Source organism: Chitinophaga sp. 01L420, from assembly GCF_056399985.1.
This window is the reverse complement of record NZ_JBFTSK010000011.1, coordinates 57,672-115,342: the sequence shown is the minus strand read 5'-3', so window position 1 is coordinate 115,342 and position 57,671 is coordinate 57,672. Positions and strand designations below refer to the sequence as shown.

The window sequence follows — 57,671 nt, the reverse complement described above, 5'->3', positions numbered from 1 at the left end:
GGTTTACGTTTGTCAAATTCGGCGAATGAATTGGATAGTGGCCAGCTATCATCGCTTATCTTACCAAGGTATTTTAGTTCTGCATTGTCTGCATTGCTTTCAAAGATCGGATACTTATTTTTATCATTGAGGATCTCCTGCATTTCAGTAAAAGCAGTGCTATATTTTTTTGATATGCGCAATAACATTCTTAATCGGAGTGAATTGGCAAACCTACGCCACTGGATGGCCTTTCCTCCGTACATCACATCTGCTTTGGCATCTATGTCACCACTACTGCTGGTCAGTCCATCATTGGCTTCTCTTAATGTTTTCAGCAAAGCGGGATAAATCACCTCCTGTTGGTCGTATTTAGGGTGGCTCAGTGTCTGGCTTTTCAGCAATAGCGCTTCACTGTAAGGAATATCTCCGAAGAGGTCCGTAACATAGGCAAAATTAAATGCCTCCAATACTTTACCTACGGCGATATATTGTGGCGCATTTTGTTTGGTGGCCAGGTCCATCATTTCACGGTTGGCAGACAGCCGGCTGTAATAATCATCCCAGCTTTGAGGCCCCCAGTCAAATTTATCGTCGCCCTCATTGCGCACCATTGTAATGTAACGGCCTGCAGACGCAGGTTTACTCGTATAGGCTTCATCCTGGTACATATAGGCTGTTTTGATCAGCACAGATGACATCAGGAATTCCGGGTTGATCACTTCTGATTCATTCGGATTTACATTGAGCTCCTCCAATCCCTTTTTACAGGAAGCGAAAAGCACGCCGAACAGCAGTATGTAATATTTTAAAGGCATGCGTTGCATAACCATACAATTATTGGTTTAGAAATTGAAACCTACTTTAGCACCAAAGGAACGGGTGTAAGGCAATCCCCAGCTGGTTACTCCCGGAGAGAAACTACCATTCGAGATGGTCATAGCCGTTTCCGGATCATATCCTGCTTCCGCAGCTGTCCAGGTGAACAGGTTGCGGGCTATCAGTGATACCGACAAATTTCCCAGTGGCAATCTACCCAGTGTTTTCTTTGAAAAGTTGTAGGTAAGCGAAGCTTCCCGCAATTTTACATAGCTGGCATCAAAAGTAGAACGACCGTTAAAACTCCAGTAATATTCGCCATAGTAGTTTTCCGGATCTGTGACGATATCATTCTTTTTATATTTACCGTTGCCTTCATCGATATAACCATCGAGGATCATACCATCTGTACGTGGATGGCCGGCATCATCTGTCCAGCTAAGTCCTCCGTTTTTAGGATCACGGCCCGGAAGGGTCCTTTCTGTACGGCCATCACTCAACAGATTCTTGGCTACATAGGAGAAGAACTTCCCTCCCTGGCGCCAGTCGATCAGTACATTCAGCGTAAATCCTTTGTAGCTGAAAGTATTTGAAATACCTACTGAAAAGTCAGGGTTGTAATTACCAATCTTCACATAATCATTTACTTTCTGATAACTGCCATCGCTGGCCAGTAAAGGTGCTCCCTTATGTTCTCCATCCGGCACCGTTTCCCAGCCCTGTGCATACATATCCCCCATTTCAGAACCTTCCTGTACCAGGAAGCGGATACCTTCTGCCCCACCGGCCAGATAGCTGCTGATACCATCTACCAGCTCCAGTACTTTGTTACGGTTACGGGTATAATTTACCTGGAGATCCCAACGGAATGGCCCTGCTACCGGCGTTGCATTCAATGCGATCTCAATACCTTTATTCTGTATTTTTCCCGCATTTACAATCATGCTTTTATAACCGGAAGCCGATGTGGTGGGAATAGGAATAATCTGGTTACGATTCACCGTATTATAGTAAGTAAAATCTATTCCCAGTCTTCCTTTTAAGAACCTGATATCTGCACCAAATTCATGCGAGGTAGCAATGAGTGGTTTAAGGTGATTATTCTTCAGAACGTCGCTGATATTAGCCTGTTTCACATTATCCCAGTCTTGTCCGAAATTAAACGTATTATATAGGTTATAAGGATCTGTATCGCCACCTACCTGCGCCCAGCTGGCTCTCAGCTTGGCAAAAGAAAGCACCTCGGATTTAATGTTCAGCATATCTGACACCACCAGGCTTAAGGCGGCCGAAGGATAAAAATAGGAGTTAGAGCCTGTAGGCAGGGTGCTGGACCAATCGTTTCTGGCTGTCAGGTCAAGAAAAGCGTAATTACGATAACTTACCTGTCCCATTCCATACACACTGTTGATACGTTTAGTAGACCTATTGGAGATATTCCTGACAGTACCGGCTTTGGCGTTGGAAATATTGAATAACTGCGGTATTACCAGGCTTTCGGAACTCTGCGAAGTACCTCTTCCCACCTGGTTCATGCGGTTAGCACCACCGGATACAGAGAAAAAGAAATCCTTGTTGAGCTGCTTTTTATATGTCAGCAAAAAGTCGGTATTCTGTTCCCGGAAATACTCCGTTGAAACGGCGTAGGCACCGGTTTCATTATTGATCGAACCAAATGGTCGTTTACTTTCCCGGGATTCCGAATAAAGATCCATACCGGTACGGCCCATGAGGGTAAGGTCTTTCGTAATCTCTATATTTAATTCTACGTTGCCCATGATACGGTCACGGTCGTACGCATTAGTGAATTCATATGCGACAAAGTAGGGATTATCTGTACTTCCGGGCAAATGTGTAAACTGTTGCAATCCTTCTTTACCAGGCAACCAGTAATTACGCAGTTTTTTGATATCGATGTTAGGCGTAGTGGTATAGACAATATTGCTGACACTGCCCCGGTTGAAAGTAGGACGGTTGCCGCTACTATTTTTCGTATAGCCGATATTGGTACTCACCCTTACTTTTGGATGCAGGGTATAACCGGCAGCGAGATTGAGTGTATTTCTTTTAAGGTCGGTATTGGGGGTAATTCCTTCGTTACTCAGGTTAGTGAAGGAAAGACGCAGATTCCCGTCTTTATTATTTTCAGTAATCGCCACGTTGTTGGTAAACGTCGAACCGGTGCGGAAAAAATCCTTATGCCGGTTTGGATAGGATACCCAGTCAGTAGGAATAGGATTACCATTGGCATCCAGCGGGCTATCCCATTGTACATGTTTGGATCCATCATTCAGTCTGGGTCCCCAGGACGCTTCAGAAATGGTTTCATCAGATCCGGCCCTGTCGCCGGCGCCAAATTCATTCTGGAATTTCGGAAACAACCAGGGTTGGTCCAGCATAATGCTGGAGTTGACCGAAACACCCAACCCTTTCTTTGTGCCGGAACCGGATTTAGTGGTTACCAATATTACACCGTTGATAGCGCGTGAACCATACAAAGCAGAGGCACTGGCCCCTTTAAGTACGCTGATATTAGCAATATCATCCGGATTGATGTCAGACACCGTACTTCCATAATCTACCACTACCTCACCTACTGGTTGTGTCGGATTACGTACTGCCGGTGCAATGGGAATACCATCCACTACATATAATGGCTGGTTATAGCCACTAAGACTACTTTGCCCGCGGATGGTCACCAGCGAAGTGCCACCGGGATCAGAACTCGTACTTCTCACATTTACACCGGCTACCTTGCCGGATAACGCGTTGGCGACATTGACTTCTTTCACTGTGCTTACCTGATCGCCTTTCAATGTGGCAATAGAATAGCCCAGTGCTTTTTCCTGGCGCTTAATACCGAGTGCGGTCACCACCACATCATCGAGACTACGAATATCCGGGGTTAGCTGCACCTGCATATTACCGTTGGCAACAGATTGCTCTTTTGTAAGATAACCTACGGAGCGAAATACCAGCACTGCATCAGCGCCCACTACACGCAAAGAAAAATTCCCATTCGCATCTGTAGCTGTGCCATTGGAAGTACCCTTCTCATGCACGCTTACACCGGGAACCCCTTTCCCTTTTTCATCTGTTACCGTACCTTTTACCTGCACATCAGCAACAGCAGTTACTTTAGATACTGCTGATGCGCGAATGGCATAATCATGTTCACTGAGTTTCACCACCTGTAATCCCAGTGGCGTCAGTATTTTACTGAGTTGCCCTTCCAGGTTGCCGGCAGTTAATCTTGCCTGTTTTACGGCAACAAACTTGTCGGCTACCTGTACGGGGGAATAATTAAAGCTGACATTCAACCTGGTTTCCAGGTTGGTCAGCATTTGGCGGAGGGAGATGGATTCTGCTTCCCCTGGAGTGTTTCCGCTGTTCACCATTAATTGTTGTGCTCCCGTGTGGGTGGTCAGCAGTAACAATAACAGCAGCAGGACGCTCCATGGAGCATAAAGCTTCGTAAAGCTCTTTTGCATAACTGTAAATTTTAAAACCTTTATTCAAAAATGATGACTGAATTGTTTTGTGTCATTTTCAGCTGATGCACGGTGGCCATAGCTTTCAATAGCATTCCAGGATCAGCAGCAGGACCAGAACCGGTGAACAGCAAGCCCTCCATCCTTTTATTCCTGAATTGAATATGATAGCCGTAAATATCTTCTAATTGCTGTGCTACATTGATCAATGATTCATCGCGATATACCAGGCGGTGTTGTTTCCACGCAGTGAGTTGTGCCGCATCTGCCTGCAGGCGTTGGTGTGCGCCAGGTGTAAACAACATCCGATCGCCGGGCTGCATATGCAGACTATCATTTACCACGATCTTTCCTTCCTCCAGTAATACTTTTACGTTATCGTGCCGGTTATATACATTAAAGGCGGTGCCCTTCACCTCAATGGTCACCTGTGGCATTAACACCCGGAATTTAGGATGCAGGCCCGCAGGTGATTTAGATACATTAAAATAGGCTTCTCCACGTAGTGTCACTGTTCTTACTTTATCCTGCTGCCATCTGGCCGGATAGGTGATGGATGAATTAGCGTTGAGCTGTACCACAGATCCATCCGGCAACTGCACAGTTTTGGTTTCACCAAAACCGGTTTGTACGATGATCTTCTCCGGGGCTGCATTACCGGTACTATACCATATAACGTTCAACAGGATTACGCTGGCAGCAACCACTGCAGCGCCCATGACATATAACCATCTGCTGCGCAGTAGTCCGTTATTTTTTTTAATGACGGCATCGTTCAGCAGGTTGTCTATCTGATCTTTTACAGCGTGCATTTCTTCCATACTTACCTCATTACTCCGGAACCGAAGTGCGAGTACCATTGCCTTTGCCTCCTGCAACACGGATTCTTTTTCCGGATGCGCTGACTGCCAGTCCGCCCAGAAAGCGGCCTTATCTCTATCATGCAGCACCCATGCCCGGAATGAGGCATCTGCCGCAAAATCTGCAGCAGCGTATCCACCATAGTTCATAAAAAAATACCTTATACAATCAGAAGAGTCGGGAATCGAATAAATGCCCTCAGGAAAATCAATCTTTTTTTAAATTATTTTTTAACGGAACATCAGGGCCGATTCATTGGGTGCTAGTAATTCCTTTAATTCTGCTATCGCGCGGTATATTAAGGTGCGTGCATATTTTACTTCTTTCAATACCATAATCTCCGCAATCTCCTCATAGGCAAGGTTTTCGTAAAAACGGAGATAGATCGCTTCTTTTTGCCGGAGGGTGAGTGCATTCAATTTTTGCTGCAGCAGGCGGCTGGCTTGCTCTGTATGTTGGCGGTGGATCAGGATACTTTCAGGAGACAGTTCCAGGTCGAAGAGTGATAGGGTGCCTTCGTCCAGGTTACCAGGCAGTCTGGATGATTTCTCCAGGTAGCGGAATAATTTTCTTCTGGCAGATACCAGCAGGTAACTTTTCAGGTTGACAGGCGTGGCAAGACCGGCGCGTTGCAGGAACAGCTGTGAAAAGAAGTCCTGCAACATGTCTTTTACCAGGCTACGATCCGTTGTAAACCGGATACAATACCGGAACAGCAGCGGAAAGTAGCGCCGGTATATTTCCCCGAAAGCATCCCGGTCTCCTTCACAGAGCCGGACCCACAGGAACTTTTCGTCTTGCTGTGAATTATAAAGGCTGGTTGACATCTCTTATGTGAATTAGGAATAAGGATTTCTCTAAACTACACATTGGCCGTTTGCCGTCATAATTTCCGGTCGAAAAATAACAACTAATTAATGTGAAGGCAGGGTAGCTGTCACCACTTCCTTTATCTGTAATCTATCGCACCAGCCTTTGAAATCACGGTAAATCTGTTGTAACGTGCCCTTCTGCTCCGGCGTTAGTTCCAGCGCATGTGCGCGGCTGATAGTACGCACCGGCAGCCCCCTCAGCTGTAAAAAGTATTTGGCACTCAAGGGATACCCTATATGAATCAGCGGATCTACCCTTTGCAACTCCGCCTGTATCCAGCGTACATCTTCCTGTTTGCTTTCGTCGTTCATATGGTTACACAGCCATACCAGTATTTCCGGATAAAAATTGCCGGAGATAGATGACATGCCGGCAGCGCCCATTTTCATAGAGGCGACCGCGTTAGGCGTGTGTGCATCGTAGAACTCCAGCCGGCTCCCCGCTGTCACGGCCAGTTTAGCCCTTACGTTTTCTACACTGCAGGATGTATCTTTATGATAAATCAACCGGTTGGTGGCCAGTAATGTAGCTAAAATCTCCGGAGTTATCACTCTTTTATAAGGTGCAGGACATTCATACAAACCCAGGGGAATATTGCCGGTGAGCGAAAACAGTTGCTCAAATCTTTGCAGCAGGATATCATCCGGCTCATCTATGTTCGCAAAATGCCCGGTGATCATGATCACCGAATCTACTCCTGTATCATGGATCTTTTGGGTGAACAATGCCTTGTCGGGAATGGTTAATCCAAACGATCCGGTAGCGACTACCGGCGCCCGGCCATTTACATAACGGACTACATGGCGGGTGAGCTCCAGCCGCTCATCTTCACTGATGCTGTACATTTCAGAAGAAAGACAGTTAGCGAAAAAACCTTTCACACCGGCTTCCAGGTAAAAGTCTATCAGCTGCTCCACCATGTCGTGATCAATCTGTGCTTTCAGATTAAACGGTGTGATCATCACCGGTACAAATTTCTTTTGCATAACAAATAGGTTTAAGATTCAGGGAGTGCCCTGCCTTGCAGCCGCGTTAGCAGCATGCCCGCCAGGAATATTGACAAAGTGCCCACTACAATAATCAGGTGCACATGCAACGGACTACGCCATTGCTCCCATGCCGCAGGCAGGTATTTTGAAAGCGACATCCAGAGAATTACCACCAGGCCTATCCCGGTAGCTGTAACGGCGGCGGCATTTTTTGTTCTGGACACAATGCCCAGCAGGAATAAACCCAACATACCGCCGGCGAAGATGCCCGATAATTCCCACCACATATCCAGGATGCTTTTCACTCCTATCATGGAGATGCCAAAGAGAATGGCCAGCAAACCTGTCACCGTAGTAGCGATGTAGAGTACCTTCATATCTTTCTCAGGACCGGATGCCCGGTTGATATACCGCTGGTAAATATCTTTCAGAAAAACAGTAGCGGTGCTGTTCATACCACTGCTCACAGTGCTCATAGCTGCCGATAGAATAGCGGCAACAATTAATCCCAGCAACCCTTTTGGTACTTTTGTGACCATAAACCAGGGCAATACTTTATCGCCATAATCAGCTGGCAACAAGGTTTCCACGGGCACATGCCGCTCGGCAGCTACCGTTTGCTTCACTGCCAGTATCATTTCCGGATGTTGTTGCGTGTAGGCAAATAAGGCCGTACCAATAAAAAAGAAGACCATACTTACCGGCACATACCAGTATACACATAACCAGATACTGCGGGAAGCTTCCTTCTCTGATCTGGCTGTATGATAGCGCTGTACGTAGTTTTGGTCCATACCGAAATTATTCAGGTTGATGAAAAATCCATACAGCAATACCACCCAGAAAGTAGAGGTACTCACATCGGCCGGATTAAAACTCCCCAGTGAAAACTTGGCGTTGTCCATCCCAATCCTGAAAATATCAGCGATCCCGTTGTTCATCCCCGTAATCACCAGCCCCAGGATAATTAACGCCCCGGCGGTTTTAACGATACCTTGCAATACTTCTGTCCAGATAACAGCTTCCATCCCGCCCAACACTGTATAGATGATAATGCAGATGCCTGTAACGGTCATGATTGTACGCATTTCCAAACCTGTCAGCGCCTGTAACGCGAGTGCTACACCAAAAAAGATAGACCCCATCCTGGCCAGTTGCATCAACATAAAACAAACCATGGCGTATGTTCTGGCCCAGGGGCCGAAGCGGCGTTCCAGATGTGTATAGGCACTTACTTCACCGCTATGGCGATAGAATGGCACAAAATACTTTGCCGCAATAAAGGCCGCCAGTGGCATCGACAAGCTGAATACAAATGCATTCCAGTTGCTGCCGAAAGATTTTCCGGGCACGCCCAGAAAAGTATTGCTGCTTAAAAAAGTAGCGTACAACGAAAGTCCCAATGCCCAGCCCGGAATAGTTCCGGAGGCCGTTGTAAATTGTGCGGCATTCTTGTTTTTCCTGGAAAACCACACTCCTACCAGGATCATACACACCAGGTAAATCACAATGACAGCCAGATCAATTAAAGGCATTTGATGCATAGGTGTTCGCTATTGGTTGATAATTTCATACGTGGAAACAAAAAATCACAGTGCTGCTTTCTTATGCTAAGGTTGTCTTTTTTTTTGTATCAAACAATGTTGCATGTTATGAAAAGAATGGCTTAAATTACTATCACCATGAATCACCTTGCCGCCAACACGCCCAGTACATGGATCTTACCGGACCACCTGAAACGTAAGCTGGAAAAACATCCGCTTGGCAGGAATCTTTTTATTACCAACATTGGCTGCTATCCTGAAAATACTGCCAGAGAACCCGGTGAAGTAAAGGCATCGCCGGTATATACCCTGTTATATTCCGCACATGGCAAGGGCTGGCTGGAAGTGGGCAAAAAAAGAACAGTCATCAAAACCAATCAGTACCTGATCATTCCGGCGAATACCACTTTTCGTTCGGGACCTTCTCCGGATGATCCCTGGCGTTTGTATTCCGTACAGTTTTCCGGACTGCTGGCAGATGACATCTACCGTTACCTCGGTACTACCTTAAAGCCGCATACCATCCCACCGTTGGTGGGCAGGAATGCGCAGTTTGATGATATTCTGCATCACCTGGACCTCATGAATAATATTGAGAACCTGTTATATGCCAACTTCCGCTTCTATAGTTTCCTCGGTACTTTCCGCCTCACCGTTTTTAATTACATGAAACACGGAGCAGAAAATATTATAGAACGATGTATCACGCTAATGAAGCAACAACTGGATAAACACTTAACGTTGGCAGACCTATCGCGCGAAACGGGTTTCTCTGCTTCTTATCTTTCTGCGTTATTCAAAGAAAAAACACGCTACTCTCCTATTCAGCTGTTCACGTCCCTCCGCATGCAGAAGGCCAGCCAGCTATTACGAGAAACAGATTTTACCGTGAAAGAAATTGCGGGGGAAATGGGGTATCCGGATCAGTATACTTTTTCCAGATCTTTTAAATTAATCATGGGCGTGTCGCCCAAAACATTCAGGGATAAGCTTTGAGCAACATGCGAAGGGCGCACATTGCTCAAAGTATTTTTATCAGAGCATGACCACTTTACCGGTGCGTACAGATTCATCACAGGCAAAAGCAATACGAAGACTGTTGACCGCATCCTGCACATGCTCCGTGAGGTCCACATCTTCCCGGATAGCTTGTAAAAAATATAATTGTTCCCGGTCGCATAAGCCCTGGTGACCAGGTTCTCCTGCCATCGTGATCCAGGTATCTTCTTTTACAAATTTCCCGTTTTCATCCAGCGCAGCATGATGGAAACGGAGCGACTCTGTTTTAGTATGTGCGTCTACGTTATCAGACTTACCGGCGCCGCCGGCATCTTTAGCAACAATAGATACGGACCCGTCCGGTCCGATCACATCTTTTACAAAGAAGGCAGTTTCGCTCATCATAGGCCCCCAGCCGGCCTCATACCAACCTACAGAACCATCTTCAAAACGGATCTGTAGCTGTCCGTAGTTATAATTATCTGCCGGAACATCATCTGAAAGCCTGGCGCCGATAGCGTATACCTGTACTGGTTTTGAACGGGTCATCTGGCACATCACATCAATATAGTGAACACCGCAATCTACAATAGGACTCAAACTTTGCAGCAGGTTACGGTGTACCATCCATTTGTTACCCGAACTTTGCTGGTTGAGGTTCATGCGCATCACCAATGGCTTACCCAGTTGCTGCGCCAGTTCCACAAATCGCTGCCAGGAAGGATGATGCCGGAGTATATAACCCACTACCAGTTTCTTACCGGCTCTGCGGGCGGCCGCTGCCACACGCTCCGCTCCTGCAACAGAATCAGCCAGTGGTTTTTCTATAAATACATGACATCCCTGTTCCAATGCCGTAATAGCAAAGCTTTCATGTGTATCCGGATACGTGGAAATGCATACGGCATCCGGTTGGGTGGCTGCCAATGCTTCTTCATAATTACTATATAGGCTATAACCTCCACCCAGCTTATCATTCAGCACCTGCTTGCTGGCACCGGTGGATACAATACCACAGATGGCAAATCCATCCAATGTGTGAAAGGCAGTGGCATGGGAAGCGCCCATATTACCACAACCCACTACTAATACGCGTAAAGGTTTCAATGATTCAGACATACAATGCACGTTTTATTTTTCTTACGGAATGGTAAGATACATTCAAGGAGATAGATTTACAAACGCGGATTTCATAGGCATATGAAATATGCACTATATTTAAGGTTTAAATCTGCATATGAAGCATTTAAAAATAGTTCTGGCTGCAGGAACATTGTTGTCGCTATTCGGCTGTGGACAAGCCCCACCGGCCCCAGTACAGGAAGTGAAGATAGAAACACCTGATATTAGTAAGCCCGTTGAAAACATAACACCTACCGACGATCAGCAACGCAGGCGTTTGGCTTCCGAAGCCATTTGTGTAGCACACAACATTCCGATATACAATAACCGGAATGCCTTATTTGTGGCTTCTGAAGACAGTGTTACCATCCGGACAAAAGAGGAAGTAGTCAACAGGGCGCTGGCATTATGTTTTATTGAATTGAAAAGCGAAAGTGCCGGCAAAGCCATATTAGCAGATTTCGACAAGCATTACCAGGTGATGCAGCATCTTACGGAAGCAGAAAAAGCGTTTATATTAGCAGAACACCCTACCGCGCAGGATATGTCCAATGCCAACTGGAGAGCGGAAGGAACGCATGTAATGCTCTGGGCATTAGGGTATATAGACAGCTTATCTTTCCCCGATGCTGTTTGTAATGTGACGGCAGATGTAGACCTTATTTCTTCATTTAACGCAGCGCAATTCAGGGATAAAGCAAAATTGAGAAGTAAAAAAGAAATACTTGATCAGGCTGATTTGATTTTGAGGTATGACTGGGCCTGTACAAGTGCAAATCTTCAACAGCAGAACGCGCCGGGAAACCTAAATCCTGAAGTGGTAATGGAAAGGCACGTCGCTTTAAACTGGCTGATAAATTACATGAATCAGGCCTGGGATGATGTAAGTCCAGATACCTGATCCTATTTTTGTAAAATGCAAAAGGGCAGACACTCGTATCTGCCCTTTTGCGTTTATTACAGTTGCTGTCGTTTCAATTCCTTCACGGCGTAATCCGCTGCCCTGGCAGTAATTGCCATATACGTCAGCGAAGGATTCTGGCAGGCAGAAGAAGTCATACAGGCCCCATCTGTGACGAATACGTTCTTAACGCTATGCACCTGGTTCCATTCATTGAGGATAGAAGTACGGGGATCTTTCCCCATGCGGGCAGTCCCCATTTCATGTATGGCCATACCTGGATAAGAATCCCTGTTGAAAGGCTGCACATTTTTCAGTCCTGCCGCTTCCAGCATCGCCACTGCATCCTGGTCCATATCCTTCCGCATTTGCCGCTCATTATCTTTGAATTCACAATTAAGCTGCAATACCGGTTGTCCCCATGCGTCCTTCACACTATGATCCAGGGTGACCTTATTTTCTTCGTAGGGCAAACATTCGCCGAAGCCCATCAATCCCATTTGCCAGGGCCCTGGCTCCGACAAATAATCTTTGAATGCGTCACCGATGCCTAGTTCTGCAATTCCTCTGGACCATCCGCTACGGCTGCTGTAACCGGTATAGCCGAATCCCCGCAGATAGGAACGTTTGTCTTTACCCACGTTGCGGAACCGGGGAATATAAAATCCCGCGGGGCGCTGGCCATAGTAATATTTATCTTTAAAATCTTCTGATATCCCACTTGCGCCGGCATGAAAATGATGATCCATGAGGTAATGTCCCAGTACGCCGTTATCGTTGCCTAATCCTTGCGGGAAACGATTAGACACAGAGTTCATCAGCACAAAGGTACTGCCCAGTGTAGAAGCATTCAGAAAGATGATATTCGCATAGAACTCCTGCATTTCTTTGCTATGCTTATCTATCACCCGTACCCCGGTGGCCTTGCCTTTGCTTTCATCGTAGATAATGCTGTTTACAATCGCATCCGGATGCAGGGTAAGATTACCGGTTTTCACAGCTGCAGGCAGCGTAGACGACTGCGTACTGAAATAAGCGCCAAATGGGCATCCGCGGGCGCAGCGATCACGATACTGACACTTCCCCCTGTCACCGATCGGCTGCGTAAGATTGGCTGTACGGAAAATAGTCATGCGTCGATCCGGGAAGGTCGACTCTATCCTGCTTTTCACCTGTTTCTCAAAACAATTCATTTCCATAGGTGGCTGAAAAACGCCATCCGGCAAATGCGCCAATCCTTCTGCCTGTCCGCTGATGCCGGCAAAAGCTTCTACATAATCATACCAGGGCGCCAGATCCTTATAACGGATAGGCCAGTCGATGCCAATGCCCTCTTTTATATTGGCTTCAAAATCCAGGTCACTGAGCCGGAGCGATCCGCGACCCCACATAATCGAACGGCCGCCTACAATGTCCGGGCGGGCCCAGTCGAAGCGTTTCTTTTCCAGATACGGACTATCCGCATCCTTCAACCAATAACTTTCGTTAAACTCTGAATATGCCCTTTCCCTGATCAGGAAAGGATGTTCTTTCTGTTGAATGTTGGTGAGCGCTCCCCTATGCTGTACTTCCCAGGGAGCTTTCGTTGCAGTAGTGTAGTCTTTTATATGTTCCAGTTGTTTTCCGCGTTCCAGCAGCAATACTTTGAGTCCCTTTTCGCAGAGTTCCTTCGCAGCCCAGCCGCCGGAAATACCGGAGCCTACTACAATTGCGTCATACGTATTTAACCCTTTCGCTTTAAGGTTTAAGTTAGCCATACATAGGAGAATATTGGTCCGGCAGGAAAATAATAAAATAATGAGAAAGGGAATTATATTTTGGTATGAGCGGAAACGTGTAATTTTTACGCCACGTGCTTATAATTCGATATAATAGGATACATCAGCTTACTAACTGATATCCGATAATGCTATAATCTTATTGCCTTCAAATTTAAAAACAGACACGCCAGACAATTTAAGTTCAGCTCCTTTTTTAAGTCCGTTGGGCAGGTCAATCGCTAAAACAGCAAAGTAGTCGATTTCAATAGTGGTTTTATCCGCTTCATGTACGAACGATAAGATGGTTTGTTTTCTTTCTGAAAGCAGGCGCTTTGCCTGTTCCGCCTGTTGTTTGAAGGCTTCTACGCCCACCAGTGTCATATCTGTCTTTCCGTTTGAAATATTTTCAAAGCGGATGTTATCGTCAAAATCGGCCACCATCCTGTCGGAGTCGAAGCTGTTATAAGCGGCAATATAGTTGTTGATGATTTGTTCTCTCTGCTTCATCAGACGCGGTCATTTAGTATTAAATATTGGCTGAGTTACAGTAGCATATTTCCCAAATTTAAGGCTAAAATGAATGTCTTGTAGCAATAGGCTGTGAACTTCTTTTTTCACAAGCCCCATTTTATAGCAACACGCCTGTAAGATGTAGAGACACTACTTATCTTCCATCAGCCATTTTAATGCATCCTGAAACGTCTTCACGGCAGTTTCCATATGTGAGTAATTCGGATAAATTGCTGTCTTCACATTGATGGCACCTCCCTTTCTTGCCTGCATATCCCGGATAAAGTCCTTCATCTCAGCAGGGGCGCCATCATCACTGTCACTTTCTAATCCTCCGACGGTGATATATAATGTGCGTGGGGGCGCCGGGGTATTCCAGGGGATATCTCCCAACTGTTTAAGCAGGTAATTATCATAGTAGGATAAAGACGGACTGGCAGCCACAAAATTTTTGAAATAAAGACGCTTCTTCAACACTTCCCTTTCCATCGCAAACGTCGTAAAATAGCCGCCCAGGGAGTGCCCCATAATAGTGCGATTGCTGGTATCTGTCCGATAGGCGTTATCAACATATGGTAGCAGCTCCTGCTGAAGAAAATGTAAAAACTTATCTGCCCCGCCACTGATGGCAAAGCTATCCTCCGCCAATGCTACCGGGTAAGTATAATCCCGGCTCCTTAAAGAATCATTCTGAACAAAATCAGCGTACCCAACACCCACCAGAATGGGCGCTGCGGATAACTCTCTCTTTATATAATCGCTTACCTGGTCAAAATAAGCGTTGGCATCCAACAGGTATACAACCGGGTAAAGACGATCCTTTTTTTTATCATAGCCTTTCGGCACTTTAATAAATATAGAGAAGCTATCCTGTACGTAAGAAGAATACAGTCGAACAGCCGGCAACGTTTCTTTTTCATCACCGTTTTCCGGGTGTTTATCCCGGCGGTTGTTGGATACAAGCGCTGTCATAAACATGCGATAATGATGTGGCGGCACTCTCCACTCTCCCTGGCTTTGGGGGCGGGTAAAACTCCTGGCTGACCCTCCCAGCTTTACTTCGTAATAAATCGGAGCCGTCTTTTTCTCCAATGGAATAAACTCTATAGCAGCAACAACATCTCCTTTCAAATAGAGATGATACTTTTTCAAATCAAATTTCAGCCAGCCCTTTTGAATAGCATGTGTTTGCACAATACTTTCTTCAAAAATCCGATTCCCGGGACGTTTACCATCGAAGCTATAAAAATTGATCCTGAAGATACCACTGTCTTTCCGGTCCTCACTAATATACAAACTAAGGCTCGTTACTTTAGCCGCCTTATCATCCAGCCTGACTACCTGGGCGATCTCAAAAATATCATCCTGATTGGTACTGGCATCCGTGAAATGAACAATTGGATGGTACTTTACAATACCTATTCTCTCTTCCGTCAGCTTTTCCCCGGCAATGATTACCGGGTTTAACTGGCTTATTTTTTCCTTTAACTCAAATTGCGTAACCTGTCCAATCGTTTTGATATTAAAACTTATCGAGGTATACCCTACCATAGAGAAAGTCAGGGTATCATTTCTATATTGCTCCGGAATATTAATCGTAAAAGTGCCGTCCGGATGAGAAATGGCGCCGACATTCTTATGCGGGATACCAATGTTTACATAAGGAAGCGGCTTTTTGCTGCCGGYATCTACGACCATTCCTTTCAGTGTAAACTGGGCATTTACAGCCTGACTGGTGATACAGACAACAAAGATCATCATTAACCATCTGGATGCGGGCATAATCATGCTATTTATAAGGCGAAGCCAGCATCGCACAGTGCAGGAGGGGATCAGGTATTCAGTGATGCTTACCGGTGAAATTAACCTTATAGGTGCAAACAGAAAGTTAAAGTTTGATACGCTGCATATAGGGCGATGGATGCTAAAGCCGTTACTCCGTATAATTCAAATCTTTTGAAAAAGTTTCTTCCATTTTCCAAAGCGCCAATAACGCAGGTATAATAGTGGCGAGCGCAATAATGCCTGCCGCCTGGGTTACACTGGTATGATCCTTTAACAACAGGAATAATGGCGTAAAAATATTGACGCTGCCGCGTACAAAATTAGGCACGGTGGTGGCTACCGTTGCCCGCAGGTTAGTACCAAACTGTTCTGCAGCAATGGTTACAAACAATGCCCAGTAACCAATTGCAAATCCCAGCAATAAGCATAACCCGTAAAAAATGAAAATACTTTGTGAGGTTTGTACCAGGTAGATGGCTACCGTAACGAGGGTGAGTATAATAAAAACAAATACGGATTTCCGCCTGCTCCGCAGGTACTGACTTAAGAGCCCGCTGCTGATGTCTCCCAGTGAAAGTCCGATGTAACAAAACATCACTGCTTTACCGGCGTACACGGTAGTAGTAAGACCAATAGCTTTTCCAAATTCGGGAGAAAAAGTAACCAGTATACCTATCACAAACCAGATAGGTAATCCTATCAGGATGCAGCGCAGGTATTTATAAAACATGGCAGTAGTCGTAAATAATGCAAAGAAATTTCCTCGGGAGGTCGTCTCTTTCTTTACCGCTTTAAACATACCCGACTCAAATACATTAAATCGTAGTACAAGTAATGCCAGGCCCAATCCTCCACCAATAAAATAAGCAATTTTCCAGTCGAACATATCCGCCACCACATAGGCCAGCACAGCTCCCAACACACCTACCGCCGATACAATGGTAGTGCCATAACCCCGTATTTCCTTTGGCAGGATCTCGGCCACTAATGTGATGCCGGCACCCAGTTCTCCTGCCAGTCCTACCCCTGCAATAAAACGCAGCAGCGCATATTGGTCTACCGTAGTCACAAAACCATTGGCAATATTTGCCAGGGAGTATAATAAAATAGAGCCAAACAAAACAGATAGTCTCCCTTTCTTGTCGCCGTAGATGCCCCACAGGATGCCTCCCAGCAGCATACCGGCCATTTGCATATTGATCAGGTAAATGCCTTTCTTCAGCAACTCACTCTCTCCTACGTGTAGTGCCTGCAAACTGGGGATGCGCACGATACTGAATAATAACAGGTCGTATATGTCTACAAAATAGCCTAATGCCGCTACCATTACAGGGATAGAAAATAATTGCCTGACTTTTATGTTTGCTTTGTCCATTCTTTTAATAACTAAAGACGTTAAATCACACCGGGCTAATCCCTGTTGGATCTATTTTATTTAAAATAAAAATCCGGAGGCCCAAACTATTTTCGAACCGATTTTATTGCCAGGTGGAAAATGGGAATCATTATCTTTAGATCCAGTAAAAATATCCGCATGAAAAAAATCGTATTCCTGCCCGCCCTGTTTATTTCGCTGGCCGCTTTCTCTCAAACAAAGTCGTCTACGGTGAAAATGGTCAATCCCCCTACCGTACACGTACCTAAAGGATATTCCCAGGCCGCCGTTATTGACCTGGGTAATTGCAAAATGCTTATCCTCTCCGGCCAGGTAGCCCTGGACAAAGAAGGCAACCTTGTAGGAAAAGACGATGCCGGTAAACAGGCAGAACAGGTATTCCAGAACATTAAAAGCATTATTGAAGATGCCGGCGGAACCATGGACAACGTGGTGAAGCTGGGCTATTTTATAACGGATGTGACCCAGATTCAGGCCATCCGGAATGCCCGGGATAAATTTATCAATACACAAACACCTCCTGCCAGCACGCTGGTGCAGGTGAATAAGCTGTTCAGGAGTGATATATTGGTTGAAATTGAAGCCACCGCCATACTCCCGAAGAAATAACGACTTTCCAGTTATACCCGAACCCTATTCCGTTCATTCATTATATTTTTCCGTATTGCGTAAATAATTTTCCCGATTGGCATAACTAAAGATGCGGTCTGTGATCAACCTTTGCAGTCTAACTGATCACGCACAACCAAATCACACTTTAAATGTTTCATCGGCTTTTACTTTTAATGACCTGTCTGTTTGCTACTACCTGCCTGTATGCGCAAAGTGCTAAAGACAACAACGGTACTATTAAAGGCACTATTACCACCAGTGACGGCAAACCAGCCCCACTCGTTACCATCAGAATTAAAAATGCCAAATGGGGCGACATCAGCAACGAGCAAGGCGTATACACCATCAAAAATGTAAAGCCAGGCACCTGGACCTTGCTGGTCAGCGACCTCGTATCTATTGCGGAAGAAAAGCAGATCAACGTTACCGCAGGGCAAGCCACGCAGGTGGATTTTGTGCTGAAAGAGAACGCGGCACAACTCCATGAAGTAACGGTATCATCCAATAATATTAAGAAGGAAAATAAATCTGTGGCCAAAATGCCACTGGAAAAACTCGAAAATCCGCAGGTATATAGTACGGTATCATCCGAGCTTCTAAAGCAACAGGTCATCTCCAACTACGATGATGCCTTACGCAATGTACCCGGCATTACCAGAACCTGGGAATCTACCGGCAGAGCAGGCGATGGCGCCTCCTATTTTGCGCTGCGTGGATTTGATGCACAGCCTTCTCTGTATAACGGCCTGCCCGGTATTACCAGCGGCAATCCGGATCCGGCAGATGTAGAAGAAATAGAAGTCATCAAAGGCCCCTCAGGTACTCTTTTCGGCGGTAGCTTTCAAAGTTATGGTGGTATGATTAACACCATTACCAAAAAACCATACTATACTTTTGGAGGAGAAGTTACTTACAACACAGGTAGCTTTGACTTAAACAGAATCACCATTGATATCAATACCCCGTTAAGCAAAAAGAAAAAGATCGCACTCCGTTTAAACGGCGCTGTTCATAGCGAAAACACCTTCCAGGATGCAGGTTTCAAAAAATCGTTTTTCATTGCACCCTCCTTTTCCTATGAAGTAAACAACCGCTTGTCCTTCAGCGTAATGGCAGAAATCATGCAGGAAAAAAGGGCTGCACCACCTATTTTCTTCCAATCCAACAGGGATGCCTTACTGGACTTCAAAACCGTGCAGGCGCTGAACCTCAATAACAAGTTATCCTTTACCAACAACGATCTCACGATCCGTAATCCGCGCTTTAACCTGCAGGCGCAAATGTTGTATAAGCTCTCTTCCCAATGGAAATCTCAAACCGTGGTGTCTACCGGAAGAATTAAATCCAATGGGATTTATACTTATATCTGGGACGATGTGCCCGGTGACAAATGGTTCCAACAGTATTTCCATTACGAAAATCAAAAGACGACCTCTCTCGATATACAACAAAACTTCAACGGCGATTTCAAAATTGGCAATATGAGAAACCGCCTGCTGGCGGGACTGGATTATTATCATCGTCATGTTGTTGAAAACAGCACCGGATGGGCTTCCGCAAGAAATGTTACGCCCCAGGGAGAAATAGGTTATTTCAATCCGGAAACCGGTGAGCCGGGTCCGCCGATAGACTTAACCATGTCATCAATTACAGCCTTGCTGGCGCCACTGGACAGCACCAAAACCAACATCTCCAATAGTTCCTACAGTGCCTACTTTTCTAACGTACTCAATATCACACCGGCTTTAATTGCCATGGTGAGTTTACGCGCCGACTACTTCGATTCAAAAGGCGACAAAAACGACCCTGATGACGATTACAGCCAGTTTGCCGTATCACCAAAGTTTGGTATCGTATATCAGCCCATCCTGAACAAAGTATCGCTGTTTGCCAATTATATGAATGCCTTCATCAATGTGGCGCCACAAACAGTATCCGATGCAGATGGTAATAACAGCCGTGTAAAATCTTTCAAACCAGAACATGCCGATCAATTCGAATACGGTGTTAAAACCACCCTGTTTGATGGCAGGCTAACCGGTACCGTGTCTGTATATGATATCAAAGTATCAGACAGGGTAATGCCTGATGCGCAGAATCAGCACGATGTTACTCAAGGTGGAAAGGTAGGCAGCAAAGGGATTGAATTTGAAGTAAGCGCTCATCCGTTAAACGGTCTGAATATTATTGCAGGCTATAGCCATAATGAAACCAAAATCATCTCCGGCGCTAAAGATGACTTTTATGGCGAACCAGGCAGAAGCCCGGGCGGACAAGGTCCCCAGGACCTCGCTAACCTTTGGGCCACCTATAAATTCAGTAACGGCATCCTGAAAAACTTCGGACTCGGCTTCGGAGGTAATTATGGCGGCGTGTATAAAGTAATTGATAACAGCAAAACAGGCGTATTCTTATTGCCTTCCTATACCCTGCTAAATGGTACGGTATTTTACAATGCCAGGAAATTCAGGATTTCATTGGCAGTGAACAATATCACCAACGAAGTTTATTACACTGGTTACTGGTCTATCAACCCGCAGAAACCAAGGAATTTTGCCGCTGGTTTTGCGTATAAGTTCTAAAAAGTATTTTCACAAAAAACGCCTTCCTGTTGATTGACAGGAAGGCGTTTTCTATTAAAAATTTATCGGGATGCTACTCTTTATTTTTCGGGCCCTCCGGTGCACGTCGCTTAACAAAATCAGCGATGCGCTGATTCCCTTCCAGATCATCACGTTCATAATAAAAAACAGTATCGGTATTGAAAGACACTTTCTCTGCAGCAATAATAACGTCTTTCTCATAGTCTTCCGTTTTAAAAATAAACAGCGTATAACCTTGTTCTATTTCAAACTCTGTGTTGAATGTGCTTACATTATCAGTCTGTATAAAAACAGGTTTACTGGTATCTGAATGCCAACCGTTAAAAAATCCCCGGATGAAGAAAACATTTTCAAAAATAACTTCCATTTCATGGTAATAACAAAGATCAATACTCCCGGCAACAACCAGCCTATGGCCATCGTAATGAAATACATGGAAATCAAACCATAACCTGGTTCTTATTTGTTCATCAATTTCCGCGACAATGGCGCTGAAATCAGCCGGTATTGAATTCATCTGTTATGATTTATGCTGTTTATGACTATGCTCATCAACAGTAATATACCAGAAATCGGGAATAAAATGTTCGCGCCCTCCCCATTTTGGCTACAACAAATACCAAATCGACTACTCCCGGCCTCTCACGTTAACTCACCTTTGTGTTATCATCACAAAAGAGATATTCAACATGAAAACAATCTTCATTACCGGAGCATCAGCAGGACTGGGTAAAGCCACTGCCAAATTATTTCATGCCAAAGGCTGGAGGGTAATCGCCACTATGCGGGCGCCGGAAAAAGAAACAACGCTGCATCAACTCGATCATGTAACCCTATTGCCACTGGATGTCACCAATGCAGCACAAGTGAATGCCACCGTTCAATCAGCCATCCGGCTGGGCGATATTGACGTAGTATTCAATAATGCAGGTTATGGGCTGATAGGTGCATTAGAGGCCTGCACGGAGGAACAGATGACGGCACAGATAGACACCAACCTCACCGGGGTGCTTCGGGTAACACAGGCTTTTATTCCCTACTTCAAACAAAGAAAACAGGGTTTATTCATTACCACCACCTCTGTATTCGGGCTGGTTTCCAATCCGCTTTCCAGTGTGTACAATGCTACTAAATGGGCGCTGGAAGGCTGGAGTGAGAGCATGTCTTATGAACTGGCGCCATTCCACATCGGTATTAAAACGATTGCTCCCGGGGGCATTAAAAGCAATTATATGAATGTGATGCAGGTAGCGGGTCATAAAGATTATGAACCCTTAATGCAAAAAATGACAACCGTTTTCTCGGATGGGCTGTTAACATTTACGGAGCCGGAAGTCATTGCAGCCACTGTATATGAGGCCGCTACGGATGAAAAGGATCAGTTGACTTATTTAGCCGGCCCCGATGCGCATAAGCTGGTCGCCCAAAGACAGGCCCAGGGAGCGGATGGTTTTAGAATTGGCATGACAAAACTGATGCAGCCATAAAACAGATACGATGATGAAAAAGCAACAGAAAATAACAGGTGGCTTAGAAATTACCACCTTCCAACTGAATGGATACACCTGTGAGGCATTTATTACCGCCAATGCAGATATTGACGAATGGCTGCAACGTCAGCCGGGTTTTCAATCCAGGCGGATAGCCGAGCAGGAAGACGGTACCATCGTAGACATGCTGCTTTGGGATAGCGTGGCCGCCGGCAGGAAGGCGATGACCAACCTCATGACAGAGATGGCCGATTCTGTGGTACACGAAATGATTAACCAAAGTACGGTGTCATGGAACGTTTATCCGGTAAAGCACTACATGGGTCTATAATCAAATTTTTGTCACTAAAAGATAAGATATGCTTTACCCTTTTCGATAAAGCATATCTTTAACCAACCGTATAACAACTATATGAAAGCAGATGCTCCATCTCCATATATTTTTAATTCCATCTCCGAATTGCAAAGAGCATTGGGGCTACCTAAGCCATTGCATCCGCTCATCAGCCTGGTGGATTATGGTGAAATTAAAAATGATACCGGCGATATTGCCAAAGGCATGATCCTGAATTTCTACAAGATCTCTTTTAAAAAACAGCTTACAGGTAAAGTCAGATACGGACAGGGATATTATGATTTCGATGAAGGCGGCTTATCCTTTATCTCCCCCGGCCAGCTTATTGCCGCCAGCCCGGAAGAGGTGGACTATAGCGGATATACGCTGCTGTTTCACCCGGATTTTATCAGAAACTATCCATTGGGTAAGCACATCAAAAATTACGGTTTCTTCTCTTACTCCGCTGCTGAAGCTTTACATCTTTCTGAAAAAGAAAAAGAAATCATTGTAGGTATCTTTAAAAATATTGAACATGAACTCTCCTTGTCGATCGACAATTTCAGCCAGGATATTATGATCTCACAAATAGAACAATTGCTGAACTACAGCAATCGTTTCTATACCCGGCAGTTTATTACCCGCAAAGCAGTACACAGCGATTTACTTGATGAGCTGGAACAATTGCTGACACGGTATTTCGACAACAACGAAGCCCTCATGCACGGGTTGCCTTCTGTGCAGGATATTTCCAGCCAATTAAATGTTTCGCAAAGGTATTTAAGCGACATGCTGCGTCAGCTTACCGGGCAAAACACCCAGCAACATATCCATAACAAACTAATTGAAAAAGCAAAAGAGATACTTAGTACCAGTCAGCTCACCATTGCTGAAATAGCCTATCAACTTGGCTTTGAGCACCCTCAGTCTTTCAATAAGCTGTTCAGGAACAAAACAAATGTATCTCCACAGGAGTACCGGCAGGCGTTTAAATAATATATCCTGTTACACTAATTTACCCAGCACTTCTTTATTGAACCCCTGCCATTCATGCATCCTGTTTTCCTTCAATTTCTGCACCCAGTTAGGATCTGTTAAAATAGACCGGCCCACTGCCACCAGGTCAAATTCATCATTATCCATTCGGCGAATCAGCTCATCAATGGAGGCGGGCGATGAATTTTCACCAACATACAACGAGGTAACATCTTTATCTAAACCAACGGAACCCACGGTGATGGTAGCTTTTCCTGTCAGTTTTTTGGCCCAGCCAGCCAGGTTCAGATCAGATCCCGGAAATTCCGGCTCCCAGAATCTGCGGGTAGAGCAATGAAAAATATCTATACCGGCATCGGCCAGCGGCGTTAGCCACGCTTCCACTTCCTGCGGTGTGGGGGCAAGCTTTTCATGGAAGTTTTTAAAGCTCCACTGCGATACGCGCATGATCAGCGCGAAATCTTCCCCTACCTGTCTCCGTATTTCTTTGGTCACTTCTACTCCAAACCGGGTACGTTCGGCCAGTGTTTTACCACCAAAAAGATCGGTCCTGGTATTGGTATCTTCCCGAAAAAACTGATCAATAAGATAACCATGTGCACCCTGCACTTCTATACTGTTAAAGCCCATCCGTTTTGCATTTGCTGCAGCGCGGCCAAAAGCGGCGATGGTATCAGCGATGTCTGCATCCGTCATAGCACGACCGTTACCAACACCGGATGGACCTTCAAACGGCACCGGCGGCACCCAGCCAGTCGGCGCAGCATCCTGTATGCCTGCATGCCAGAGCTGTGGCGCCATTTGGCCTCCTGCGGCGATAACACCATCTATCACCTGTTGCCAGCCTYCCAGGGAAGGCGCACCATAAAATTTGGGTACATCCGGCTCTTTTGAAGAAGATGGCCGGTCAATGACCGTTCCCTCTGAAATGATTAAGCCCACTTCTCCTTCCGCTCTTCTGCGGTAATAGCTGGCCACATCAGCGCCAGGCAATCCTCCGGGAGAAAAGGACCTGGTCATGGCGGACATAACAAAACGATTCCTTGTGTTCAGGGATTTCAGGCGGAATGGCCTGAATAAGCTGTCTGTATTCATACTTGCTTTGTTGGTTAGTTATACTCCTCGCGGAAGATAATTTCAACCACATAACGATCGAAACTCCCGGAGGGGGACAAACTACCTTACAAAGCGCTACTCACGGTAAAAACGCTGCAGGTTTCCATCTTTCGTAAAACTAATAAAATAGCGTTCCCTGCTACCATCGAGGGATTGGGGATACCAGTTGAAGGTCTTATCGTCAAATATGGCGTATATATGTGTAAGCGGTTTGGTGCCTGTCACACTATCTGCTTTTAGCTGGTAATTCCGGTACACCGTTGCCACGCTGCCAAAACTAATATCATCCAGTTTAATCAGTCGTTTCTGGATATCATCGCGTACAGAGAGCTGCACGGGTTCCGGCGCCTTCCAGTTTCCATTCACAAACTCGTATTCATCAATATATGCCGGGTTTTGCGGATGCTGCACTTTGGTACCTATCCTGCCATCATCATAGAAATGAATGCCTTCATACAAATAAATATCTTTTCCTGCGAAGGCCGGTAAGTGACGAAGCGCCCGTTCTGCGGCCGTCAGCCTGGCTACATTGGCCAGGAAACCATCGCTGCTGCTGCTGCTGTGTTCCGTGGACGAAGTCACTGTACTGCTGGTATGTACAGTGGAAGAAGTAACAGTAGTACTGCTGCTCTCTTCCACCCTCCTGTTAGCCGCAGGCGTTCCTGCATGCTGAAGGGTGCTATCTGTATTAGTACCATTGAAGGTATCATGAATAGAGTCCCGGAATGACTGGCAGGACATACACCCTGTCACTAATACGATGGTTATTATCTTTTGTAACTGCATGATCATATTTCTTTTAAGCTTCCACATCGCTGGCAAAGGCTATTTGCTCCGGTTTTTCTTTCAAATAAAAAATGGGGATGGTCGCTTGTTTGGCGATGTCCAGCTCCAGGAGTGGAATTATTTTCTTTAACGAAGCAGTATGACTGATGCCGGTGGCATCCTGGTAGCGTAGTTCAAACCGTAGCTGGGGTTGCTCGTTAATATAGGTGCCCGTTTGCGAAGCAGATACAATCTGCGCATCGGTACGTATGCCGTAATATTTAAAGCGTAGCAATGCTGCCGGTGAGCCTCCGATGAATTTAAATAATTTCATCAGGCCAAAGCGGGTCAACAGTAAGATTAAAGGAATCAGGAGGAGCGGGTGATAAAACCTGAGAAAACGCCAGCCCATGCCACTGTTTTCCAGGATATAAGCATAGCAGTAATACCCGATAACTGCCGCCACTACTGCTAGCCAAACGATGCTCAGCAATAGTATCCCGCCTGTTTTTATGGTTACCTGTACACCATCAGGGGTGATGGGAGGAATGGCCTTGAGCGCAGGATCAATACGCAACTGGACGGTTTTCCCTGTCTCATATCGGCGAAGGGCAGGCTGACTATCATTTACGACTAACTTCTCCGTAATAGTTGTGCCCACGAAGTTCTGCAGCGTACATACAATTTCTTTCGTGACAAGATTATTTCCAGCGGATATCAGTTCCTGGCTATGTGTAATCCCGGCTTCTTTCCTGGCGCCATCTGTTAAAAGACGCCTGATATTCTTTTGCATGATAAAGGGCATCAACACCCATTTCCTGAACCAGCCCTGCAATAATATAATCCATAATATAACAGATATCACCAGATAGATCAGCGCCAGCCAGGGGTTGGTATCCACTTCCACGATCCCATACACCGTCATATAATAAATAAAGAGGGGGAATGGGATCGCAAAGAAGAGGATGTATATGACCCAGAAGTACTTCCAAAAACCTTTCATTCAACTAATTTAGTGATTAAATTTAATCGAAAGGCCTTTAACAATTGCTGTTCCGGATCGCTTTAACAGGAAGATAATGTGATTTAGTTTTGAAGGAACTCATTGATCAGGATGAGCAATGCATCCGGCATTTTACTATTCTTATTGGGTGAATCTATTTCCCCCATGTACGCGCCGTGTCCACCAGGAAAAATGATTAATTGCGCATGTGGCAACGTACGTGACAGCAGCAGTGCATGATCTGGCAGTATTCCATTGATCGACTCATTCACCACCAGTGCAGGTGCCTGAATGGCTTTAATGTCCGCATCGCTGATATCTGTAAATCCTTTCATCCTGGCCACATCGCGGTCAAACATGCGCTGCAGGCCTTTAGGGTCAGGATTTGCTTCCCGGTAAGCTGCTTTCAGTGACTTGGGCATCACATCCAGGGTAGCTTTTGAAAAACCGTCAAAGAAGCCGGCAGGCATACCATCCCGTTTGTAGAGCGCAGAAGCCAGGATCAGCTTATTCACAACTTCCGGATGGCGGATCGCAATTTGCAGTGAAGTGGTGCCGCCATTGCTGAAGCCCATAATATCCGCTTTTCCTATATGGAGTTCCTTGAGCAATGCAGCCACGTCATCCGCATCCTGTTCAAAGCTCAAAGGACGGTCTATATCCGCGGTATGTCCATGCGCCTGCATCTCTACAGCAATCACCCGGTGTGTTTTCGCCAGCTCCGGTAAAATACGGCCAAAGCTGGATTGAATGGTAGAACCACCACCATGAATCAATACCAATGGCTGTCCACTGCCATGGATTTCATAATACATTTTTAAGCCGTTCACGGAGGCATATTTACCCGTTTGCTGCTGCGCATTTATTTGTGAAAATGCAGAGATGAGTAGCAATAAGATGAAGGCTGATTTGCGTTTCATATAGTACGTTGTTTAGATGAAACAAACTTACGCGAGAATATCTAACAGCAAGGGTTGTAAAAACGGCAAATTGCGGGGCAATTACGTCACACTTCCATTCCGGGTTTATTGCCACTAAAGAAACGTATATACATCACCGTTTGTGCTACGGTGTTACGCCCTGCTCCTCTTTCCTGCTCAGGGAAAGCACCCGGTACATCACCACGCCGCTGATAAAGATGAGGAACATATAACTGAACGACAGGTTCCTGCCATCTTTTGCCGGCAGGAAATAGATGAGACTATAACTGAGAACAGACACGATTACATAAGATAAACCACCTGTCAGACCGCCGGCAATACCAGCGTTCTTCGGAAATCGCTGCAAACAAAAAGTAAAATAATTATTGTAGGTAAAACCGGCGCCTACATGCACCAGGAAAGCAAATACCAGTATCGTCCATAATCCGCCAAACAGAGAGAAAGTTAGCAGCAACGCCGCCGCTGATAACAACTGTAATCCAACATTGATGCTCATTTTACGGGGAAAGGGTTTGTTGATCATTGCTTTGCCGATAAAACCACCTACCATCCAGGCAAATCCCAGCAGTAACGAGCAATATCCGGTAACAACCGGCGACAGATTAAAAAAGTGCTCAATGATAAACGGACCTGACATGTTGTATACCATCACCATAGAATATCCCAGGCCCAACAGGGATACGCCCAGTGTAAAGCTACTGGTGCGGAGCATACCCGCATAAATAGACAGGATCTTTTCAGGATGGAACGGCGTGGTATGTTTGATGGTTTCTCCGCTAAAAATAAATTCCAGCAGGAACAAGATAGCCCCAAAAGCACCCAGGAAATAAAAGTTAGAACTCCATCCGAAATTTACTTCCAGGTACCCGCCAATGAATGGTGCCACAATAGGTCCGGTGGACCATATGATCGTAAAAATGCTGAGATAATGTTTCAGCTTCTCTCCCGAATACAGGTCCACAAAAAATGCGCGCTTACTTACCACCATAGCAGCAATGGTAATACCATGCAATATCCGCATGGCGTAAATCACATAAATACTGTGTGTATTGGCAATAGTGACGCAGGAAGCACAAAAGATGAGCATAGATACCAGTGCAATCTTATATCTGCCGTAGCTGTCCAGCAAACTGCCGATAAAAAGCTGTGATACGCCATAACTGATCAGGAACAGGCTCAGGGTAAGCTGGGCCTGACTATTCGTGATGCCCAGCGAGCTGGCCATTCCCGGCAGGGACGGAATGTAGATGTCTGTAGCGAAACCCGACATGGGGATCATCGCAAATGCGAGAAGAGTGGCAATCCTGATATTTCCGTCCTTTATCGGCTTTGTGTTAACAGTGCTGGTAGTCATTTTACAGTTGCTGGTGATTCGTTCACGGCAAAATTAGGACTTAATAACTTAAGCACCATACGCCACCGGCTTTTTTATTATCTTTAAATAAATAAGTAAAAGATGGAAAATCAAGGGCTGCTTTTTATTCCTGATATAAGTGGCTTCACCCGTTTTGTGAATGAAATTGAGATCGGGCATAGCCGGCATATTATCCAGCAATTGCTGGAAGTGCTGATCAATGCCAATGAAACAGACCTGGAAATCTCTGAAATAGAAGGAGATGCCATCCTGTTTTATAAATTCGGTGCGCCACTGGAACTACCGGCATTGTACCGGCAGGTGGAAAAGATGTTCTGTGAATTTCACCGGCATCTGAATACCTACGACCACCGAAAAATCTGCCAATGCCGGGCCTGTATCTCCGCCATTGACCTTAGCCTGAAAGTAATCACCCATTACGGGGAATTCACTACCTACCAGGTAAAGAATTTTAGTAAGTTAATTGGGAAAGATGTGATCCTGGCGCATCAATTACTCAAAAACGATATTGAACAACATGAATACTGGCTGGTAACAGATCACCTGTTAAACGGCCCGCCACCCGACCTGGCGCAATGGATGAAATGGGATGCCAGCACCAAACAAACGGAAACAGGCAACGTTCCCTTTCACTATACCCAACTGAGTGAACTCAAAAACAACATCATCCCCGACCCAGACCCTGCGCCTGCACTGGCAGACAAAAAGAAAATGTTATCTGTGTCCAAAGACTATGATGCAGATATCAAAACACTGGTGTACACCGTGGTACATTTTGAATTCCGTCATCAATGGCAGGAAGATGTAAAGGCGGTGGACGAAGTAGAACATTTTTTGCCGGGTATTGGCAGTCGTCACCGCCACGTGATGCAAAACGGGCAGGAAATACTGATGTTTACCAGCAGCTTCACCTATAACCCCGAAGAAAAGGTCCTGTTCAGCGAAACAGCCGAAAAAAAGAACTACGTTACCTGTTACACCATCGAAAAAACTGATGCAAACAAAACCAGACTGACCATAGATTTTTATTTACCTAAAAATCCGGTCCGGCAAATTCTCTTTCAGCTACAGGAGAAACGGGAGATGGAAGCCCGGTGGCGGCGGTCTCTGAACAACCTGGAGCCGATAGTGAAACAGATGGTGGTGCCCCTGGAATTCTGACCGCAAAAATAAATTTCAATAACATGGGTGATAATCGCGGCGTTTGGGTATAGACTATTGACTAATTTTATCATCCAATGCAAACAATACCTGACAACACCCTGGTTGACCAACTGAGAAACGAAGACGCAGGCGCGTTTGAGCGGCTATATCGGCTATACTATCCTTCCATATTCACCTATGTTACCCAACATAACGGCACCACAGCAGACGCTGAAGATATTTTCCAGGAAGCCATGATCGTTCTCCTGCAAAAGGTCCGGCAGACGGATTTTATCCTGTCGTCCTCACTAAAAACCTATTTATTCGCGATCGCCAGGAACCTATGGCTGAAAAGACTCCGCGATAATAAGGTCATATCCGTTGACAACCTGGAACACTACCTGCCAGGTAGCGAGCTAACTACGTTCGAATTACAGCGGCCACCCGACAGAGAAGAAAAGGTGATAGCATGGTTGGCAAAGATCACCGCCAATTGCCAACGCATCTTAAAAGCCATTTTCTTTTACAAGGAACCTATGAGCAGTTTGATGAAAAAAATGGGCTGGAAAAATAAACATACCGCCGCCAACCAGCAATACAAATGCATACAACAGGTAAAAAATAAAGCACAAATAAATGGGTGATAAATAAAAGCATAGGGTATTAATAGTTGTAATCATTTAAAACTACGCCCAATGAACAAAAACACCATGATCATGCTATGCATTGCTGCTGTTGCCTTATTAGCCACCTGCATCTATCACTTTTTCGGATAATCTAAAGCTGACCACATGAAAGCATCCCTCAATATCTGGGGTATCAAAGAAGTGGCCGGTGATGGTATCAGTTGCCCGATCATTCCTGCCAATATCCCCTGGTATAAAAAAACAGTGCTCCTGTTCTTTCGTTTTGGAGTATGTCCATTATGCATTACCATGAGTTTGACGTACAGTATAACGACCTTCCTCCGAAAAACTTTCGTGAAGCATCGAAAAGAAATCAACGGACGATAAACGCGGGCATTTAACATCAAAAGCAAAGCCTGCAAATAGTTTGCAGGCTTTGCTGATTTATACGATCATGGCTATTATTGCTTCACCAACCGAATCGTTTCATCACCATACTTCACAAAATACATTCCGCCTTCTAATGCAGAAACGTCCACATGCGAGGGGGTAGACGATACCACTATCTTTTTTACCAGTCGCCCTTCCAGGCTATAAATATACGCTGATGGCTGATCATTTTGCTTCTTTACAAACAGGTAAAAGCTGTTATGCACGGGATTGGGATACAGTTGCATCTTTGTACCAGCCGGCGTTGTATACGCCGTTGTTTGAGGGGATACCATTGCATTCTGGGCACCGAGTGGATTCACCAGCTGCTCCAGCAGCCAACGCTGATTAGTACCGCCATTACTGCCACTGGCGGGATACAGAATGATGCCTGTGCCGCTGATGGTGCTGCTGGCAGAATCATCCAGCACATAATGATTGGACAGGTTGCTCTGGATCAGATAGGCCCCGCCGGTAACAGCTACCAGGTTCCATTGCTGGTTAAGTCCATTTTGCACGGTGTATTGTATTGGGTGGGTGCCGGCTGTCTGGCTGCTTCCTGGCAGATCAATGGCTTTACCGCTACGGCGATTGATGATCACCTTCGCGCCATTCTGGGTACTGAGATACCATTGCAGATGGTAGCCACTACCATTGCTATATTGCGCGATAGTTGCCAGGTCTGCTTTGCTGCTATCTTTCACGCCGAGGTACAAATTACTATAGGCGTTTTTTATTTTGTACCAGGTAGTATCAGGGCTGCCACTAACGGTAAAAGTGCCGGTAACTGCGGAAGATACATTATTAAAAATATCCCGGATAGTAACGCGGGCAGTATAGGTGCCGGCTGCAAGGGTACCGGCAATAACCGCGCTGCGCTTCTGTGGCACGGTGTCCTCCTGAATACTCAGTACCGTGCCGGCTCCATTCAGGATCTCTGCTTTAGCCGATAACTGCGGCCCCGTAGTATTGCTGTTGGTCCAGTTGATAGTGGTAGTACCGCTGTTGTAGGTAGCGCTCACTGTTGATATAACACCGGCAGTGATAACAGGTGCTGTTCCCTGGTTGGTTTGTGCTGGCAGTGACAGGGTACGTCCGGTGCCGAAAGCTGCATCTGGCGTAGTACTTCCTCCATGCACCATAAAATAGGCATCTTCCGTAGCATCATAACCCGCATTAAAAGCCCGGTCGTATATCCCGTTGCGCCCCTGATCACCGGCATTAGCACTGAAAGTACGACTCGTATGTTTTTGCCATACTCCCGCCGTGTTCAGGTTCCAGCAATCTTTAAAAAATGCTTTACGGACAAAGGCCCCATTCCATTTAACGTTATCATCCCAGTTTTCCAGGAAGGCATCGTTGCCGGAGCCTAAATAGTTGGCAGGAGCAGGAATCGATAAGGTGGCGGTGTGAAACCATTGGTTATTACTCAGATTGTTGATGAAAGTAGCGATGTACAATTGTCCGCCTGACTTCCATGACCGGATCACCATATTGTACCAGGTATTAAGCGTCCAGTTGTAGGGATTAATGGATTGATACCCATCTCCTTCCCCACCGAAACGACCGGTATAAGTATTACTGGCTTTGTATTGCACCGCGGAGTAAATGCCGCCGGCAGTGTTGGGATCCCAGAGGGACGAAATAAGGGTATGCGAGCTCCCTTTGCTGCTGTCAGGCGTCTGTTGCAATCCTGCATAGCCGTTCGTAAAACTATGCATTTCAAAATACTCGGTAAAAGCGGATTGCACAATTTTAATCTTATGCATCTTCAATACCGCATCAACGGGAAAAGAGAATGTCAGGTGTTGCGAAGGCGCGGCACCCTGCGCATATGTTTCAGCGGGATGCAGTGTCGTTAATAGGAATGACACACCTAAAATGGCGTATAGCCATGATTGTAACAGTTTTTTCATTGTTCGACAGATTTTGGTAGTAGGAAATTACATTGAATATAATGATTATATTTTATAAAAAATGCAAATCCCCTTACAAAAAATCATCACTCCTTTCCCTTTACCTGATCTCCTTTGATAGGTGAATAATCGGTTTTAGCAACCCCGTTGACTGTCAGGTTATCAAAAAAGCATTTTATGCCGGTAGCCTGATTAAAGTCTTCTGTATTCTGCAAATGAAAATGTAAATGAGGTTCGGAAGAGTTTCCTGAATTTCCACACAGGCCCAGTAATTGTCCCTGTTTCACCACATCACCCTGTTTTACTTTTATAGTATGTTGTTTGAAGTGTGCGAAGAAAACGTATTCCTGGTTTTTAGTTTTTATTAAGATAGAATTACCCGGAACGTAGATAGGATTCAGCACACCCGGGATATTATCTTTGACGCCGTCTACCGCTAACACTACCTCCCCGTCGCAGGGAGCAATGATGGGCTGACCAAATGCGTAATAATCTTCGTTGGTTTTGCCATCGGTTTTAAAGCTCTTTCCGTCTTTGTTATTCATCACAATATCAAAGGCATTCTTTTGAAACTTCACCACCACGTGATAGTTTAACTCTTTGGTATCTCCACCCCAGAACACCGTCCATTCTCCTTTAAAAGGCAGGTGCATACGCGTGATGTTCCGCAGGGTATCCGGCTCTTCATAAGGCTTCGCATACAATCCTGTAATCGCTTTATTATTGTCTGCCGCTATCTGCAGCAGTATGACGCCTTTTTCAAACGTGGTTTTATATACCGCAAACGGGGCCCGGTACTCCAGGAACGTACGTTTTGTGATACGTCCATACCTGTTGCTCAACTGGGTTAGAAATGCGTTGGTTTTATCCGCTGGCAGACTGATTTTGGTTTGTTCAGAAAAGGTAGCAAAAATGCTGTCGTACTGATGTGCGTTAAAATATTGCTCAAATTTTGCGGCGGCATACTGGCTTTCCACAGGTTCCTGGGAGAATGCAGCGCCAAAGACGAATGACAGTAAAATGGAAAAAACAACTGTTAGCTTCATGGTAAAGGTTTCGGTGATTAGTTGCTCAATTTACCAATAAACTTACAGGACATCCCATTTTTCCCGGATCCTCCATCTATCCCGAAAACACGTTTTCCTGGATTATGTTATATTTATAGTAATCAAAATTATCTCTCATGGCAAAACAAATGTCTATCCTTCCCTTTACGGGAAAACTCGGCCCTCTCATTGGGTATAAACGCAATGGCCAATACTTCCTGCGCTCCATGCCCGAAAGCGTGCAGCAAACGGCTGCTACCCGCCGCGCATCCCGGCGCTTTGGCATCGCCAGCAGGAAAGGCGCTTTTATCCGGCATGCTTTCTACGGCCACCTGGATATCCAGTGTGATGGCGGCCACATCAATCGGCTCAACAAACTGCTCATTGCTGCCGGTGATCATCACGAGGCCCTGACAGGCTTCCGCTTCAATCAGCATACCGGCGTAGATCGTTTTTTTCCGGTGGCTCCCCGCCTCTTGAGTAACGGAATCTTAAATATTCCCGCACAATCCATCGCCGGGTATAAAGGTATTGCTGCCTTTGAAGTAAAAGTGATCGCTACACGTATTGATTTTAGATCACGCCAGGTGGCAGGTAGCGAAACCGTTACACTCATGATAGCCCCCGACACCACTTTCCAGGAAACAAATGTTTCACTGGATGTACCCGGGCAAGGTTCACTGGTAGTGGTTTTCCAGGTAAGAGCGATGTACAAAGACGGCCCATCAGGCAACAAACAATACATGGCCGCCGATATTATTGCGGTGGCAGCGCCAAAGGCACCCAAACAAGCTAATAAACGTAGGTACCCAAAGCGGAAGATATTGCTTCCCAACCTTACCTATACACACGCATATCCAGCTATCATTCAACTGGAATAAAGCGATCTTGCCTCCGGAGATATTTTGATAAATAATCCCTTTATACCTGCTTTCTTTCAATAATATATTTCTTTCCTCAGCTACAGCCCGGTACTGAAGCAGCCCTGTTATGGCCGGTTCTCACCTCCATTCATTTGCTGATGCAATTTCCATCCGGGTTATACATCCGAACGTCATTCCCGCATCAAGTCCACCTCTACTGCACGGATTCTATAGGTACTAAGCGGGTGCTAAGCATAGCCTCGGCAGAGCCTACATAATCACCATACACTTTTACAGCTAATCAACTGGATCCACTTTTCCGGCAAAGGAGGCACCAAAAAGCCCCGCACTACACTGTGGGCGGGGCTTCGTTGCTATTATTTGAAGAATGAACTATTTATGATTGGCCGCTTCCAGGATCAGCGCCACTACTTCTTCAGGATGAGAAGCCAGCGAGGCATGGCTGGCGTCGAGATGAATAATTTTCTTTGCATTGATATGTTCCGCCATCTCCTGTTCTGTTTCAGGTGGAATCATCAGGTCTTTATCCGACACCTGGTACCAGCTGGGCTTGGTTTTCCAGGCAGGAGTACCCGTTGCATCACCGAAGCATCGGCCATGTATGGGCTTCTGGGATAACGACATGACCAGGGCTTCCTCTTCCCGCAGATCCGCACAAAAGGAGGCATGGAATTCATCATACTTCAACCATAAAAACCCTTTGCTATCGGGATAGATGCTGGCGCCTCCCGCCGGCTGCGCCCTGCGGCCGAAGATGCCTCCCAGGCTATCCCCTTCATCCGGCGCAAAAGCCGCGATGTACACCAGTCCCACTACTTTATCATGATTTCCCGCACCAGTAATAACCGCACCACCATAAGAGTGTCCTACCAACAGCACCTTCCCTTCCTGCGCATCAATTAAATCCCGGGTTTTATTGATGTCATCTGCTAAGGAGGTCAGGGGATTCTGTACACTTCTCACATTATACCCTTCCTTATGCAGGGAAGGAATAATATGCCTCCAATGTGAACCATCTCCCCACGCCCCATGGACAAGGATGATTGTTACCTCTTTGTTTGCCATGATGAAAGTTTTATTGGTTTGAAAAATCTGCCTGAAACAGGATGAGTAATGCAATGGTTAGCTTAAAGCTACGGCAGTAACTTCTATTACAAATGAATGGGGTGTAAAGTTTATATTAAATCAAACAATGAGTCCGCTAACAACGATGCGGCCACCGGTGAAGGTTGGCCGCATCCTGTTTTGCTTTTCACTTTATTTCATATCTATCACACAAATCTCATACAACGATGGAGGCGCACTCGCTTTCGTGACCCGGAAACGCAGCTTGCTGGCATGATAGCTGCGTGGCAGCCTCACTACTTTGCAATCGCCCATGGGTTTCGACTCCATGTAAATCGTTTGCCACTCTCCATTATTGAATATATCTATCGCATATTCCTGGATACGGGGAAGCCTGATTTGTGAAAAGCCATCCGGCAGCTCTTTCGTGTCTTTGTACTCGAAGATGCTGACCTTATTGAAGGCATCTGAAGGATTCAGATCCATTTCCACACTGGCAACGGTATCTGTAGCTGCCCAACGGCTATCCAGGTTACCATCATTGACAGCGCTACCACTATACTTATTGTTCTTATCCGGATATACACTGGAAGCTGCTGCAGGTCTTAATGCTGAAATAAACCGGCCATTCTTAGGTAATGGTTTACCGATGGACAATCCCAGTCTCTTACCCAAACTAATTGCCCTGAGCGCCGTATATTCCCTGATGCGGCCAGTTTGATCAGGAGGTACATTCATCACGAGGCAATTATCATTATCGGTGCTCCAGTAAAATAACTCTTCCAGTTCATCCAGCTCGCGGACAGGCAACTGTGAGGATTTCTCAAACCAGTTCAGTCGGTCGCTGATGCAGATGGTATGTTCAAAAGGAAGATAATAGGATTGCCCTTTATGCAGATATTGCTTTTTATCGAATCTTGTAATCATTCTCGGATCCCATAAACGGAAATCAGAAGGAAAATACTGGAAGTAATATTTATTGTCAGCGGTCATTTCTCCCGGCACGGTGGCCTGCCGCTTTCCCTCTTCATTTACAATAGTGTGATTGACGCTCACGGCGCAGGCAGGATTAAATTTCTTTACCAGTTGATATACCTGGTCAACACCCCATTCCTCTGGCCTCCGGTCCCAGCCCCCATCCAGCCATAGCTCACAGATGCTGCCATAGTTGGTAAACAGTTCGGTCAACTGGTTGAGCATATAGTTCACATACTTTTGTTTGTCGGGATCCTTATAAGATGGTTCATGACGATCCCAGAGAGAATAATAGATCGCAAACTGAAGTCCGTATTTTTTACATGCATCCGATACCGCTTTTACCACATCTGTTTTAACCGGCGAAGCGCCTACATCATAGGTAGTATACTTGCTATCCCACAAACAGAAGCCATCATGATGTTTGGTGATCAGCAATACATAACGAAACCCTGCATCTCTCGCTGTGCGCACCCATTGGTCCGGATCAAGATGAGTAGGATGATATTTCTCTACCGGGATGGTACCATCTGACCACTCCACGTCCGCAAAGGTATTGATCCCAAAATGGATGAACATCCCGTAGCCGCGTTTGATCATATCCCGCTGGGCAGCATTGGGCTTTTGAGCTGGTTGCTGCAACTGGGCCTGGCAGTAATTAAGCATCCCGACAAGCGCGCTTAATAATAATATGCTCTTCATCATATATTTCCGTGTTACAAAATCGAAAATTTAAAAATAGATGAACTATCTCACGATTTCTGGGACTTAAGTGACTAATAGTAAACTTATTTTAACAAAAAGGGCGATGCAGCAAACAACAGCACTGAAGATACGCTGCACTAATAACTGCTTCCTTCATCAAAGAGGCATACGATACGCGGGGAAGGGCACATAATTTAATAGCCGGCACCTGATAAGTGCCGGCTATTAAGCTCACATAAAAAAGTGGCATTATCTATCTCTTAAAAAGATATCCCACACTTACGCCTAAATAACGGTTCTTTTCTTTTTCGTTTTTGTAAGGGCTGGTGTTTACCAGGCCAAGACTATAGTTCACACTGAACTGTAATCCCATTTTCAGTTCATAACCTGCGGTAAAATTAGCGCCGGCATCAAAAGGTTTTACATATACCTCATTGGCGCTGTACTCAGTCGAATTCTTGAATTTCACTTTATCTTCGTGATTTAAGGCAGCAAGATCGGGAGAAGTCATCTTCATCTTACCACTAATGCCATAAGCAAAATAGGCACCGAGACCCGCAAATAATTTACCGCTTCCTATCTGATGCTTATACAGTAGATTAACAGGTAGCTCCAGGTAATTTAAACGGGTAGTTGTTTTAATCGTAACAGGACGATCAAGCAAATCAGGCGTCACCGCTTCTAACTTAGCTCCTTTCTGACTGAAAAATAAACCTGGTTGCAAGGAAAGTTGATCATCCAGTGCAATATCCACAATAACGCCTGCATGGAAAGCAGGAATCATTTTGGTGTCGGCCTTTCTGCCGGCAACGCCACTGTCGCCTTCAAATTTGGACGGCATGTTGGCGGCGCTAAAGCCTGCCTTTAAGCCAAAAGTCACCTGCGCCTGCGCGTATAGGCTACCCACAAGTGCTGCAGTACATAATAGGAAATACTTTTTCATAGATAAAAAAATTATTCCACAAATATAAAGCGCGTGCTCTTTCTTCCTGTTGAGAAATACGTCACTTCTTATCCAGACAATAATTTTATTGATTCCGGGTTAAAAAAAAACTTAGTGCGGCTATTCAGCGGTCTGCATTCATTTCTGTCAGTATCATATCTGTGAGGTCGAAACGGGGAAAGTCGCCGGTATTATTTAACAATATAATTACGCCGTCATTATCTTCCTGTCTTACAAACATGGTGTAAAATCCAATATCAGTTCCAGGGTGATAAATGATTTTGTGTTGTGCGGCAGACAATGCAAAGCGCCGCTGATCTATCATCCATCCATATCCATAAAAAGCATCCCAATCCGAATAAGCCACACGCGGCTGACACATTGCTGTCATCGTTTCTTTTGAAAGTAATTTATTGGAAGATAATGCAGCAGACCATTTCAGCAAGTCTGCCGCCGTGGAAACAATGCCGCCGGCGCCGAGGGTATTAGCGGTGAAATACGGCGGTTCTTTGGTTTCATACAGATAGCCCGTTGCCATCCTGTTATCACCCGTAGTATCAATTCCGGCGTAAGTATATTGCATCCCTGCTGGCAAAAAAATGTTTTCTTTCAATACCTTCACAAACGGTTTACCATAAATTTCTTCTGCCAGATAAGCCAGCAGCACATATCCCGAATTGCTGTATTGAAATTGTGTTCCAGGTAAAAACTCCAGCGAATCACTACAGAATTTTGCCACCAGCTCTTTAAGCGAAAAAGATTGATGCATGATTTTCGAAAAATAATCAGGGTTGTTTGTGTAATTCGGAATCCCCGATTGATGTGTAAGCAACTGTTCAATCGTCACGTCCCCGTGAATATAATCAGGCAGGAACTTTTTAACAGAGTCTTTCAGTTGTAGCTTTCCTTGTTGCATCAACTGTAAGATGAGGATAGCCGTAAATGATTTAGATAAAGAGCCTATCCGGTATTGGGTATTGCCGTCTGCCGGCAGCTTATGTTCTTTGTCGGCATACCCATAGCTTTTGCTCAGGATAATTCCATTTTTATTTTTCACTAAAGCGGTGCCATTAAATTGATTGTTCAGATGATAATAGCTAAGAATGGAATCTATCCTGGCAGCAGGATCATGCGGCATCTGCTGAATTTTCCCGCGCACCTGTTTTTGCAGCCGGCCGTTTTCATTCCTTGTCTTAAGAATAGCAGCTACTGCTTCTGCGTCAAAATCAGGTAACAACATGGTATTGTGGCGCCAGAAATCTGGTTCCAGGGGCGTTGTTTGATTTTCTATGACCTTACTATCACCGAGCCTTTTACCAATAGAAACCGCCTGTTCTTTTGTGGTATCTACACCGGTAATAATGTAGTTTACTTTTATATCAGCGGTAAAATTGTATTGTCGTTTTTTACTATAAAAATTCAATAAAGTATTACTCACTACATCAGATAGCACCCAGCGCTCCCCTACTTTCTGATATTCCACGCTCAGCACATCTTTCCGGGGATTGATATGGATATCCAGCAATGACATCAAGGTTTTGGAAGCCAGATCTCCATAACTGGAATAGGGCAAACCTCTGGGACTCAGCTCCCGCTCTATTTTCAGAAAGGTCAATGTTTCCTTATCGAGGTACAACTTACCTCTGTACAAAGATTTTTTCACGCCTGCACGCTGATCAAATGTAATTTCATAAGCGGGAGCACCTTTATAATCAACAATGCCCTCGATAGCAAAAAGATGATGCTGCAACCCTTCTTCACTCAATATCTTACTGCTTTTAATTTCTTTCACCATGTCATAGTCAAACAGGTAATCCGGCTTCAGTCCAAGATCCAGGCCATGAGAAGCGGCTTCGTCTTTCACATACCTCATGCGGATCAGGTACAATTCGTTGCCTGCTTTTTCGCCGTAACCGTGATTGAAGATATCAAAAACGGCTTCAGATAATTGCATATAATCCTCGCCACGTGTGGTATTGATGCGGTAAAAACCCCTTAACTGGTGTGGTTTATTAATATAGTTATCAGGTATCCTTCTGATCGCCTCTTTCAGGAGCTTTACCGGGTCTTTCATCACTACTGCCACTTCTTTTAAAGCCAGGGAAGCAGGTTCCAGCATGATATTCATTTCCCTGTTCACTACTACCGGCAGGTACTGTACTTTATAACCCAGGGAAGATACTCTCAGTGTATCATGTAATGCATTGGTGGCTACCTGCAAACGAAAGTCACCCATGCTGTTGGTGATAGTTCCGGTGCCGCTTCTGTTTATCGTGATGCTGACTCCCCTCAGCGGCTGCTGGCTTTGCAGATCTTTTACCCTTCCCGATATCTCCATTTGCGGCTGTTGGGCAAAAACAAACGATGCAGATACAGTTTCAAGTAATACCAATAAGGATAACAATTTGATCTGCATAAGAAGAACTGATTGTTTAGGATCATTCTTGTTAAATTACAGATTATAACCCGCCGGCAGATATCTGAGTTGTTAAATATTATAAAATATTTTATTCTTAAAAACCCTGGCAAATGAGTAAAGAAGAAACTAAAGACCTGCTTAAATTTCTACAGCCGTTTAATGAGGACATGATAACAATTGTCATGTGGCTGCGCGACTTTGCCTGGGATTTATACCCCCAGTCAAATGAGCTGATTTATGACAACTATAATGCGGTTGCTTTTGGCTGGTCACCGACTGACAAAGTCGGACATACATTTTGTTCTATTGCAGTAGGACGTTCCAGTAAAAATATTCATTTTGGATTTTACTGGGGAAGTGAGCTTTCTGATCCCGACAACATACTTTTGGGAGAAGGTAATCAATACCGTTACATCCTGGTAACAGACATCAACAAGTTTCCTAAAACCTATATTAAAAAGCTGGTAAAAGCAGCCTATGCTAATTCACTTTCAAAAGTGAAAGACCAAAAACAAATTATGCACGGACAGACCATTGTAAAATCGGTTTCAGAAAAGAAAAGGCCGGAAAAAAGGAAAAAGAAATAATGCGTCATTTGGAAAATAGCTGCATCCATGATATAAGCAGCAATGCAAATAAATAACCGCAGCCCATACCGATCTCATCATAAAAAAATAACTACCTTTGCCGGGAGTCATCATTTAAATCAGGTATAAAATTTCCCCGGTAAATAGGCCATCATGGCCTATTCATATTTACATTGAGATAGTAACAATCATTTCATGCGCCATACAAATATTAAAAAAATTGCCCTAAAGGCATTAAAAATAATTTCCATATCTATTGCCACTATCATCTTTTTGCTGTTTTTACTGCCTATTCTTTTTCCTACAACGATATCCAATAAAATAAAAACATGGACGAACAACAGCATCACCGGCGATCTTAATTTTTCCAGGGCCAGGCTGTCGTTCTTTAACCATTTCCCCGCACTGACACTCACGTTATACGACTTTAGTCTGAAAGGAGCCGCTCCTTTTCAAGCCGATACACTGATATCAGCAAACGAGGTAGCACTGGGGATTAACCTGTCCAGCGTATTTTCCAACGCTATTAATATCGATGAAATCTATCTGACGAAGGGAAATATCCGCGTGCTGGTGGATACAGCAGGACATCCCAACTACAATGTATATAAATCAAGCCCTTCTTCCACACCCAGCCAGGCCGACAGTGGCAGCGCCTCTATGCAGATCGCACGTATACAACTGGAGCATTGCAATATTATTTACAATGATCAGTCGCTCCCCATGTATATCCGCGCCACTGAAGTGAACTACCTGGGTAAAGGGGATCTCAGCAAAGCACAGTTCGACCTGTATTCAAAAGTCAACATCGGTTCATTTGATATCAGCTACGCCGGCACCCAATACATTTTATCTAAAAAACTGCATGGGGAACTGATCACAAAGATCAACACCAATTCACTCGACTTCATTTTTGAAAAGAATGATCTGAAAATAAATGAATTGCCGGTGCGGTTTAACGGCGCATTCGGATTCCTGAAAAATGGCTATAAGATGGACTTTCGCCTTAGCTCTATGGAATCAGAGCTGCATGCAATTTTTGGCGCGCTACCACCGGAATACGCGAAATGGGCGGAACATATGAACATCACCGGAACTGCGGATGTCAATGCTACACTGATCGGCCAGTACATTGCGGAAAGCAACACCATGCCCGACCTTACCTTCAATATGAAAGTAAGAAATGGTACTGTCACCAACGATAAAGCACCTGCTCCGGTAAAAAACCTGTTCCTGAACTTCCAGTCTACACTGGCGCAACTCAATACAGATAGTCTTTACGTCAATGTAGATTCTATCTTCTTCAACATCGACAAAGACTATTTCAGCTCTGTCATCCGCGTGAAGGGCCTTAAAACCCCGGATATCCATATTAAAATGAATACCGACATAGACCTGGAGAAATGGAACCAGGCGGTAGGATTAAAATCCGTTGACCTGAAAGGAAGACTGCAGGCACATCTGCAGGCCGATGGCCGGTATGAAAAAACGGTAGTCTATAAGGGACTGCAACACCGTCCGGACACGGTGATCAGCAGCATCCCGGTCTTTAACTTTGATGCTACTTTACGAAACGGCTACTTTAAGTTTGCCTCCCTGCCGGAAGCGGTAAAGGACATTCGTTTTAATGCACAGGCCTCCTGCCCGGATGGGAACTACACCCATACCTATTTCAGCATCAACGATATCAATGCCAATATGCTGAGCAATTATATCAGGGGATACTTAAAGCTTACCAACGCGCAGCAACCACTCATTGACGCCAAACTGGAGTCATTGCTGCATATGAGCGATCTTAAAAAAGTATACCCGATAGACAGTCTGGATATGACCGGCGACCTGGCGGTAAATGTGGTCACGAAAGGTACCTACCTGCCGGCAAAAAGATTATTCCCGGTTACTACTGCCAAACTGACCATGAATAACGGCGCCGTACAAACGAAATACTATCCCCATCCACTGGAGAAAATTAATATAGACGCCACCGTTACCAACACCACGGGCACCATGCGTTCACTGAACGTAGACATCAAACCCATCTCCTTCGAGTTTGAAGGGCAGCCCTTCGTACTGAAGGCCGACCTGAATAATTTCGATGACCTCCGGTATAACATCGCATCTAATGGGGTAATAGACCTGGGGCGCATCTACCAGCTATTTGCCATAAAGGGATACGACCTGAAAGGATTTATCAAAACCAACCTGTTGCTGCGCGGCACACAAAGTGATGCCACCTCGGGCCGGTATAATAAACTGAGTAACAGCGGTACCCTCATCATAAAAAACATCGCGTTAACATCCGAATTGCTGCCCCTGCCCTTTTTAATCAATAACGGCGTTTTCCGTTTTGACCAGGACAAAATGTGGTTTGATCAGTTTAACGCCAGCTATGGCAAATCATTGATTAACCTCAACGGATACCTTAGTAATGTGATTGGTTATGCTACCACTAAAGACCAGCCTCTCCGCGGGTCCTTTGACCTGAAAAGCGGTTATATACTGGTAGATGAGATGATGGTAAACGGAGCCGGCAAAAGTACGGCGTCCGGCAAAAGTGTTCCTGCCGGGCCTTCCGGCGTAGTCATCATACCGGGCAACCTGTCGCTGACGCTCAATGCCGCTGCTGATAAGATCCGGTTCAAGGGTATGGACATCAACAGTTTCCACGGACAACTGGTGATCGATAGCAGTAAACTTAAGTTAAACCAAACCGGCTTTACAATCGTTGGTGCGGCAGTGGAAATGGATGCTACCTATGTGAGTCTGCAGCCCAAAAGAGCCATGTTCGACTATCACATCAGTGCAAAAGAATTTGACATCAAAAGAGCCTACAACGAAATAAAGATCTTTCACGATATGGCCTCCTCGGCATCCTATGCCAGTGGCATCGTTGGCCTGGACTACAGCCTGAATGGCAAGCTGGATGAAAATATGAATCCCGTATATCCTTCCCTGAAAGGCGGAGGCGTGCTATCTGTTAAAAAAATAAAACTAAAGGGCTTTAAGTTATTTAATGCCGTCAGCAGCAGCACCGGCAAAGGAGATATGAAAGACCCGGATCTTTCCCAGGTAGATATCAAAACCACCATCAACAATAATATCATTACCATTAACAGAACAAAGATGCGCATCGCCGGCTTCCGTCCACGTTTCGAAGGACAGGTGAGTCTTGATGGCAAACTAAACCTCAAAGGACGCCTCGGGCTACCACCATTAGGCATATTCGGTATACCCTTCAACGTTACCGGCAGCCAGAATAATCCTGTAGTTAAACTGCGCAGGGGAAGCGATAAAGATAAGCTGGAAGAAACAGAAGATCCGGATGGAGAGGATAAAAAATAGTCGTGGTACATCAAAGAGCCGGGAAGTGGTTATTTCACCACTCCCAGCTGCTTCATCATCGTCAGCTCATCGGTCACCCGCCAGTGTTCCGCTATTTTACCATCGATGATTTCTTCAATGTTAACCTGGTTAACAGTTACATATTTTCCCGTAGGCGGAATATTAAATAAGCTATCCGTCTGCGTTCCGGTCATTACCACTCTTACCACCGCCCTGTTTTTTGTAGCGATAACGTCTTTGATCGTATAATGCAGGTCCGGGAAAGCTCTCCTGATAGCCGTCACAATAGGTTTTAAGCCCGCTGCCCCTTTCGGAGGATTGGGCACAGAGGGCGTATGATTAATATAATCGGCACTCAGCAGCTCATCCAGTAATTCCACTTTACCATTATTCCATACCTCGTTAAAGTAGCGTTCCACCAACTGCTTATTTTTATCTTCCACCGTCTGCGCTGGCTGCTGGCAGGCAGACAGTCCCAGGAGGACAACGCCCACCAGGGCTACAGAAGATCCAGGGATATACGGCCGTTTAAACACCACGTTATCAAGCGCATATTTACCGCTGCCATTCACAATTACCGCCAGCGCCAGGCCTATGATCAGTAAATGGTATTCAAACCCTTCTCCTTTTTGTGTACCAAACCAATTCATAAAGAACCCATTATCCAGGTGTTCCATGAAAATAATTCCCACAAACAGGCCGATGATGGCGACAGACCAAATTCTGGCTGCAATACCCAGGATCAATGAAAGTGCGCCAAAAAATTCAATGATGATCACCCCGAAAGCGATTATCCAGGGCAGGTGAAGCGTATCGGTAAAAAAGGCCATTTCCTTTGTGAAACCGGGGCCGCCAAACCATCCGAGTACTTTTTGTGCGCCATGGGGAAACAATATCAATCCCAGTGTCAGTCGGATGATCAAACCAGTCCAATCGTTGCGTGTGCTAAAGATGTAGTTTTTCATTTATTTGTATGTGCATTTAGAACCACAAATAAACGATGCCGAAAAATCTAAAAAATTAAAGTAGTTGAAGAAATTACTGGCGGCTTTGTTTTTTACGCAGCATGCTCAAAAATACCGGTGTCATACCTAAATAGGCAGCCACCTGCTTTTGAGGAATGCGTTGTTCAAGCTGAGGATACTTTTTTACGAAATCTACATATCGTTGTTCTGCTGTAAAGGAGAGATTTTGATTAATCCGTTTTTGCTGTGCAATGAAAGCATTCTGCAGCAGGATCCTGAAAAAGCGTTCAAACTTCGGCACCTGCTCATACAACTGGTCGAGGTGCTCCTTTGAAATCTGCCACAGTTGGGTATCTTCCAGGGCATCAATATAATAATCGGAAGCAGTGTTGGTGAAAAAACTAAAAAGATCGCTGGTCCACCAGCCCTCCACACCAAACATCACGATGTGCTCAAACCCGCTCTCGTCTATCGTATACATTCTTACACATCCTTTGACAATAAAGTTTTCAGTTTTACAAATATCTCCCTGCCTGAGCAGGAATTCTTTCTTCTTCAACGTCCGGAAAGTTAGTAACGAGAAAAGGAAGTCGACTTCCTCCTGCTCCAAATGARTATGCCGTGCTATATTTTGAAGTAATAATTCATCATTCATGATACCCGGTGGATATTGGTAGCGTCAAAGTTATTTGAATTTCGCAAAATGGTCACCCTATTTCATGTGTCTACGCTTTCAGGCTGCCGAAAAACTGTCTGACATCAGTAGCTACCAGGTCCGGTACTTCCCATTCAGGAAAATGGCCGCCGCGTTCCATCAGCGTCCAGCGTTGCACATTGAAAGTACGCGCTGCCCATTCACGGGGTGCAGGCACGTTCACGCCGTCCCGTAAAGGCATCAGAATAGCCGTTGGAACTTCCACACGACCTTTCATGCCCGGGTCACGGGCAACTTCTCTATATAGCCTTATAGCAGCCGCACCGGCGCCCGTAAACCAATGCAGAGAGATATTATCGAGCAGGGCATCCCGTCCAAAATGGTCATCGATTAAAAGACCACCATCTCCCCATCGTTGAAATTTTTCTATGAACCAACTGGCCAGTCCTACGGGAGAATCCGCGAGGGCGGGCGTCAACGTCTCCGGACGAAGGGCCTGCAGTTGGGCATATGCCGTTTCCAGCGGCGCCCATTCCTCTACCTGTTTCTGATAGGTTATTTCTGCAGGGCTGAGATCATCCGGCAATGGCACCAGCGAAGAGGTAACAGAGGAACGATGCAGCCCTATCACCCGTTCGGGATATTTAAGCGCAATTTGCTGCTGTATCCATCCACCCTGATCGGAACCACGACAGGCGAAGCGTTCATATCCCAGTCCTTCTGTCATCAACCGGGTGGCCAGGTCCGCGATCCGGGTAAAGTTCATCCCATGCTCTTGCGGGAATTCCGTAAAAGGATAACCCGGAGGTGATAGCGCGATCACATCAAAAGAAGGCGTGCCATCTGTTCCTGCCGCTGTCAGCTGTGGAATGATCTGTAGCATCTGCACAAAACTACTCGGCCACCCTTGCATCAGTAATAAGGGAATAGGGTTCGGTCCCTGACCGGCAGCACGGATAAAGTGAAGCTGTGAGCCGTCTACCTCAGCGAGATAATGATCAAAGCGATTCAATTGTGCTTCCCGTTCCCGCCAGTCATATTCCGATAGCCAGTAAGCGGCGAGATCCTGTAAGTAAGCACCATCGGTACCATCCGCCCAGCCGGAGCCGGCAATGGGATGCGCCCAGCGGGTGTGGCGCAGGCGGCGGTGCAGATCTGCAATGTCCTCCTCAGGAATATGAATCTGCATCGGCCTGATTGATATATTTTTCTGCATGACTAAAGTTGGAAGTAAATAAATAGGGTGATCTGATACGATACAAAAGTATTTAAATAGGCGCTAATTCAAAACCCCGGAAAACCAGTTCCTATATCTGCCATCCGCAACGGAAAAATTAACTACAACAGTAATACAATGAAGGGCAATTAACTTTCCATTCTTTAACTTAATGTTACCATTCGCTTAAAGGAGAATTAAAAATTGTTCCCGGATGTTATGATAATATTATGAGATTAATTTAAGGCATAAAACACAGTTTTCCTACAGAATCATAAGGGTGGTTTGTGTGAAAATCAAAATCATTTATGCCAGGAAAATTTATCTCCTCATTACTGGTAATACTATTTCCAGCGTTCCTATTTGCACAACATGCCACCCTGAAAGGTAAGATATCAGATAAGCGTACAAAAGAGCCATTGGCAGGCGCTTATGTTCATTTAGACGACACCCCTGCAACCGTGGTAACGGATGCCAACGGGTTTTATACCATCCCTGATCTTGTGCCCGGCCGTTACAAAATCAAGATCAAATTCATCGGTTATAACGAATTTGAAAAAAGCATCACGCTCAATAACTCCCAGACGCTTACGTTAGACTTTCTACTGGAAGCGAATTACAAAACACTGCGTGCGGTAAGCATTACCGGCAAACTGGATAAAGAAACAGAATCCGCTTCCAGGTCTAACGAAAAAAATGCTGACAACATAAAGAATGTGGTGAGTGCGCAAGCCATTGCCAAATCACCGGATATCAACGCAGCCAATATCCTGCAGCGTCTTTCCGGTGTAACCATACAGCGCAATGCAGGTGGCGATGATGCCTATGCCATCGTAAGAGGACTTGAACCCAAATACAACAATACCCTGGTAAATGGTGTCAAGATAGCGAGTCCTGACAGCAAATCGAGACTGGTATCTTTGAGTGTTGTACCATCCGAATTGTTGTCAAGAATTGAGGTCAGCAAATCGCTACTCCCGGAAATGGAAGGCGATGCTATTGGTGGTACCATCAATATGATTTTCAAAGATGCGCCCGAAGTAAGAGAATTATCTGCCACAGGCGCAGTAGGCTACAGCCAGATTTTTATCGACCGGAAATTTCTGAAATTCTCCTCCTCGGATATTCAAAAATATAGTCCTTCTGAAAAAAACGGGCCGGGTTATGTGGCTCAACCCGGCGATTTCTCCAGGTCCAACCTGGATTTCAAGCCAGTTAACCCACCTCCTACCGGTACCCTGAGCGCTTCTTATGGAGAACGTTTTTTCAAAAACAAATTGGGTTTCTTAATCGGAGATAGTTATCAAAATTTATACTTCGGTTCCAATGGAGAAATTAACAGTGGCAATGCAGACCCCAATGATCCGGATCACCGGCCCCGTATCAATGATATTATCACAGAGTCATTTTCCACCAGGCAGTTATTAAATAACCTGATTATACACCTCGATTACAACATCAATGCAAAAAATAAAATCACGTTAGACAATATCCTGCTATATGCACACCTGCAGGAAACTGCTATAGGAAGAGATACTTCCATTACCGGCGGTAACGGCGGGAGAACAACGCCGGGAACAGGCCCGGTGAACAGCGCTTACAGATCCACTACCACCAACCAGCTCATAGAAACGATAAAGCTGGCCGGGAATCATATCCTTTCACAGCATTTCCTTTTTGACTGGACAGGTGTGATCTCTGATGCTACAAGGAAAACACCTGACCAGGCGCAGATTAATATCAACAACCTTACTTCCTACGATCCATCTACCAGGCAAACCACTACCTCTCCCGATTATTTTGACACCGTAGATCGTTTATGGCAACATAACCGGGATCAGGATTACAACGGTGGTGGCAACCTAACATTCAATACCACCAAAGGCAGGATGCAATTGGAATTAAAAGGAGGTGGATTATACAGGCATAAAAACAGGTTCAACTATGAAGACGATTACACGCTGCGGCCTGTTGCGGCTTCCAATGGTGGCAAACCTGTTTTCACCAATATATATAACGCACAATGGAATGTGTACAATCCATATGGTGCTGGTACTTTCAATTTAAATAACTACACTATCACCGAAAATATTACCGCTTATTTTGGACAGTTTAAAATTATGCTACCGAAGATAGATATACTTGGAGGCATCAGGTCTGAGGGCACCTCCCAGGTAGTTTATATCCGCACAGATCCTACTAATCCATCCAATGCGACCAAGTCTTATGCAGATATTTTACCAAGCCTGCAGATAAAATATCTCTTAAATGACAGAACTAATTTAAGATTCTCTTATTTTTCGTCCATTGCCCGGCCGGCATTTTACGACCTCTCACCGGTGTCGCCTCCCAGTACAGGCGGTATCGCCTACAAAGGCAATCCTCAGATCAAACATACCACTGCTGATAATTATGATATCCGGTATGAGTTTTTTCCAAAGGAAGATGAACAATTCTTTATTGGTGTATACTATAAAAACCTTACCAACCCTATTGAATATTCAATAGCTGGCAACAGTGGTCCGAACACCTATCTGCAGCCCATTAATTCAGACAATGCCAAAGTCGCAGGCGCAGAATTCACCTTTATGAAATTCATAGGTAACATCGGCTTCAGCGGTAATTACGCCTACAATTACTCCGATGTTAATTCGGCAAAAATTGACCGGAACAACCCCGCAGCGAGAGTTTACGAACACCGGATGCTCACAGGTGCGTCTGTACATGACCTCAATTTTTCTTTATTATATAAAAACAAAAGGTCTAAAATAAATGGTCAGATCGCGTATCAATTCCTGGGTAAAACATTAACGGGCATTTACCCGGATAACGGTGACGATTATATCCAGAAATCCATGTCTTTCCTGGCAGTATCGGGCGATGCTCCCCTTAACAAACATTTTATTGTATTCATCAAGCTAAACAATCTTTTAAACACAAAGACAGTGGTAGTACTCCACAATTTTGATAACGGCAATAATGTTACCGGCGCCTCCTATCTGGCAGGTGTACGCTATAAATACTAAAGAAAAAATCCTTTAATACAAAAATTTATCAAAATGAAAACGACAAAACTATCTGATTGTTTTGCATCTATTTTGTTGATAGCAGCGCTGGCATCCTGCGCCAAAAAAGACACTACAACTGTTGGCACACCAGTCATTCCGCCGTCCAATCCTATCACCGCAGATACCATCGGGGGATTTGTAAAGGGCACCTTACTCGCTGGAAAAACATACACCATGAACCAGGATGTGTATGTGAAAACAGGAGATACTTTACATGCACAGGAAGGTGCTAATATTATTATTAAGAATAATTCTCAATTTAAAATCCAGGGCGTTTTTGAGTCCGCAGGAACCCAGAAAAATCCTGTTACTTTTGATTCTGACACGCATACTCCGGGCTCATGGGGCGGTTTTGCCTGTGACAGCGCTCAGGCGGTTACCATCTTATGGACTAAAATCTTCGACACCGGTGGTGCAGATAATAAAGGAGGAGCCAGAAGAACATTAGTGGTTAGCAAACCGATCAAAGTGGATATTGAAGATAGCTGGATAACCAATGGCCAGGACGATGGGCTAGGTTTGTTTGGCGGTGCGCAGGTAACCGTTCTCAGAAACACCATTCAATCCGGTGGCAGTAATGACGGAGAAGCGATCAATTTAAAAACCGGCGCCACTGGCATTGTAGCATATAATGTGATTTATAGCCAGGCTGGTACCGGTATTAAATTAGAAACCGCAACGGTAGTCACCACAGCACAAACAACCGTTGATGTTTACAACAATACCACTGTATCCTGTGGCTGGAGAAGAGGAGCCGGCGAACCTGGCAGAGGAGTTTCTGTAGGTGTGAGCGCAATAGGCCACGTGTACAATAATGTGATTGTAAATTGCTATCACGGACTGGAAATATTTACAGATGCCGATATTGCCCATACCACTTACGGCAATAATTTATTTTATTCTACCGCAGATACATTTACGGATAACACACCACTGACCAATACCCCGGCAGGCCCAGCCATCGTGGTAAATTTGAGAAACGAATATTATCCCGGCGGCGCAGCAGGTAAACCTCAACCTACGGATGTGATCTCTACCAGTGTAACCACGGCTAATCCTATGTTTACAAATTTCAACAATGCATTTTTAGCAGCTAATGGAGCCGCCAACAGTAATGACTTTCACTTGCAATCTACCTCTGCGGCGATTGGTAAAGGCATAACTTCCTGGGCAGGTATATCCACAGCAATAGCAGCCGGCAATGGCCCAAATAAAGATCTGGGCGCTTATCCAACAGATGGCACCGGAAACAGACATTAATCCGCCGGCCTTTTAAATGGAGTGAGCCGGCTCGTTTTATGGAGCCGGCTCATTTTATAAAAAACTTACTGGAATGCCTTTAAAAGACCCTCTTTATAAGCAGGCGACACCTCCACAGCTGTCCCATCATTCAGACTCACATATCCCCCCGCACCTTTGTGGTAAGACTGTACGAAATGAATGTTGATGATATGTGATTTGTGCACCCGCACAAAAGGATGGGGTAACATCTCAGAAAAGTGTTTCAGAAAACGACACACCATCTTTTTATTGCCATTGGTAAGATAAACATCTGTAAAATTACCATTCCCTTTCAGGCGCACAATTTCCCCCATCTTCACTACATCAAATCCATCCAGTGTAGGCAGGATCACCTGTTGCATACCGGGGTTGACTTCTTTTGCATTTTCCATGATGATGCGGTTCCTGTTCAGCCACTGCTTTTGTTGTAATTGTTGCTGCACTTTATTCACCGCCAGGATCAGCTCTTCTATGCTCACAGGTTTCAACAAATAATAAGCAGCACTCTGGTTGAGTGCTTTCAGAGAATATTCAGAAAAAGCGGTTACAAAAATGGTTTCAAACTGGAGGTCCTGACAGCCTTCGAGCACATCAAAAGCATTTCCAAAGGGCATTTCCACGTCCAGAAACACCAGTTGTGGACGCAACTCGTGTAACAATTGGATCGCCTCCCTGCTATTCTGGGCCGTCCCTGATACTTCTACCTGGGGGCAGAATTTCCGGAGATAGTTTTGTAAGGCAGCCATCGCAGCAGCTTCATCTTCAACGATAACTGAAGTTATTTTTTCTGGTAAGATCATTTTTGTCCATTAAGGGAATTTGCAGGATTATCCGCGTTCCTGTAGCGCCATCCAGCGTTATCTCTTCCATCAGCAGCCGGATATGCAGATGGTATATGTCATTCAGTAAGCTGATTCGCTCCGTAGTGTTCGTGATTCCCCGGGATTGATGCGCTTTCTGATGCGTTGTTTTCAATTTCTGGCTCTCTGCCAGTCCGATCCCATCATCTTCTATCCGTACCTGCATCACCGGCCCCTGTTTTTCAAAGGTCAGCTTAAGCAACCCTTTCGTGGCCTTATAGCGGAGTCCGTGCCAGACGGCATTTTCAAGATGGGGTTGGATCAGCATATTGGGAATCATTACCGCATCGGTATCCAATGCTTCATCTATCTCCAACACATAAACAAATTTATCACTGAAGCGCAGCTGTTCCAGATCCAGGTAGCTTTCCAACTGTTCTACCTCTACAGATAATGGGACAAAATCTTTACTGGAATGTTCCATCACATTCCGCATCAGACCAGAATAAGAGGTCAGGTATTTATTTGCTTCCACCTCATTACTCTCTGCAATATATTGATTGACGCTATTAAGGCTGTTAAAAATAAAGTGTGGGTTCATTTCCCGCCGCAAAGACTGCAAGGCAATTTTTTTATTCTTGATCTTGATGGCACGTAACGCGCGGATAATAAAAAACAATAACACGGCCATCGCCAGGATGGAAGCCGTCAGGAAATAGTTGAGGGTATTTTTATTAGTGATCAAAGCCTGCTGCAAGGCCCGTTCTCTTTCCAGGTCTTTGATTCTTCCTTCTGTAACATCAAACAGGCTTGCATCTACAAGTGAGCTATCTGTTCTGATGAGCGTATCCAAATGATGCAGGAAATCATCGTACCGGCTCAGGGCAGCATCTTCCCGGCGCTGTTCCCGGTAATATTTCGTCAGTGCCAGCAAACAGTCTTTTGTTTTGGAAGTATTACCACTACTGAATGCCAGCGCATATGCTTCCTCCAGCAGACTCCCCGTTTTTTCGGGTTGCTGTTTCCTGGAATACAGTTGCGCCAGTTCACGAACCTGGTCAATTTGCAGGTCTACGTTCTGCTCCCGTTTTGCTTTTTCCAGGATGGATTCATTCAGCAGGATCGCCTCGTCAATATTATTTCCAGCCACATATACTTTGGATATCTTCTTACTGATAGCGCTGATTTCCCGGGTATTGTCACTCTTTTCAATCGCTTTTTTATAGCTGGCAATGGCGTCAGAGGTATTATGCTGTGAGAGCTGACTATTCCCCAGTTGCTTGTAGGCATCTGCGGCTTCCTGTTTCTTTCCTTCCTTTTCAAAAATGACAAGATTGGATTGTACGTAACCTATTTGTGCCTGGGGATTACTGTTATTCCGCAAACGGTTGGCATCATTGAAATTAATGCTCTCCAGCGTTTTATCTTTCGTCAGGTCACCGGCCGACTGATAATTTTGTATGGCCGGAATTATCTTCTCCTGCAATTCCTGCACTTTGGCCAGGGTGCGTCCGGTGGTGGCAGCAGCATCTTTATCATTCAGCCGGGTGTATATTTCCAATGCCTTTTTAAGATACGCTTCTGCTTTGGCATATTCACTTTGATCCATCAGCTCTTTTGCCAGGGCCTCGTAGTGACTGGCTGTCTTCAGGTCATCATCATCGCTCGAAAGCGATTTTTTCAAATCCCTCGCTGCTTTGGATACCCCACCCTTTTTACCCTGTGCGGCCGCTGTTTTACAGACACCAAAACAACCCAACAAGATAATTATATAAATACCGTAACGTACCATGTTAATTGATTCAACCGCAAAATAGGTTTTTTCGGTGTGGGCAACCGGGTATTTCACCCATTCAAAATACGATTTCACCAAGTGGTCCCTAACAGGCAAATAAGACCCCCTATTTTCATGGGGTCATCTTAAATCAAGCAACATGAAAACGACACTATTAGCCAGCGCAATGCTGGCATCGGGATTCCTGGTATGGAAATATGATACACGTCCATACCTCTTGGATAAAGAAAGCGATAAAGCTACTCCAATATGTGCTTATGTGACTCCTCCTTCAGCTGAAGACAATACCCACATACAGGTAGCTTTACTACTGGACACCTCTAATAGCATGGATGGATTGATAGACCAGGCAAAATCAAGGTTGTGGAATATTATCAATACCCTTACTACCCTGAGATACAAAGGGAAAGCACCGGTGATTGAAATTTCGCTTTATGAATATGGTAATGACGGCCTTTCTCCTGCAAGTAATTTCATCCGGCAGGTTACCCCACTCACCACCGACCTGGATCTCATCTCTGAAAAACTATTCACCCTGCGCACCAATGGTGGTTCAGAATATTGTGGTGCAGTCATCACCGAAGCAGTAAAATCACTGCGTTGGGGAAAGGATCAGGCAGATATGAAACTCATTTATATCGCCGGTAACGAAGCGTTTACCCAGGGACGAATCAGTTATAAAGAGGCCGCCAGTGAAGCTGTTGGCAAGAACATCTTTATAAATACGATCTACTGTGGTGATAAACAGGAAGGTATCAGCACCAACTGGAAAGACGGCGCCGACAGAGGCCATGGCCAATATTTCAATATCGACTCCGATAAAAAAGTTGTTTTTATTGAAACCCCTTATGATGGAAAAATAGAGGCCTACAATGAACGCATCAACCAAACCTATATCGGGTACGGCGCTTATGGCGCATCAAAGAAAAGTAACCAGATCATGCAGGATAAAAATGCGAGGTCACTATCCTCCGCTAACTCGGTTGAACGTTCTGTCAGTAAATCAAAAGGCGCCTATAGAAATGAAAGCTGGGACCTGGTGGACCGTGTTAACCAGGACAAATCCGTTTTGAAAAGCATTAGCCAGCGTGATTTACCCAAAGAACTGCAGGGAAAAAGCCTCACCGAGCTGGAAGCCCTGGTGGCAGCCAAAAGCAGAGAACGCGAAAGCATCCAAAAAGAAATGGCCACACTGGGCAAACAACGACAAAAATATATTGATGAGGCAGTAAAAAAGACGGTTACAACCGATGATCTCGGCGCTGCGATCAACCATTCCATTGTGCGGCTGGCAACGGCAAAAGGATACACCGCAGAAAACTAGACCCGGCCAGGCATCCATTGTCGGGACGATGGCAGCAATGCACCTGGTTGGGATACCCCCATAAAAAAACCTGCGCAGTTGTCGCAGGCTTTTTTATGGGGGTATCCCAACCACTAAACATATTATAAAAATATCGCTATGTTTAAATTTCTCTTAAACGTTAAAAAATTGTTACTTATTTAAAAAATAATTGTTTTTTCACGCGCATCTGGACATGATTTCTTTTTTTCTATCAAACTTTTATTACTTTTGGTCCCCGAATGAGAGTAGTAATATTTTTTGCATGCTTATGTTTCCTACTGTTAAGAGGAGATAAATGCGCATTTTCATTTACGCCTCACCACAATATCTGCAACAATCCCACGCAGCATCTCAATAGCCAATGGCTAGTAAAAGTTACCGACACCAATCAGGACGACACCATCACCTCCGATACCGATTTAGAGGAGGAAGCCGAATACCTGGTAAGTGATGATGTGGAAGATGACGATGCGAGTAATTTCCTTGTCAGGAAATACAGGCTGCTGGCCAGGTGCGATTTGTCACACGCTCACCTATCTACCTTAAGTTATCTGCGCAAATACTTTCAGGCCCCACCACCCTTTTGGGGACACCTTTCCAATATTTATCTTACGCAAGGAGCGCTAAGGATCTGATCTGTCACCTGTATCAGTTACCGAAAGTGTGACCATGCCAACCTGATAGATGTATATTGATAGTACATCCTCCTGCATTGCCGTTCAGGTTACCCTGGCGACTGATAACGTTCTGCATCCATAGGCGTCTTTGCCTTACTACCATGCCATCGCTTAATATCCATTAAATATCATGAATAGAATTGTCATGTTTACGGGCTTCTTTGCCCTGCTGTACTTAACAAGCTGTAAACCTAAAACGGAAGAAAAAGAAGAGGCTGGCAAATACACTGTTACCAGTCCATCCAGAGTGGATACTTCATTCACCCATGAATATGTTTCCCAGATAAAATCTGTCAGGAACATAGAGATCAGGGTACAGGAAAGGGGTTACCTCCAGAACATCTATGTAGATGAAGGACAGTTTGTGAAAGCTGGCCAGCTACTATTCAGGATCATGCCTAAAATGTATGAGGCAGAATTGCAGAAAGCGGAAGCGGAAACCCGGGCGGCAGAAATAGAACTGCAGAATACCAAAACCCTGGTCGACAAAAATGTAGTTTCCAAAAATGAACAGGCAATGGCGCAAGCCAAACTGGATCAGGCCAAAGCAGAAATGGCATTGGCGAAACTTCACCTGTCATTCACTGAAATCAGGGCGCCATTTGATGGCACCATTGACCGCATCCCATTTAAACTGGGTAGCGTAATCGATGAAGGTGGGTTACTGACAAGTCTTTCAGACAACACCCAGATGTTTGCCTACTTCAACGTATCTGAACCGGAATACCTGGACTACGCTACCAACACCAAAGGCCGCGGTAACAACAAAGTAGGACTACTCTTAGCCAATAACCAGCCCCTCCAGTATAAAGGAGATGTGGAAACCATTGAAAGTGAATTCAACAATGAAACAGGAAACATTGCCTTCAGGGCAAGATTCCCGAATCCTGAGAAGCTGCTGAGAAATGGAGAAACAGGTAAAGTACTGATGACCATTCCGCTTAAAAATGCGTTAGTCATCCCACAAAAAGCGACCTACGAAATTCAGGATAAGCTATATGTTTTTGTGGTAGACAACAACAATGTGGTAAGGTCCCGCAACATTGCCATCCGTGGCCAGATGCCCGACCTGTATGTAGTAGAAAGTGGYATTTCAGAAAATGATAAGATACTGCTCGAAGGTGTTCAGAAGGTAAAAGATGATGACAAGATCAAATACGAATACCGGAAACCCGAGGAAGTTATTTCCCAACTGCGATTGAAAGCGGAATAATAGTTCAGTTCAAGTCCTAATAGCGTAGCGCAATGTTTAATAAATTTATACAGCGACCGGTTCTATCCATAGTGATATCGCTCATTATCGTGTTCCTGGGGGTGCTGGCCATTACCCAGTTACCGGTAACACAATTCCCTTCTATATCTCCACCAAAGGTAAATGTGACAGCGGAATATCCCGGAGCAAACGGTGAACTAATGATCAAATCTGTGATCATTCCCCTGGAAAGAGCCATCAACGGCGTTCCGGGGCTTAAATATATCGCATCAGATGCGGGTAACGATGGAGAGGCTTCCATACAGGTAGTAT

General features: G+C 45.1%; 47 protein-coding genes (2 of these 47 cut by a window edge). 19 read left to right on the top strand and 28 right to left on the bottom strand.

The window, feature by feature from the left end; genetic code table 11:
- The 6 genes from AC1DP6_RS13370 to AC1DP6_RS13345 all read right to left on the bottom strand — a co-directional run.
- Positions 1–812, bottom strand: partial view of a SusD/RagB family nutrient-binding outer membrane lipoprotein gene (locus tag AC1DP6_RS13370; RefSeq protein ID WP_477055286.1) — the 5' portion only. It extends 658 nt beyond the left edge of the window; the window shows 812 of its 1,470 coding nt (coding positions 1–812); the start codon lies at positions 810–812; the stop codon falls past the left edge of the window.
- A gap of 12 nt (positions 813–824) precedes the next feature.
- Positions 825–4,289: a SusC/RagA family TonB-linked outer membrane protein gene (locus AC1DP6_RS13365; protein WP_477055285.1), complete on the bottom strand. Its 3,465-nt coding sequence runs from the start codon at positions 4,287–4,289 to the stop codon at positions 825–827.
- 20 nt (positions 4,290–4,309) lie between these two features.
- Positions 4,310–5,299 carry a FecR family protein gene (locus tag AC1DP6_RS13360; RefSeq protein ID WP_477055284.1) on the bottom strand — a complete coding sequence of 330 codons (990 nt, stop codon included), beginning with the start codon at positions 5,297–5,299 and terminating at the stop codon, positions 4,310–4,312.
- A gap of 81 nt (positions 5,300–5,380) precedes the next feature.
- Complete coding sequence (locus AC1DP6_RS13355; protein ID WP_477055283.1) at positions 5,381–5,977, bottom strand: RNA polymerase sigma factor; 597 nt, start codon at positions 5,975–5,977, stop codon at positions 5,381–5,383.
- Between the two features lie 87 nt (positions 5,978–6,064).
- Positions 6,065–7,009: a dihydrodipicolinate synthase family protein gene (locus AC1DP6_RS13350; RefSeq protein WP_477055282.1), complete on the bottom strand. Its 945-nt coding sequence runs from the start codon at positions 7,007–7,009 to the stop codon at positions 6,065–6,067.
- Between the two features lie 11 nt (positions 7,010–7,020).
- Complete coding sequence (locus tag AC1DP6_RS13345; RefSeq protein ID WP_477055281.1) at positions 7,021–8,547, bottom strand: sodium:solute symporter family protein; 1,527 nt, start codon at positions 8,545–8,547, stop codon at positions 7,021–7,023.
- A 147-nt stretch (positions 8,548–8,694) separates the two neighbouring features.
- Between AC1DP6_RS13345 and AC1DP6_RS13340 the strand changes: the two genes are divergently transcribed.
- Positions 8,695–9,552, top strand: a complete 858-nt coding sequence (locus AC1DP6_RS13340; protein WP_477055280.1) for an AraC family transcriptional regulator — start codon at positions 8,695–8,697, stop codon at positions 9,550–9,552.
- Between the two features lie 39 nt (positions 9,553–9,591).
- On the opposite strand, the gene AC1DP6_RS13335 is transcribed toward AC1DP6_RS13340, so the two are convergent.
- Entirely contained in the window at positions 9,592–10,674 is a 1,083-nt protein-coding gene (locus AC1DP6_RS13335; RefSeq protein WP_477055279.1) for a Gfo/Idh/MocA family protein, read from the bottom strand.
- 118 nt (positions 10,675–10,792) lie between these two features.
- Here AC1DP6_RS13335 and AC1DP6_RS13330 point away from each other — a divergent pair, with 118 nt between their 5' ends.
- The gene (locus AC1DP6_RS13330; protein WP_477055278.1) at positions 10,793–11,578 is read left to right on the top strand and encodes a DUF4272 domain-containing protein; all 786 of its coding nucleotides are present in this window, start codon (positions 10,793–10,795) and stop codon (positions 11,576–11,578) included.
- 56 nt (positions 11,579–11,634) lie between these two features.
- Here the strand turns inward: AC1DP6_RS13330 and AC1DP6_RS13325 are convergent, their stop codons facing one another.
- From AC1DP6_RS13325 to AC1DP6_RS13310, 4 genes are all read right to left on the bottom strand, one after another.
- Entirely contained in the window at positions 11,635–13,335 is a 1,701-nt protein-coding gene (locus tag AC1DP6_RS13325) for a GMC oxidoreductase (protein WP_477055277.1), read from the bottom strand.
- 132 nt (positions 13,336–13,467) lie between these two features.
- Positions 13,468–13,845, bottom strand: a complete 378-nt coding sequence (locus AC1DP6_RS13320) for a nuclear transport factor 2 family protein (RefSeq protein ID WP_477055276.1) — start codon at positions 13,843–13,845, stop codon at positions 13,468–13,470.
- Between the two features lie 153 nt (positions 13,846–13,998).
- Positions 13,999–15,630 (bottom strand): alpha/beta hydrolase-fold protein, encoded by a 1,632-nt coding sequence (locus tag AC1DP6_RS13315; protein WP_477055275.1) that lies wholly within the window; start codon positions 15,628–15,630, stop codon positions 13,999–14,001.
- A 151-nt stretch (positions 15,631–15,781) separates the two neighbouring features.
- Positions 15,782–17,008: an MFS transporter gene (locus AC1DP6_RS13310; RefSeq protein ID WP_477055274.1), complete on the bottom strand. Its 1,227-nt coding sequence runs from the start codon at positions 17,006–17,008 to the stop codon at positions 15,782–15,784.
- 159 nt (positions 17,009–17,167) lie between these two features.
- Here AC1DP6_RS13310 and AC1DP6_RS13305 point away from each other — a divergent pair, with 159 nt between their 5' ends.
- Positions 17,168–17,638 (top strand): RidA family protein, encoded by a 471-nt coding sequence (locus AC1DP6_RS13305; protein WP_477055273.1) that lies wholly within the window; start codon positions 17,168–17,170, stop codon positions 17,636–17,638.
- A 152-nt stretch (positions 17,639–17,790) separates the two neighbouring features.
- Positions 17,791–20,223, top strand: a complete 2,433-nt coding sequence (locus AC1DP6_RS13300; RefSeq protein ID WP_477055272.1) for a TonB-dependent siderophore receptor — start codon at positions 17,791–17,793, stop codon at positions 20,221–20,223.
- Positions 20,224–20,296: 73 nt separating this feature from the next.
- On the opposite strand, the gene AC1DP6_RS13295 is transcribed toward AC1DP6_RS13300, so the two are convergent.
- Entirely contained in the window at positions 20,297–20,761 is a 465-nt protein-coding gene (locus AC1DP6_RS13295) for a hypothetical protein (RefSeq protein WP_477055271.1), read from the bottom strand.
- Positions 20,762–20,933: 172 nt separating this feature from the next.
- Here AC1DP6_RS13295 and AC1DP6_RS13290 point away from each other — a divergent pair, with 172 nt between their 5' ends.
- The 3 genes from AC1DP6_RS13290 (at position 20,934) to AC1DP6_RS13280 (ending at position 23,064) form a co-directional block, all read left to right on the top strand.
- On the top strand, positions 20,934–21,731 hold the full coding sequence (locus AC1DP6_RS13290) for an SDR family oxidoreductase (RefSeq protein ID WP_477055270.1): 798 nt from the start codon (positions 20,934–20,936) through the stop codon (positions 21,729–21,731).
- Positions 21,732–21,741: 10 nt separating this feature from the next.
- Positions 21,742–22,065, top strand: coding sequence for a hypothetical protein (locus tag AC1DP6_RS13285; protein WP_477055269.1), 324 nt, complete (start codon positions 21,742–21,744; stop codon positions 22,063–22,065).
- An 81-nt stretch (positions 22,066–22,146) separates the two neighbouring features.
- Positions 22,147–23,064, top strand: a complete 918-nt coding sequence (locus AC1DP6_RS13280; RefSeq protein ID WP_477055268.1) for a helix-turn-helix domain-containing protein — start codon at positions 22,147–22,149, stop codon at positions 23,062–23,064.
- Between the two features lie 9 nt (positions 23,065–23,073).
- Here the strand turns inward: AC1DP6_RS13280 and AC1DP6_RS13275 are convergent, their stop codons facing one another.
- The 5 genes from AC1DP6_RS13275 to AC1DP6_RS13255 all read right to left on the bottom strand — a co-directional run bounded on the left by AC1DP6_RS13275 (position 23,074) and on the right by AC1DP6_RS13255 (position 28,243).
- The gene (locus AC1DP6_RS13275; protein ID WP_477055267.1) at positions 23,074–24,159 is read right to left on the bottom strand and encodes an NADH:flavin oxidoreductase; all 1,086 of its coding nucleotides are present in this window, start codon (positions 24,157–24,159) and stop codon (positions 23,074–23,076) included.
- A 96-nt stretch (positions 24,160–24,255) separates the two neighbouring features.
- Positions 24,256–24,966 (bottom strand): hypothetical protein, encoded by a 711-nt coding sequence (locus AC1DP6_RS13270; RefSeq protein ID WP_477055266.1) that lies wholly within the window; start codon positions 24,964–24,966, stop codon positions 24,256–24,258.
- 13 nt (positions 24,967–24,979) lie between these two features.
- The gene (locus AC1DP6_RS13265; protein WP_477055265.1) at positions 24,980–25,948 is read right to left on the bottom strand and encodes a hypothetical protein; all 969 of its coding nucleotides are present in this window, start codon (positions 25,946–25,948) and stop codon (positions 24,980–24,982) included.
- Between the two features lie 83 nt (positions 25,949–26,031).
- Positions 26,032–26,868, bottom strand: a complete 837-nt coding sequence (locus AC1DP6_RS13260) for an alpha/beta fold hydrolase (protein ID WP_477055264.1) — start codon at positions 26,866–26,868, stop codon at positions 26,032–26,034.
- A 145-nt stretch (positions 26,869–27,013) separates the two neighbouring features.
- Positions 27,014–28,243 carry an MFS transporter gene (locus AC1DP6_RS13255; protein WP_477055263.1) on the bottom strand — a complete coding sequence of 410 codons (1,230 nt, stop codon included), beginning with the start codon at positions 28,241–28,243 and terminating at the stop codon, positions 27,014–27,016.
- A 102-nt stretch (positions 28,244–28,345) separates the two neighbouring features.
- On the opposite strand from AC1DP6_RS13255, the gene AC1DP6_RS13250 reads away from it, so the two are divergent.
- From AC1DP6_RS13250 to AC1DP6_RS13240, 3 genes are all read left to right on the top strand, one after another.
- Positions 28,346–29,425: a DUF2652 domain-containing protein gene (locus tag AC1DP6_RS13250; RefSeq protein ID WP_477055262.1), complete on the top strand. Its 1,080-nt coding sequence runs from the start codon at positions 28,346–28,348 to the stop codon at positions 29,423–29,425.
- A 77-nt stretch (positions 29,426–29,502) separates the two neighbouring features.
- Complete coding sequence (locus tag AC1DP6_RS13245; RefSeq protein ID WP_477055261.1) at positions 29,503–30,051, top strand: RNA polymerase sigma factor; 549 nt, start codon at positions 29,503–29,505, stop codon at positions 30,049–30,051.
- A 147-nt stretch (positions 30,052–30,198) separates the two neighbouring features.
- Positions 30,199–30,420, top strand: a complete 222-nt coding sequence (locus AC1DP6_RS13240) for a hypothetical protein (RefSeq protein WP_477055260.1) — start codon at positions 30,199–30,201, stop codon at positions 30,418–30,420.
- Positions 30,421–30,494: 74 nt separating this feature from the next.
- On the opposite strand, the gene AC1DP6_RS13235 is transcribed toward AC1DP6_RS13240, so the two are convergent.
- Both AC1DP6_RS13235 and AC1DP6_RS13230 read right to left on the bottom strand, forming a co-directional pair.
- Entirely contained in the window at positions 30,495–32,378 is a 1,884-nt protein-coding gene (locus AC1DP6_RS13235) for a DUF3472 domain-containing protein (protein WP_477055259.1), read from the bottom strand.
- Between the two features lie 86 nt (positions 32,379–32,464).
- The gene (locus AC1DP6_RS13230) at positions 32,465–33,424 is read right to left on the bottom strand and encodes a peptidoglycan DD-metalloendopeptidase family protein (protein WP_477055258.1); all 960 of its coding nucleotides are present in this window, start codon (positions 33,422–33,424) and stop codon (positions 32,465–32,467) included.
- 137 nt (positions 33,425–33,561) lie between these two features.
- Here AC1DP6_RS13230 and AC1DP6_RS13225 point away from each other — a divergent pair, with 137 nt between their 5' ends.
- Positions 33,562–34,305 carry a hypothetical protein gene (locus AC1DP6_RS13225; protein ID WP_477055257.1) on the top strand — a complete coding sequence of 248 codons (744 nt, stop codon included), beginning with the start codon at positions 33,562–33,564 and terminating at the stop codon, positions 34,303–34,305.
- Positions 34,306–34,680: 375 nt separating this feature from the next.
- On the opposite strand, the gene AC1DP6_RS13220 is transcribed toward AC1DP6_RS13225, so the two are convergent.
- From AC1DP6_RS13220 to AC1DP6_RS13205, 4 genes are all read right to left on the bottom strand, one after another.
- Positions 34,681–35,373 (bottom strand): alpha/beta hydrolase, encoded by a 693-nt coding sequence (locus tag AC1DP6_RS13220; protein ID WP_477055256.1) that lies wholly within the window; start codon positions 35,371–35,373, stop codon positions 34,681–34,683.
- Positions 35,374–35,565: 192 nt separating this feature from the next.
- Positions 35,566–37,053 (bottom strand): alpha-L-fucosidase, encoded by a 1,488-nt coding sequence (locus AC1DP6_RS13215; protein WP_477055255.1) that lies wholly within the window; start codon positions 37,051–37,053, stop codon positions 35,566–35,568.
- A 253-nt stretch (positions 37,054–37,306) separates the two neighbouring features.
- Entirely contained in the window at positions 37,307–37,996 is a 690-nt protein-coding gene (locus AC1DP6_RS13210; protein WP_477055254.1) for a porin family protein, read from the bottom strand.
- A 124-nt stretch (positions 37,997–38,120) separates the two neighbouring features.
- Entirely contained in the window at positions 38,121–40,412 is a 2,292-nt protein-coding gene (locus AC1DP6_RS13205) for a serine hydrolase (RefSeq protein ID WP_477055253.1), read from the bottom strand.
- A 113-nt stretch (positions 40,413–40,525) separates the two neighbouring features.
- On the opposite strand from AC1DP6_RS13205, the gene AC1DP6_RS13200 reads away from it, so the two are divergent.
- Positions 40,526–41,002, top strand: coding sequence for a hypothetical protein (locus tag AC1DP6_RS13200; protein WP_477055252.1), 477 nt, complete (start codon positions 40,526–40,528; stop codon positions 41,000–41,002).
- A gap of 195 nt (positions 41,003–41,197) precedes the next feature.
- Positions 41,198–44,344, top strand: coding sequence for an AsmA family protein (locus AC1DP6_RS13195; RefSeq protein WP_477055251.1), 3,147 nt, complete (start codon positions 41,198–41,200; stop codon positions 44,342–44,344).
- 29 nt (positions 44,345–44,373) lie between these two features.
- Here the strand turns inward: AC1DP6_RS13195 and AC1DP6_RS13190 are convergent, their stop codons facing one another.
- The 3 genes from AC1DP6_RS13190 to AC1DP6_RS13180 all read right to left on the bottom strand — a co-directional run bounded on the left by AC1DP6_RS13190 (position 44,374) and on the right by AC1DP6_RS13180 (position 47,153).
- Positions 44,374–45,309, bottom strand: coding sequence for an ester cyclase (locus AC1DP6_RS13190; RefSeq protein WP_477055250.1), 936 nt, complete (start codon positions 45,307–45,309; stop codon positions 44,374–44,376).
- Between the two features lie 73 nt (positions 45,310–45,382).
- Positions 45,383–45,868 (bottom strand): Crp/Fnr family transcriptional regulator, encoded by a 486-nt coding sequence (locus AC1DP6_RS13185; protein ID WP_477055249.1) that lies wholly within the window; start codon positions 45,866–45,868, stop codon positions 45,383–45,385.
- A gap of 166 nt (positions 45,869–46,034) precedes the next feature.
- Positions 46,035–47,153: an epoxide hydrolase family protein gene (locus AC1DP6_RS13180; RefSeq protein WP_477055248.1), complete on the bottom strand. Its 1,119-nt coding sequence runs from the start codon at positions 47,151–47,153 to the stop codon at positions 46,035–46,037.
- A 335-nt stretch (positions 47,154–47,488) separates the two neighbouring features.
- Between AC1DP6_RS13180 and AC1DP6_RS13175 the strand changes: the two genes are divergently transcribed.
- Complete coding sequence (locus tag AC1DP6_RS13175) at positions 47,489–50,206, top strand: TonB-dependent receptor (protein WP_477055247.1); 2,718 nt, start codon at positions 47,489–47,491, stop codon at positions 50,204–50,206.
- Between the two features lie 33 nt (positions 50,207–50,239).
- Complete coding sequence (locus AC1DP6_RS13170; RefSeq protein ID WP_477055246.1) at positions 50,240–51,508, top strand: right-handed parallel beta-helix repeat-containing protein; 1,269 nt, start codon at positions 50,240–50,242, stop codon at positions 51,506–51,508.
- Positions 51,509–51,573: 65 nt separating this feature from the next.
- Here the strand turns inward: AC1DP6_RS13170 and AC1DP6_RS13165 are convergent, their stop codons facing one another.
- Together AC1DP6_RS13165 and AC1DP6_RS13160 are read right to left on the bottom strand one after the other, a co-directional pair.
- On the bottom strand, positions 51,574–52,329 hold the full coding sequence (locus tag AC1DP6_RS13165) for a LytR/AlgR family response regulator transcription factor (protein WP_477055245.1): 756 nt from the start codon (positions 52,327–52,329) through the stop codon (positions 51,574–51,576).
- Positions 52,292–54,013, bottom strand: coding sequence for a tetratricopeptide repeat-containing sensor histidine kinase (locus AC1DP6_RS13160; RefSeq protein ID WP_477055244.1), 1,722 nt, complete (start codon positions 54,011–54,013; stop codon positions 52,292–52,294). The genes AC1DP6_RS13165 and AC1DP6_RS13160 overlap by 38 nt, the downstream gene beginning before the upstream one ends.
- A gap of 250 nt (positions 54,014–54,263) precedes the next feature.
- Here AC1DP6_RS13160 and AC1DP6_RS13155 point away from each other — a divergent pair, with 250 nt between their 5' ends.
- From AC1DP6_RS13155 to AC1DP6_RS13140, 4 genes are all read left to right on the top strand, one after another.
- The gene (locus AC1DP6_RS13155; RefSeq protein WP_477055243.1) at positions 54,264–55,448 is read left to right on the top strand and encodes a vWA domain-containing protein; all 1,185 of its coding nucleotides are present in this window, start codon (positions 54,264–54,266) and stop codon (positions 55,446–55,448) included.
- A gap of 260 nt (positions 55,449–55,708) precedes the next feature.
- Positions 55,709–56,104: a hypothetical protein gene (locus AC1DP6_RS13150; RefSeq protein ID WP_477055242.1), complete on the top strand. Its 396-nt coding sequence runs from the start codon at positions 55,709–55,711 to the stop codon at positions 56,102–56,104.
- A 172-nt stretch (positions 56,105–56,276) separates the two neighbouring features.
- Positions 56,277–57,359 (top strand): efflux RND transporter periplasmic adaptor subunit, encoded by a 1,083-nt coding sequence (locus AC1DP6_RS13145; protein WP_477055241.1) that lies wholly within the window; start codon positions 56,277–56,279, stop codon positions 57,357–57,359.
- Between the two features lie 32 nt (positions 57,360–57,391).
- Positions 57,392–57,671: the beginning of an efflux RND transporter permease subunit gene (locus AC1DP6_RS13140; protein WP_477055240.1), read on the top strand. 2,888 nt of this gene lie beyond the right edge of the window; the window shows 280 of its 3,168 coding nt (coding positions 1–280); the start codon lies at positions 57,392–57,394; its stop codon lies off the right edge, out of view.

Bases quoted from the DNA above. Each gene is read 5' to 3' on its own strand.
- AC1DP6_RS13225 (WP_477055257.1), top strand. From the start codon at position 33,562: ATGGCAAAACAAATGTCTATCCTTCCCTTTACGGGAAAACTCGGCCCT.
- AC1DP6_RS13165 (WP_477055245.1), bottom strand. From the start codon at position 52,329: ATGATCTTACCAGAAAAAATAACTTCAGTTATCGTTGAAGATGAAGCT.
- AC1DP6_RS13250 (WP_477055262.1), top strand. From the start codon at position 28,346: ATGGAAAATCAAGGGCTGCTTTTTATTCCTGATATAAGTGGCTTCACC.
- AC1DP6_RS13245 (WP_477055261.1), top strand. From the start codon at position 29,503: ATGCAAACAATACCTGACAACACCCTGGTTGACCAACTGAGAAACGAA.
- AC1DP6_RS13320 (WP_477055276.1), bottom strand. From the start codon at position 13,845: ATGAAGCAGAGAGAACAAATCATCAACAACTATATTGCCGCTTATAAC.
- AC1DP6_RS13235 (WP_477055259.1), bottom strand. From the start codon at position 32,378: ATGAAAAAACTGTTACAATCATGGCTATACGCCATTTTAGGTGTGTCA.
- AC1DP6_RS13360 (WP_477055284.1), bottom strand. From the start codon at position 5,299: ATGAACTATGGTGGATACGCTGCTGCAGATTTTGCGGCAGATGCCTCA.
- AC1DP6_RS13290 (WP_477055270.1), top strand. From the start codon at position 20,934: ATGAAAACAATCTTCATTACCGGAGCATCAGCAGGACTGGGTAAAGCC.
- AC1DP6_RS13210 (WP_477055254.1), bottom strand. From the start codon at position 37,996: ATGAAAAAGTATTTCCTATTATGTACTGCAGCACTTGTGGGTAGCCTA.
- AC1DP6_RS13355 (WP_477055283.1), bottom strand. From the start codon at position 5,977: ATGTCAACCAGCCTTTATAATTCACAGCAAGACGAAAAGTTCCTGTGG.
- AC1DP6_RS13200 (WP_477055252.1), top strand. From the start codon at position 40,526: ATGAGTAAAGAAGAAACTAAAGACCTGCTTAAATTTCTACAGCCGTTT.
- AC1DP6_RS13265 (WP_477055265.1), bottom strand. From the start codon at position 25,948: ATGAAAGGTTTTTGGAAGTACTTCTGGGTCATATACATCCTCTTCTTT.
- AC1DP6_RS13280 (WP_477055268.1), top strand. From the start codon at position 22,147: ATGAAAGCAGATGCTCCATCTCCATATATTTTTAATTCCATCTCCGAA.
- AC1DP6_RS13180 (WP_477055248.1), bottom strand. From the start codon at position 47,153: ATGCAGATTCATATTCCTGAGGAGGACATTGCAGATCTGCACCGCCGC.
- AC1DP6_RS13260 (WP_477055264.1), bottom strand. From the start codon at position 26,868: ATGAAACGCAAATCAGCCTTCATCTTATTGCTACTCATCTCTGCATTT.
- AC1DP6_RS13365 (WP_477055285.1), bottom strand. From the start codon at position 4,289: ATGCAAAAGAGCTTTACGAAGCTTTATGCTCCATGGAGCGTCCTGCTG.
- AC1DP6_RS13335 (WP_477055279.1), bottom strand. From the start codon at position 10,674: ATGTCTGAATCATTGAAACCTTTACGCGTATTAGTAGTGGGTTGTGGT.
- AC1DP6_RS13195 (WP_477055251.1), top strand. From the start codon at position 41,198: ATGCGCCATACAAATATTAAAAAAATTGCCCTAAAGGCATTAAAAATA.
- AC1DP6_RS13350 (WP_477055282.1), bottom strand. From the start codon at position 7,009: ATGCAAAAGAAATTTGTACCGGTGATGATCACACCGTTTAATCTGAAA.
- AC1DP6_RS13270 (WP_477055266.1), bottom strand. From the start codon at position 24,966: ATGCAGTTACAAAAGATAATAACCATCGTATTAGTGACAGGGTGTATG.
- AC1DP6_RS13305 (WP_477055273.1), top strand. From the start codon at position 17,168: ATGAAAAAAATCGTATTCCTGCCCGCCCTGTTTATTTCGCTGGCCGCT.
- AC1DP6_RS13240 (WP_477055260.1), top strand. From the start codon at position 30,199: ATGAAAGCATCCCTCAATATCTGGGGTATCAAAGAAGTGGCCGGTGAT.
- AC1DP6_RS13170 (WP_477055246.1), top strand. From the start codon at position 50,240: ATGAAAACGACAAAACTATCTGATTGTTTTGCATCTATTTTGTTGATA.
- AC1DP6_RS13330 (WP_477055278.1), top strand. From the start codon at position 10,793: ATGAAGCATTTAAAAATAGTTCTGGCTGCAGGAACATTGTTGTCGCTA.
- AC1DP6_RS13190 (WP_477055250.1), bottom strand. From the start codon at position 45,309: ATGAAAAACTACATCTTTAGCACACGCAACGATTGGACTGGTTTGATC.
- AC1DP6_RS13155 (WP_477055243.1), top strand. From the start codon at position 54,264: ATGAAAACGACACTATTAGCCAGCGCAATGCTGGCATCGGGATTCCTG.
- AC1DP6_RS13310 (WP_477055274.1), bottom strand. From the start codon at position 17,008: ATGGACAAAGCAAACATAAAAGTCAGGCAATTATTTTCTATCCCTGTA.
- AC1DP6_RS13230 (WP_477055258.1), bottom strand. From the start codon at position 33,424: ATGAAGCTAACAGTTGTTTTTTCCATTTTACTGTCATTCGTCTTTGGC.
- AC1DP6_RS13325 (WP_477055277.1), bottom strand. From the start codon at position 13,335: ATGGCTAACTTAAACCTTAAAGCGAAAGGGTTAAATACGTATGACGCA.
- AC1DP6_RS13175 (WP_477055247.1), top strand. From the start codon at position 47,489: ATGCCAGGAAAATTTATCTCCTCATTACTGGTAATACTATTTCCAGCG.
- AC1DP6_RS13345 (WP_477055281.1), bottom strand. From the start codon at position 8,547: ATGCCTTTAATTGATCTGGCTGTCATTGTGATTTACCTGGTGTGTATG.
- AC1DP6_RS13295 (WP_477055271.1), bottom strand. From the start codon at position 20,761: ATGAATTCAATACCGGCTGATTTCAGCGCCATTGTCGCGGAAATTGAT.
- AC1DP6_RS13215 (WP_477055255.1), bottom strand. From the start codon at position 37,053: ATGATGAAGAGCATATTATTATTAAGCGCGCTTGTCGGGATGCTTAAT.
- AC1DP6_RS13340 (WP_477055280.1), top strand. From the start codon at position 8,695: ATGAATCACCTTGCCGCCAACACGCCCAGTACATGGATCTTACCGGAC.
- AC1DP6_RS13220 (WP_477055256.1), bottom strand. From the start codon at position 35,373: ATGGCAAACAAAGAGGTAACAATCATCCTTGTCCATGGGGCGTGGGGA.
- AC1DP6_RS13150 (WP_477055242.1), top strand. From the start codon at position 55,709: ATGAGAGTAGTAATATTTTTTGCATGCTTATGTTTCCTACTGTTAAGA.
- AC1DP6_RS13205 (WP_477055253.1), bottom strand. From the start codon at position 40,412: ATGCAGATCAAATTGTTATCCTTATTGGTATTACTTGAAACTGTATCT.
- AC1DP6_RS13255 (WP_477055263.1), bottom strand. From the start codon at position 28,243: ATGACTACCAGCACTGTTAACACAAAGCCGATAAAGGACGGAAATATC.
- AC1DP6_RS13285 (WP_477055269.1), top strand. From the start codon at position 21,742: ATGATGAAAAAGCAACAGAAAATAACAGGTGGCTTAGAAATTACCACC.
- AC1DP6_RS13300 (WP_477055272.1), top strand. From the start codon at position 17,791: ATGTTTCATCGGCTTTTACTTTTAATGACCTGTCTGTTTGCTACTACC.